The organism is Candidatus Paceibacterota bacterium, from assembly GCA_035438625.1.
In the GTDB taxonomy this organism is placed as follows: domain Bacteria; phylum Patescibacteriota; class Minisyncoccia; order Phycocordibacterales; family DAORIS01; genus DAORIS01.
The window spans coordinates 1-55,901 of sequence record DAORIS010000003.1 but is presented as its reverse complement, the minus strand read 5'-3'; the positions used below and the strand labels follow the sequence as shown (position 1 = coordinate 55,901).

The following is a 55,901-nucleotide window of genomic DNA, read 5'->3' as shown; positions in this document are numbered from 1 at the left end:
CATAAGAGTAGTTGAATACTCTCAATATTGGAGTACGATTAATCAGGGGAGCCGCATTTAATAGGTAACCTGAACATTATGCTTACAACAATTGCAGTCGTATTGATCATTCTTTGGTTACTTGGAGTAGTGGGAACATATTCAATCGGATGGTTCATCCATGTGCTACTCGTAGCTGCAGTTATTCTTTTCCTTGTTCGAATCATTCAGGGAAAGAATCCTGTTCAATAAACAATCTTTATAGATACAAAAAAGACCCAACGATGGGTCTTTTTTGTATTGTGAACTAGCGTTCACGTTCCATATATACTATGATTACCCAATGGAACCTCTGGCATCAAAAATTCGTCCTCGTACCATTGAGGAGTTTGTTGGCCAAGAACATGTTATTGGTGGAGGTAAGCTACTTCGCATTGCTATTGAAAAGAAACACCTGTTCTCATTTATCCTCTGGGGTCCACCTGGGGTTGGAAAGACAACACTTGCTCGGATGTATGCGAGAAGTTTAAATGCCGAACTACATGAGCTTTCTGCGGTATCTGCAGGGAAGGATGACATTCGAAAAATAGTAGATGCTCCGAAAGGTCTCTATGACCAGCCGAAAGTATTATTTTTAGATGAGATTCATCGATTCAACAAAAGCCAACAAGATTTTTTGCTTCCACATGTTGAGTCAGGTGCACTTACGCTCATTGGTGCAACAACTGAGAACCCAAGTTTTGAAGTAATTCCGGCGTTACTGTCTCGTTGCAGAATATTTATTCTCAATGAACTCAAACCAGATGAAATGAAACAGATCATTAAACGATCTGGAATTGATATTGATGATGCGGCAATTGATTGGTTAGTACGTTTTGCAGATGGAGATGCACGACAGGCACTTTCATCACTTGAGGCAGCCACAAGTTTATATACAACCGTTACTGTTGAAACATTAAAAGAAGCACTGCAATCAAAAACGTTACGGTACGACAAGAAAGGGGAGGGACACTACAATACAATTTCTGCATTCATAAAAAGTCTCCGTGCGAGCCAACCAGACGCCGCGCTATATTATCTCGCTCGCATGATTAAATCTGGCGAAGACCCAAAATTCATCGCACGACGCATGGTGATCTTTGCAAGTGAAGATATCGGCCTTGCCCAACCAACAGCACTTGTGGTGGCAAATGCAGTCTTCAGGGCAGTAGAGACAGTGGGTATGCCTGAAGCAGCAATCAGTTTAGGGCACGGTGCAGCATATTTGGCTGAATGCAAGAAAGATAGGCGTGCATACGATGGAATTATGGCTGCACTTGAAGATGCAGAGAAGTTTGGCAATCTTCCAATTCCTCTTAAGGTTAGAAATGCTCCTACAAAACTTATGAAAGATATTGGTTATGGAAAAGAATATGAGATGTATGACACTGATAGTTATCTTCCTGAAGAACTAAAAGGAAAGAAATACTTGCAATCATAGAAATATAAGTCCATGATTGGAAAAGAGGCGATTATTAACATAAACCCAATATTTGTATGGCCAAAATTACAGATTTTTCAAAAGCATTTGAAGCAAAGATACAAGCGCTCTACGATATTGAACACCAAGTCGTAAAAGCACTTCCAAAAATGGTTAAAGGAGCGACTAACCCAATGTTAAAGAAGTCGTTTGAATTACACCTAGGAGAAACAAAAGATCACATTGTTCGTCTCGAGAAGATATTTAAGATATTAGGTGCAAAACCAAAGAAACTCGCGTGTGAAGGAATTCGAGGAATTATCGCAGATGGGGAATGGGTGATGAAAGAAGTAGATGCTCCAGAAGTTGTGCAAGACGCAATGCTTGCAGGCGCTGTACGATATGTTGAACACTATGAAATGGCAGGATATATGGCAGCAATTGATGAAGCAAAATCACTCGGTCTCCCAGATGTACTTACACTTCTCATGCAGACACATGACGAAGAGAAGGCGGCCGACAAAGAACTTGCGTCAACTGCAAAGATGCTTATGAGACAAGGGTAAATAGATACACAAAACTTGTCAGATAAAAACAAAACCAGTAGCAGTTGCTACTGGTTTTGTTTTTTAAGTCAATTATTTTTTGATAATACGAACCTTTGAAACCTTTTTCAATAACCAGTTATCGTCACCATGTATTTGTGCGTGTCGATCAACGTTCTCAGGAGTGTCAGAGTAGATACCTGTTGTTGATTCAAGCGCGGTATTAGTTTTCTTTCCGAAGAAGTAATGCTCTCTTCGAAGTGGATATGCCCATTGCACACCGTAACCAATCCAACCTGTGTCGTGAATAAAGTGGGCGAGGGATACGACTATAAATAGAATGCCATATGTAGGATCAAGAGAAAAGAGGGTCACGATGATTGCTCCGATTGGTATATATACCAATGGATAGTGAAGTATTCGTCTGTGGCAATGACTCATGCGATCAATCTCGTTATATGAGTGGTAGATAAGGAAATCAATATCAGGAAGAAGGGAGAAGAGGAGGGCGGCACCAACGTACGGGTAATAAAATTCACCAGTTGTAATGAAGCCAGTGAGGGTGCCGATGATGAATCCTAGTAGAAGATCAATAAACATAGAAAAATAGAAAAGCGTATAATCCACCCATGGAACCAATTTTTATAGGTTTAGGGATAGTGTTATTCATCATTCTTATCAGTATCCGTCAAATTAATCAATACGAACGGGGTCTACGGTTTACGCTTGGAAAATTTACCGCAACGCTTGAACCTGGTTGGAGATTGGTAATCCCAGTTTTTCAGTCATACCAAAAAGTGGATATGCGACTCAAGGCAACTGATGTTCCTGACCAAAACGCCATTACACGTGACAACGTATCTGTCAGTGTTAATGCTGTCATCTACTACCGTGTATCAAGTGCAGAACGTGCCATCCTTGAAGTGCAAGATTTCGTGTACGCAATATCACAGTACGCACAGACAACTATGCGAAACATTGTCGGAGAGGTGACACTCGATGAACTTCTTGCAAACCGAGACAAAATAGCAGAACGTATTAAAGAAATTGTGGATAAAGAGACTGACGCGTGGGGACTTAAAGTGCAAAACGTGGAGTTGAAGGATATTTCACTTCCACAGGATATGGAGCGGACAATTGCCAAGCAAGCAGAGGCAGAACGAGAGAAAAGGGCAGTAATTATCACGTCAGAAGGAGAGTTGGCGGCTGCAAAAAACATGGCGGACGCTGCACGAATGCTTTCTGAAGTTCCCGGAGCCCTCCATCTTCGAACACTTCAAGCTATCAATGACATTTCCTCTGACCAGTCAAATACCGTTGTCTTTACGCTTCCTTTGGAGATTGTAAAAGCATTTGAAGGATACAACCGAAAAGAGGGTGGACAAGGGTAGGTTGCATTGACAGAATCCTCAACTAGCGTATAGTAAAGGTACGTAAGGAATCTATTCGTGCGCGGTCATTGTATAGCCTCCTCGATGTTTCTTACGGTTATACAAGTAAAGTAAAAATAAATGGTAAAGAAATTGTATGTCGGTGGTCTTCCATATTCCACTACAGAAGATCAGCTCAATGAGGCATTCTCAAAGGCTGGATCAGTCGTATCAGCAGCGATCATCATGGACAAAATGACAGGACGATCAAAGGGATTCGGCTTCGTAGAAATGGCAGATGATGCTGCAGCACAAGCAGCGATCGACATGTACGACAGTAAGGATTTCGATGGACGACGTCTCACAGTAAATGAGGCACGCCCAAAGGAAGACCGACCTCGTCGTGAATTCCGGGACTTCCGGTAACATCGAGTCAAAAGGCCGCTTCGCAAGAAGCGGTTTTTTGTTGCTCTTTTTATTTCCATATAACAGTAGTAAGGTATAGAGAGGTATATCAATACCTACCGTTATTAGATAAATGTATATATATGGAATCAAACTCAAATAGCACACTCAATACGGTACTTATAATCTTGCTTGTACTCGTAGCGCTTATCCTAGGAGGCTGGGGATACCGGGCATACTTTGCAGGAGAAGCAGTTCAACAAGAAAACAATGATCCTGGATTAAACATCGATGTAGACATTCCAACAAATGGTGACAATGGAGGAAATACAGGAAGTGAAGGAAATACTCAATAACTATTAACGTAAACAGATATGTTGTCATCGATACTTCACTGGACCGTTTCTGCTTTATTCATTGTGCTTTTGGCGTACTTAATTCCAGGTGTTGATTCAACACTTACCGGAGCATTCCTTGCAGCACTAGTGATTGGACTTATAAATGTGTTTATTAGGCCAGTCATTTCTGTGCTCACACTACCAGTAAACATCATCACACTTGGTATTTTTTCCCTCATCGTCAACGCACTCTTGATTATGATTGCAGCAGAAATTGTTCCGGGGTTCTCAGTCAGTGGGTTTTGGGCAGCGTTCTTCTTTGCAATCATTCTTGCGGTCATTACTTCAATCTTTGGAGTGGGGAAGAATGGTCCCCTGAAGCAATAGATTGTCAGTTGTAATAGTGTAGAAAAATATGGAAACAAACAACAAAAATAAGATATGGACCGCTGTGGTCATTGTTTCCTTACTAATTTTTGCTGGTGGTGTATACGCATACTACAGCTCAGTAATTAGTGAAAAAGAAACAGGTGGTGTCGCGGCGCGTAACAGTAGCGGCATACAGGAAACACGACAATTTGCTGCTGCGCAGTATATTCGTGCAAACATTGCAACACTCTCGCCTGAGCCAGCGGTCATGGGTGGAACACTACAAGTTACCAACGTTGATTTCACAAGCGACCATGAAGGTGTGGCAACATATGAAGACGGACACAATTTATTTGTTGGACGTTTCACATATGAGGTTATTGACGATGGAGCGGTGACTATCAATTCATTTGATGTCGACTCTAATTTCGATGCCAAAGGCTAAATTTGTACTATCGATCCTGATTTCGGGTATAGCGGTATTCACAGCAGTACTGGTATATCCGCAAAAAATCGACGAATCATCGTCGATTTTTTCGCGTATGCACTATGATCAAGAATTAGCAGAAAGAAAAAAGAGTAAAGATATACGCTCGACAACAACTATCGCTTTTTTTGGAGACATGATGCTCGATCGGTATTTGCGACTTCGTATTGAAGAGTCTGATGCGTCATACCCGTTTGTCGGTCTCCGGGATATTTTAAATAAAGCGCAATACAGACCTGATCATGTTGTTGTTAACGGGGAAGGACCGTTTAGCGGAGATCGGTCTGTAACACGAGGGCTCGCTGGCAGCCCGCTTCAGTTCACCTTTGATCCGGCGTGGCTTAAGGGAGTAAAAGACGCAGGCATCGGATATGTTGGTCAGGCAAATAACCACATGCTCGATTTTGGAATGGATGGATACGAAACATCAATGAAAAATATTACTGATGCTGGCCTTATCCCTTTTGGTGGACCAAACAACGACGGACCAGTTGCGCATATTCCAGTTGGAAATGCCACTGCAACACTGATTGCGTTTAATCAATTTTCACCAAACCTTTCACTTGAGGATTCTGTCGAGAGACTGATTATTGATATCCAAGCAGCAGAAGCACGTGGCGAGTTTGTGATTGTGTTTCCGCACTGGGGAGAAGAGTATGTTCGCTATCCAACAACATTCCAGCGCTCAGCAGCAGAGAGATTTATTCTTGCAGGTGCGGATATGATTATCGGCGCACACCCACACGTCGTACAAATTTCCGAAGTGATACACGGAGTGCCTGTATATTATTCACTCGGCAATTTTATTTTCGATCAGGCGTTCATGCAGGAGGTTCGAGAAGGGATGATGTTATCAATTACACTCGCATCAGACGAGAAGAAAAATATTTTTATTACTGAGATTGGAGAAATTTCTTTTGATATTCGTAAAGGACAAGCACTTCCGAGAAATTAAGTTATGCACAGTTTTTGAAAAAAAATATTGTGCACAATGTTTTAGTGCCGTACAATTTTTGTATAGGTCGAACTATAAACAATCACTCAATCATTTTTATGGCAAAGAAGAAGGCAGTTAAGAAGACAAAGAAGACAAAGAAAGTTGCAAAGAAGAAGACAGCAAAGAGAAGGAAATAGTTTTCAAAGAAACCGCGAGCACACGCTCGCGGTTTTTTTATTTTTTAATTCGTGTAGACTTGGCGTATGAAAAGAAAACGGGGGATAGTGCCAATTGTTTTCTTTACCGTCTTCATGGATATTTTGGGTTTTGGTTTGGTCATCCCAGTTATCCCACAATTGATCGCAAACCCACATGCTGCGCTGTATATCTTCTCCTCGAGTGCTTCGCTTAAGGTGGGTCTTACACTCTTGGGAATCCTGATTGCGGTGTACCCCTTGGGGCAATTCTTTGCCTCTCCTATACTGGGGCAGCTATCTGATCAGTACGGAAGGAAACGACTACTTGCTATCTGCATCTTCGGTGCGTCCCTTGCGTACATTGTGTTTACTGCAGGAGTCCTTGTCGAGAGTGTTACGCTCATGATACTTGCTCGTTTAGTAGGTGGATTGTTTGGTGGAAACATCACCATTGCACAGACAATACTTGCTGATACTACAGAGGCGAAAGAGCGCACAACTGCTTTCGGTGTAATTGGTGCAGCGTATGGGCTTGGGTTTATTCTCGGCCCATTTATCGGAGGAATATTATCTGACTCAAATATTTATAGTTCATTTGGACCAGCAGTTCCATTTATGCTCGCTGCATTGTTATCTTTTGTTAATTCACTGTTTGTTATCTTTATTCTTCCAGAAACTCTTAAAGAAAAATCTCGTACAGTGTTGCGATGGGGAAAAGCATTTTCACATATTGCTGAAGCGTTTAGAGATATACAGCTACGAAAATTATTTATTGCAAATCTATTATTTTTTTCTGGATTCACATTCTTTACATCGTTTATTAGTGCATTCCTTGGAAACAAACTAGGAATTGAAAACGCATCAACGATTGGAAGTTTCTTTGCTTTTGCAGGAATTTGTTTAGTGCTTGCACAAGTACTCATCATTAGATTTCTTAGTCGAAAGTATCACGAGCGAACTATTTTAAGAGTTGCACTACCAACTGCAGGAATATTATTAATCTTTTTTATAGTTCCAAAGTCACTGACTGGAATCTACGCACTCGTTCCACTCTTTGCAGTATTTATTGGTCTTGTACAAGCAAATATGAATTCATTGATTAGCAAAGTAGCACCAGGCGGGGAAGAGGGACGGATTATGGGAATCAATACCAGTGTCATTGCACTTGGCCAGATGTTTCCACCAGCTATTGCCGGGGTCTTGGCAGCAGGAACAATACTTAGTGCACCGATTATTTTAGGTGGAACACTCGTACTGTTGAGTTCGGTGTTTTTCTGGAGAAAATAAAACCCCGTGGATGTCCGGGGTTGTAACTAGTTTGTTATAGCAATCTGGTTGCTGGAGTAACGTGAGAAAAGAATCTAGTTCCAGGGAGAAACTCTTCTGAGTCATGTTCACAATCTTGTGAAGTGATTGTCCACCACCGATTACCTTTCACAACCTTTACCATGCGCATAGTGCCTGTACGGTTGTTCACAAAGAAGAGATTGCCCTTTGGATGCATTGATAGTGTTTCTCTGTGTTGAGTGACAAGGGTATGTATGAGGTGTAGTGAGGTGAGGATGTCTGAGTCTGCATAGTAACGGAGCAAGATTCCGGAAAGTGTAAGGGTGACATTTTGCGTACAGGCCCAAACTGGTACAACCGGTCTGTTTATTTTTGACCAGTCACCTTGTGCGTAATCAGCCAGAAAACTTTTTCCACACTTAAACTGTCCATTGAGATAACATTTGCCAAACACGAGCGTTTCAGGCAAGGAGATTATTCCAACACGGTTAACACTTATGTCAGTCATGTTGCACACAGTTAAGGTGCGATCCATCAGGGCTCCTTTTGTAAGAACGGTTGGTGTATTCCTAGCACACCTCACTCTATCAATCAAAAAAGCACCGTAGGTGCTTTTTTGTTACAAATGTTCGTTTGTATTCGTTTTCACAATATGCGCTTTGGCATATTCCATGGTGCCACCAACTTTTTTGCCTGGATTAAAGATGTTTTTTGGGTCGAAGATGTTCTTTGTCTTCACAAATAGGTCGTACATCTCAGGTCCGAACATGTCTTTCACAAATGGAGTGCGGATAATACCGTCGTTGTGTTCTCCTGCCATTGATCCTCCGTATTCAAATACGAGTGCAAATACGCGTCGTGCAAGTTCAATGATCTTGTCAGCTGCATCAGCTGCCTCCATGTCTACAAGTGGAATCAAATGGAAGTTTCCGTTACCAACGTGCCCTGCGAGTGTGTATGTCATCTTATAGTCAGCAAGAATAGCTTGGAGTCGTGGAAGGAAGGATGGAAGGTCTTCAGGACGGACAATGATGTCGTCGATAAATGGAGCAGTACGTTCTTTTTCACCACTGTGACTCTTCAAGAGTGCGAAGCTTGAGCGACGGATTTTCCAGTAATGTGACTGGTCTTCTTCGGATTCAATAATATGTGCCTCGATACCACGATCTTCAAGTGCTTCTTTTGCGTCAGCGGCAATTTGCTCGGCAAACGCACGGTTGTTGCTGCAGAACTCTGCAATCAAGGTGATGACTGTAGCTTTATCAGTTACAACTTTTGCAGCTGACTCAGGCATATAGGTCTCAGCAAGTGCGAATGTGTGTTCGTCGAATGATTCAAAACATTCAGGTTTGTATGCAAGAACGGTATTAATAACTGCAGGAAGGGGAGCGAGCGTACGAAGTTCCATGACAAGGAGTGTCTTGTACTTTTTTTGCTCAACTAACGAGAGGGTACTTTTGGTGAAGAGTCCAAGTGTTCCTTGTGATCCGCAAATTAATTGTGCAAGGTTGAACTTGTCTTTGTTCCACATGTTCCAGAGGAGGTATCCAGAAGAGTTCTTTGATACTCGTGGGCGCTTTGCGCGGATAAGATCATAATTTTGTGCAACGAGGTCAACTACTTTTCGATAAATTTCTCCTTCGAACGTATCAAGTCCCATTTTCTCTTCGAGTTCGTGTTGAGCGAGTGCTTTGAATGTGTATGTATTTCCATCAGCAAGTACTACATCGAGAGACTCAAGATATTTACTCGTGTCACCGTATGTAAGTGTTCGTTCACCTGATGAGTTGTTGGCAATCATTCCTCCAATGGTGCAGAGGTTTTTTGATGCAGTGTATGAAGGAAGAATGAGGTTGTGCTCGAGTGTCTTCGTTTCCATGTCTCGATAGAACGCACCAGGCTCAACTTCAATTGTCTTATCAGTTACTTCACCAAGGTGTGACATGTACCGTGTAACGTCCATAACGATAGACTCACTGAGTGATCCACCTGACATACATGTTCCAGCTGCACGGGCGGTAATTGAAAGCTCAGGCATTGATTCCTTGTGGTCGGAAACGTATGCAACCAGTTTCTGGATGTCTTCAGTGTTCTTTGGATAAACTACAAGTGCTGGCTTTACCTTGAAAATACTTGCATCAGTCTCATAGGCGAGAAGAGACTTCGATTCTGTAGTCACATCTCCCTCGAGTTTTTCTTTGAGGGCTTTTTCTACAGCTTCATAATCCATATAGGAATGTAATTATACCTCTTTACTTAGAGAATTTTTTGACGTCAGCGAGGATCTCGTCGGCGTGTAATGCGGGGTCAACCTTTGGGTATGCTTTTAAGACACATCCATCAGGACCAATTAAGTATGAAATTCGTTTTGTGCCGATTCCTTTTGCACCATACTCAGCGATTGTTGAGCGGTCACGATCAGAAAGGAGAGTGAAAGGAAGCTTGTATTTTTCCTGGAAAATTTTGTGGCTCTCTGGAGCGTCAGAGCTGATACCAACTACTTGTACGCCAGCTTTCTTGTAATCAGCCCATGCGTCACGAATAGAGCAGGCTTCTTTGGTACAACCAGGAGTGTCATCCTTTGGGTAGAAATAGATGAGGGTAATTGAACCGATGTAGTCCGAAAGGGATTTACAATCACCGTCTTGATCTACGAGTGAAAATGCAGGAGCCAGGTCGCCAACTTTTAACATGTATAGGGGTGGGGGTTATGGGTAAGCGCATGCAGTATACCATAAATTTTGCCAATTGACCCGTTTTTAGTTGGAGGGGCTCTTTTTATTTTCCCAAAGGAATTGAAGCAATAAACTCAGAACCTTTTCCACCTTGTGTGCGGACGGTAAGTTTTCCTTTGAAATCTTTTTCAATAATTTCTTTGGCTTGTGAAAGGCCAATACCAGTTCCTGAGCGTCCATGTTCTCTGTGCTCAGAAGTATTTTTTGTGGTGAAGAAGTGGGTGAAGATATTTGGAAGTTTGTCTGCTGGAATTCCAGTACCAGTATCTTTTACTGAAATAGTTAATGTTCCATCAACCACTGAAGATAGAATGGTGACTTCTTCTCCTTCTATAATTTTATTTTTTGTAATTTTTTCTTCCACTGCGTCACATGCATTTGAAAGAAGGTTCATGATCACTTGGTTAAACCTCGCAGGGGAGCCGATAAGAGAAAGCTCGGGACTATGGGCGTGTACGAATGATAGGGAGTAATTCTCTTTACGAGCACGGAATTGGAAGATTCCCATTAATTGGTCGATTTCTTTTGCTACCACAAACGGTTTTTCTTCTTTCTCAAGCTTTAATACGCTTTTTGTTTGCTCAATAAGTTTTCCTAATTGTATTGAGGCACCAAGGGCTGTTTTAATATGTGCGAGTTCTACTTGTCGAGCAGGGTCAACATTCGATGGTTTTCCAGGATCAGTCTCTCCATCCTTTGATGCTGAAAGTTGGTGGAGAGAGATAGAAAGGGCGGTGAGGGGATTAATGAGATCGTGAAAGAGACCAGCTGACAGCTTTCCAAATTCTACAAACCTATAGAGTACAAATAACTCCTCAGCCTGTTTCTTTCGTAGTTCTTCTGTTCGGGCTATTACGGTTTCTTCAAGTTTTGATTTTTCAGCTAGCAAATCGGTTTCAAATTGGTCTGCGTCTGTGAGGGCGTTTTGGATTTCACGTCGAGCAATAAACGCAAGTACAGCAAAGAAGGCAAGAAATACAAGAAATTCAATACCATCCAGGTGATCCAAATCAACTTTCCAAGACTGGTTCTGTGCGATATGTCCCTCAACTTGTAGATACCAGAGGAATGAGAAGGTTACGAACGTGAGGATTGTAGTTAGGATGGCGTCAGTACGGGAAAGGGTGAGGAAGGAGATAATGATCACCAGGGCAAAGGTTAGCATTGCCATTTCAAGGGTCATTCCCCACGAAACTGCTCCAAATGATGCACCAATGATTAACAGAAGATTGGTTCCTGTGACTGCGACAGAGTCATATTTTTTTATATAAAACCAAAACATAAGAGCGCACCAACCAGACATTAATAGCAATATGTAAATTGATATTCCTTCATATTTATCGCCTTTGAAAATTAAAGATAGTAATGCGCAAATAGTTAAAAAACATACTAAAACTAAAACGCCCAAGATTGTGAATTTTTGTAGTCGACTCCTAACGTTTAATTGCCTAGAGGATTCCATGTTTCCCAAGGTATACCATATACAGTACAAAAAGCAGAGGGTCTAACTCTATTTTGACCCTGTCCAACTTTATGTGGGGTAATCTACAAAGAATCAATCTTGTAACCTCGACCGGGAACATTATGTACAAGTTTCTTCCAATTTTTTGCTTCAATTTTCTTTCTTAGATTTAAAATGTGCGCTTCAATCGTATTTGAAAATGGATCGCTATCAATATTCCAGACATGTTCCATTATCATTCCTCGAGAAACAACCCTGCTCTTATTTCGTAGTAAAAATTCTAATAAGCTAAATTCTTTTTTAGTTAAATAAATATCTTTTTTACCACGTTTAATAGTTTGTCGGGTTGTGTCTACGATTAAATTATCTATAGTAAGTATCTCTTCATACATATCCTTAGGTCTTCTAAGAAGGGCGCGTATTCTTGATCGTAACTCTTGGTATGAGAATGGTTTTGTTATGTAATCATCAGCACCGCAATCAAGTAATTTTGATTTTAAGTCAGGCTCTCCTCTGGCAGATAGGGTTAAGATCGGCATCTTTTTACCCGCCTTACGTATTTCTTCGCATACAGTAACCCCAGGTTTTTTAGGTAAGCCGAGGTCGAGAATCACTAAGTCGTAGTCATTTGTTCTTGCTGTGTAGGATCCAGATTCGCCGTCAGTACACCCATCTACCGCATAAGATTCTGCCTCGAGAGATATCTTAAGTGATTCAAGAAGGGAGGCATCGTCTTCAATAATTAGTAGGCGCATTGTTATAGGAATTAATTACTTTGTATAAATTAAGCGTACCTTTATTATTTTATTCAGCAATAAAAAAACTATTTTGTCTTTATTTTTTATTTATTTGAGGCTGGTCGTTTGATGGCCCCCTTGATTTATCACCCATAATGTATTAAAGTACTCCGACCAATCTATGGCAACAGTAAATCAACTAATAAAGCGACCAAGAAAGAAGACAGGACGCAAGACAAGCGCCATTGCGCTTACTCGTGGTTTTAATACCCTAAATAACCGTCCTGTATTCTTCAATTCACCATTTAAGCGTGGTGTGTGCACAAAAGTTACAACTAAGACTCCTAAAAAGCCTAACTCAGCTATCCGAAAGATCGCCCGAGTACGCCTTTCTAACGGAATGGAAGTTACTGCATATATCCCAGGAGAAGGACATAACCTCCAGGAACACTCAGTAGTTATGCTACGAGGTGGACGTGTAAAGGATATCGGTGTTCGATACACTATCGTCCGTGGAGTACTTGATGCTCAGGGAGTTGAAAAGCGCCGAAAAGTACGCAGCATGTACGGTACTAAGAAGCCAAAGGCTAAATAATCTAATTTTTTAATAATCTCATGCGTAGGCCAATAAAGAGAAAGTATCCAGTTAAGCCAGATCCAATGTTCAATTCGGACAGGATTGCTAAGTTCATTAACTGTGTGATGGTTAACGGAAAGAAGAGCGTTGCTCAGAAAATCGTGTACCAAGCATTTGATGTGATCAAAGAAAAGGCAAAGGTAGAAGATCCTATTGTTGTCTTTGACGAAGCACTCCGAAACGTAGGACCAACTGTTGAAGTTCGTTCACGACGTGTTGGAGGTGCTAACTACCAGGTTCCTCGTGAGGTTGCACAGAACCGAAGAAATGCACTTGCTATTCGTTGGATTATTGAAGCAGCTTCTTCAAAGAAGGGAGCACCTATGCACCAGAAGCTTGCTGATGAACTTATCGCTGCATACAAGAACGAAGGTGAAGCTATCAAGAAGCGTGAAAACACTCACAAGATGGCAGAAGCAAACAAGGCCTTCGCACACTTCGCGTGGTAATCAACTATTTTTAAAGTTTAGTCAAAAGGTCCTGTGTATACAGGACCTTTTGCTTTTTTAGGAGTTAAGAGTAGGGTTATATGGTTTGTTCTTTTTAAGTATAAGTTTGGTTTCTAACAAAGGAGTGTGCGATGACTTTAGGTGTTGCAAAACAATCACTGACCGTGGTTGTGACTGAGGGGTGTGATAATTACGCCAAAGAATTACTTTCTTGGGTGGGAGATAAACACCAGTATCTTTGTCTTGATGGTGACGAATCAATGCCGCTAGAAGCTGTGCATGAGTCTATTCCATCCGAAAACTCATGTGTCTTACTTGTTGTAACGTGGGAACACCTTCATCGAGAAGGTGATTACGCAATTACTTTTGCAGCTACGTACAAGACACAGGTTGCTGTGTTGGTGATTGTTGATGCAGAAATAATTCAGCCAATTCAACGACTACTAAATGCGGCGTGTGAACAGCGTCTACTTTCTGTCGAGCTCACATCTCTCTGTGATGATGAATGGATTCGACGGAACAATCGAGAAGAAATGCTCCATCCTATTTTTACCAGAAAGGCCGCAGACAGAAAGCGTCTGATGGCCCTGGTGAAGAGTCTTGGGTGTGCATAATCGTATGCGTAACACGTGTGAATTACTACATTGGAGGTTGCCGTGAGTCACTTGTATGGCATGTTTCGTTTTCCTAACGGACGGAAAAATGTTTTGCTAGATTCTCTGAAAGCAAAACAGGAAGAGAAACTGAAGAAGATTCCGCAAATTCTCGTCCTGGATAAGGTTCCAGGATGGACAGAAGCTAGGCATCCGTTTATGAGTGAGATGGTACATGTTGTGTTTGTTCCACCAGAACATCTCTACGATGCGTATATCGCTCGAACCATTGGGGACACGCCGACGGTATTGATCGGCCGACTCGATCACTTGTATGACTTGGTTGATAAGTTGCCGAAGGTACTCAATGACGATGTTCCGCTTGCTGTTCTCGGACTTTTTTCTTCGGGCGATCGAATTGTGGATTCAACAAAGTTTTCCAAAATCTTGTACTCCAAGATAGAGGAAATCGCGGTGAGGTCTGTGTACCACAACGCAATTCATATGAATTCTCCGGTGGTTATCGAAGACATTCGGGCTCTCGTGCACGAAGTGATGAATCCTGGTGGTATTTCCTTGCCAGTATCGTGAAGTGAAGTACAATTAGTTAGGTACGTTGTTCGTGCACCCGGTGGTTCTCCTAATCGCCGTGACCAGTTTAGACTGGCACGGCGATTTTTCTTTTGCAAAAAGCCTGTAAATGCGATAGTATCGTGCTACGTTTTGGCATTCTCGACTCTTTGCCACTGATCGGGTCTAAAACTGGTTCGCGCGAGCCCCACACATCGCGATTAAGAATATTTACAAATAACAAAGCCACATAAGTTTTATGCAACGGGATTATCCATTAGAGAGAGTACGTAACTTCGGAATCATCGCACACATCGATGCCGGAAAAACAACGACATCAGAGCGCATCTTGTATTACACAGGTATGAGCCACAAAATCGGAGAGGTGCATGAAGGAGAAGCAACTACCGACTGGATGGAACAGGAAAAAGAGCGTGGTATTACAATCACCGCTGCTGCTATTACTTGTTTCTGGAACCCAACATACATGGGAGCAGATCTTTCTAAGAAGCACCGTTTCAACATCATCGACACTCCAGGGCACGTGGACTTTACCGTGGAAGTGGAGCGATCTTTGAAAGTTCTCGACGGTGGGGTGGTGGTATTTGACGGAGTGGCTGGTGTGGAGCCTCAGTCAGAAACAGTGTGGCGCCAGGCAGACAAATACCATGTCCCTCGTATTTGTTTCATCAACAAGCTCGACCGAACAGGTGGATCGTTTGAACGATCGTACCAATCTATTCTCGCTCGTTTGAACAAGAACGCAGTTCGCATGCAGATTCCAATTGGAGAAGAATCACACTTCGAAGCGGTGATCGACCTTATGACAATGAAGGCCTTCTATTTCGAAGGAGAGAAGGGAGAAAAGATCATCCAAAAGGATATTCCTGCTGAATACCTTGATGATGCAAAGAAGTACCGAGCAGCGCTCGTTGAAAAGGTTGTGGAGTTTGATGATGCAATGATGTCTGCATACCTTGAAGGAAAGGAGCCATCAATTGATGAGATGCGTGTGGTAATTCGAAAGGCAGTTATCGCAAACAAGCTCTTCCCAGTATTTACTGGAAGCGCCCTTAAGAACAAGGGAACACAGCTCATCCTCGACGCTGTTGTTGACTACCTTCCATCACCACTTGATATTCCATCAGTTAAGGGACATGACCCTGTAACAGGCGAAGAAATCACTCGCGGCGCATCAGATACTGAACCATTCTCAGCACTTGCGTTTAAACTCCAAACAGACCCATTCGTTGGACAGCTTACGTTCTTCCGTGTGTACTCAGGAACAATCGAATCAGGTACATATATCTATAACTCAACAACAGGAGAGAAGGAGCGTCTAGGCCGTATTGTACGACTCCAGGCTAACGACCGAGAAGAAGTGAAGAAGGTGTACGCTGGAGAAATTGCAGCTGCGGTAGGACTTAAGAGTGCAAAGACATCTCACACATTCTGTGATGAGAACAAGCCAATCATCCTTGAACCTATTAAGTTCGCAGAGCCAGTGGTGTCCCTCCGAATCGAACCAAAGACAAAGGCAGACCAGGAAAAGATGGGTATGGCGCTTAAGAAGCTTTCTGATGAAGATCCAACATTCAGAATCTCAACAAACGCTGAAACAATGGAAACATTGATCGCAGGAATGGGAGAGCTCCATCTTGAAATCATGATCGACCGAATGAAGCGTGAGTTCAGCGTTGAAGCAAACGTTGGTGCACCTCAGGTGGCGTACAGAGAAACTATTACTGGTTCAGCTGAAGCAGAACACAAGTACATCAAGCAGTCTGGAGGTAAGGGTCAATACGGTCACGTAAAGATTACTCTCAAGCCTATGGAACCCCTTGAAGAAGGAAAGAAGATTCCAAAGAACGTTAGTCGTTACGATGACTTTGAGTTCATCGACAGTATTAAGGGAGGTGTTATTCCAATCGAATTCATCCCAGCTGTTGAAAAGGGAGTAAAGGAAGCAATGGACCGTGGAATCGTTGCTGGATTTAAGATGGTGAACATTTCATGTGAACTTACATACGGTTCGTACCATGATGTGGACTCATCTGAAATCGCGTACAAGATCGCTGCCTCACAAGCCTTCCAGGAAGGTGCAAAGCGCGCACGACCAGTTATCCTTGAGCCTATTATGAAAGTGGAAGTGGTTGTCCCTGAAAAGTTCATGGGAGACATTACAGGAAGCCTTTCATCAAAGCGGGCACAGATCGAAGGAATGGAAGACCGAGGTGATCTTCGTGTGATCAAGGCCAAGGTTCCTCTATCTGAAATGTTCGGATACACAACAGCACTTCGATCGATGACAGAAGGACGAGGATCATCATCAATGGAATTTAGTAACTATGACATTGTTCCTCCAAACGTTGAAAAGACAATCGTAGAAAGTAGGAAATAAGAGGCCAAATAGGCAAAAAAATACCCACCAAACGGTGGGTATTTTTTATGTAAATTTCATATCCCAAAAGGCACTGTGTAAGAGTGGTATAGACAAGCCGTCATACTGTGATGTAATCATTACAGTTATTAATCAATCATTATCCATGAAGAAAGTCTTGTATGTTCTGTTTGCGCTTGTCCTTGTATTCCCGTTAGTTTCGGGAGCTGAGACATCGCAACAAAGTTCTGTAGTCACGACAACAAATGTTGTTGGAAGAGTTGATGAAGGTAAGAAGGTAGATCCAGCACAGCTACAAAAAGCGTGTGATTTTAAAATGTCGCATGCCCTAGGTGCTCGCGGTGAAGAAGTTCTTCGTGCTCAGCAGCTACTCGTGAAAGAAGGACTGCTTTCAACTGACAATGCAACTGGATACTTTGGCCCGGTTACTCGCAAGGCAATCGAAAGCTTCCAAGAAGCTAAGGGGCTCGAGAAAGTTGGCTTTGTTGGTCCTCAGACCCGTGCAAAGCTCGCAGAGCGATGTGTAGCAATGGGTGGAGGTAGTGTTACGGGTAGTAATGGAATTGTGGTAAAGCCATCATTTCCAATGAAGCCTGAGCCTATGGTGCCAGATGAATCAAAGGTTCGGGAACTTTCAGCTAAATATAATATTTCTCCTGACAAGCTACGAAAGCCAAGTGTTTGCGTAACAACACTTAAGGCTGATGTAAATTCTGATGGAAGAGTTGATGTGTGGGACTTGGTTATATTAAGCAGTGGATATGACAAGACAGAAGCACAAGGTGCCGATATGCGCGCAGACTTTGATAAGGATGGAAAGATTGATTTCGATGACTTCCTTACAATGGCGCAGGATATTGGCAATATGATTTGTAACACAGCAGAGCCAGGTACAGGTAAGCTCACATGTTCAGTTACATCTGATAAGTCAGCGTATGAACTCGGTGAAACAATCGTGGTTTCATGGAAGAGTGAAAATGCCGTCTATGCAACATGGCAGAGAGATGATTCTGGAAAAGACCAGTTACGTCTCCCTGGTGACAGACTTCCTACAAGTGGCTCAGAGAAAATCAGAGCATCAGTTATTGGTAGTCCGTATGTAACTCTCGCTGTTGTAAACAGGGAAGGAAAAGCAACGTGTACACATACTGTAACTGTTACAAATGAGAACGGAACTACAAATAGTTCTCAGGTTGTAACAATCAACAAGAGCTCACTTCGAGCAGTTCCTGATAGTGATTATGTTGTAAGAGGAAAAGTTACAGTAAAGAAACAACTACTTACTGTTGTCGTTGTTGGTCCTGAGTATGAGGGTGCTACAGACTGGGAAACAATTAAAGATCTTGATGAAGATGAGGAGTTTGTATCAGTCTACACAGTGAATGCACGCATCCGAGGCCATAACTGGTCAGCAAAGTTCAACAAGAATGAAGATGAGGGTGAGTACACTGTACTTATCTATGACAAAGACCACAATCTTGTAGCGTCAGATGTGCTCATGAACACATACAAGGGATAAAAACAGTACTATACAACTATTGTGTCTAACAAAACCGGGGCTTGCCCCGGTTTTGTCTTGTCAACCTTAAAAGCCTGTGATACTATGCCTCCCACGCATTTATTGCGCTGTTTTCCGACGGAAAGCGCCCGACTTGTACCTTAGTAGGAGTTCGTGCCCTTTGACAAGGAAACAGATTTATTAGTAGTTGGAAATGGATTGCAACTGTTCTCGCGCGCAGTCCATTCTCAATTAAAGTTCAAAGAATACATATGGCAGAAGCAGCAGTATTTGACCGTTCCAAGCCCCATGTAAACGTAGGTACCATTGGTCACGTTGACCATGGTAAGACTACGCTTACAGCGGCTATCTTGAACGTTCTTAACCTTGACGGCCAACAGGTTAAGCTCAAGGGTGTCGACCAAATCGACTCAGCCCCTGAGGAAAAGGCACGCGGTATTACTATCGCGCTTTCACACAACGAGTACTCGACAGCAACAAGGCACTACGCCCACATTGATGCTCCTGGACACGCTGACTACATCAAGAACATGATCACTGGTGCCGCTCAAATGGACGGCGCCGTCCTCGTGGTAGCAGCAACTGACGGTGTTATGCCTCAGACTCGTGAACACATTCTTCTTGCAAAGCAGGTTGGTGTGCCTAAGATCGTAGTATTCCTTAACAAGTGCGACATGGTGCCTGAACCGGACCTTATCGACCTCGTTGAAGAAGAAGTACGTGAGCTCCTTGATAAGCAGGGATTTGATGGAAAAAATGCTCCAGTTATCCGTGGCTCAGCCCTCAAAGCGCTTGAAGCAAAGGATGTTAATGACGAATGGGCACAGAAGGTTTTGAAACTTGCTGCAACTCTAGACGAGTACATTCCTGTACCAGTTCGTGAGACAGACAAGCCATTCCTTATGCCAGTTGAAGACATCTTCTCAATCGAAGGACGCGGAACTGTAGTAACAGGACGTATCGAACGTGGAATTGTTAAGGTTGGTGAAGAAATCGAAGTTATCGGTATCCACCCAACAGCAAAGACAACAGTTACAGGTATCGAAATGTTCAACAAGTCTCTTACAGAAGGAATGGCCGGAGACAACGCCGGAATCCTCGTTCGAGGTCTTAAGAAAGAAGATATTCATCGTGGACAGGTGCTTGCAAAACCAGGAACAGTAACACCTCACACAGACTTCGAAGCTGAAGTGTACATTCTCAAAAAGGAAGAAGGAGGACGACATACTCCATTCTTTACTGGCTATAAGCCACAGTTCTATGTTAGAACTACTGACGTGACTGGAGAAGTGACTCTTAAGGAAGGCGTAGAAATGGTTATGCCTGGAGACACAACTACATTCAAGGTCAAGCTTATGGCTCCAGTAGCACTTGAACAGAATACTCGATTCGCTATCCGCGAAGGAGGAAAGACTGTAGGTGCCGGAGTTGTAACTAAGATCGTAGCCTAACCTACAAACAGATTATTTTTATGGCGGTTGCAGAATCAAAAAAAGTTCCTAAAGAAGCTAAGCAGTCAGAGATAGCATCAAAGCTGCGAATACGAGTACGTGCATACGAGTACAAGATCCTCGACGTTTCAGTACGTCAGATCATGGACACAGCACTTCGCTACGACGCAAAAGTTGTAGGCCCTATTCCGCTTCCAACAGAAATTAAAAAGTACACAGTGAATCGTGCCTCGTTCATATTCAAGAACGCGCGAGAACAGTTCGAGATGCGCATTCACAAGAGGGTTATTGACATTATTAATCCTACGCCTAAGATAATCGAGTCCCTTACCAACCTTAATCTTCCGTCCGGTGTAAGCATCGACGTAAAGATCATATAGCTCATCTAGAGCAAGTTGGGATCCTTTAGGTCCCGGGACGAAAGTCACGGGACCACTAAGGATCGGCAACAAGCCGAATTCAAAGAATCGAATAAACATGAAATATATACTCGCAGTTAAACAAAATATGTCCCAGGTATTTACCGATGATGCAGTTATTCCTGTTACTGTCCTTTCAACAGGGGATGCTGTTGTTACACAAGTTAAAACTAAGGATGTTGACGGCTATGAAGCTGTACAGGTTGGTTTCGGTACACGAAATCCGAAGAACCTCTCAAAGGCAGTAAAGGGCCACCTCGGAGACAAGGGTAGTTTCATGCATATTAAGGAGTTTAGAGGGGTAAGTGGACTAAACGCAGGAGATAAGATTACTCCTGACACATTTAAGGCAGGTGACATTGTCACTGTTACAGCAACTTCAAAAGGAAAAGGTTTCCAGGGTGTAGTTAAGCGCCATGGTTTCAAAGGAGGCCCACGATCACACGGACAGAAGCACTCAGAACGTGAACCAGGATCTATCTCAGGAGGTCTCCGAACTGGTACTCGAAAAGGAAAGAGAATGGCCGGACGAATGGGATCTGATACTGTCACTGTAGCTAACCTAAAGGTTGTTGAAGTTGACACTGCATCAAACACAATTGTTCTTTCAGGTGCTGTGCCAGGCCGACGCGGTACGCTCGTTACCCTTAAGTCAGCATCAAAATAATCTCCTCGAATTTTAAATAATTATATGGAAGCAACAATTTATAACCAACTAGCAAAAGAATCAGGAAAGATCACACTTCCTAAAGAAGTGTTCGGTCTTGATTGGAATGCTGACCTTGTTCACCAAGTAGTAGCATCAATGAACACAGCGTCACGAAGGCCATACGGTCACACAAAGACTCGTGCTGAAGTTCGTGGAGGAGGAAAGAAGCCATGGCAGCAAAAAGGAACTGGACGCGCTCGTCACGGTTCTTCACGATCACCTATTTGGGTAAAAGGAGGAGTTGCACATGGTCCACGAAACGATAAGAACTTTGATCGAAAGATAAACAAAAAGATGAAGATCAAGGCATTGAATACTATTCTTTCTGCAAAACTTAAAGATGGTGAAATTGTGTTTGTTGATGCAATCAATCTTTCAGAAGCAAAGACAAAGCACGCTGCAGAAATCATTAAGACTCTTGGTGGTAACCAAGCTTTCAACAAGCTTGCAACAAAGCGCACAAACGCTGCAATTATTGCAATGGGAACAAAGGATGTGGCTGCAGAACGAGCATTCAGAAACATTGGAAAAGTTGTTGTGACAGAATCACGAAACCTCAGTCCAGTTGATCTACTTAATTACAAGTATGTGATCTTTGTTAACCCTGAGCAGTGTGTAAAGATGCTTTCTGATAAGCTCACAAAATAATTAAGACGACCATGGCCCTATTTTCACGAAAACCTAAGACAACTAAAGCTCCTGTTGTAAAAGCCGAGAAGGCTGGAGTAACAACATACGCAACTAAGTACTCACTTGGAACTATTATTGTTTCTCCTCGTATCACTGAAAAGGCAACATTTGTTGCAGGTAAGCACAATGCGTATCTATTCAATGTAAATCAAGGTGCTACAAAGCCATTGATTACAAAGGCAGTCCGCGAAATTTACGGAGTCACTCCAGTTCGAGTAACTACAGCTCGAACACCTGCAAAGCGTGTTGTTGTGCGCGGAAAGGCTGGAAAAAAGCAGGCTGTTAAAAAAGCATATGTATACCTAAAGGAAGGAGATAAGATCGAATTCGCATAATACATCTCCATCCCATCACATTATTTTTATGAAATACTACGCACCTCGAACAAAATCACGAAGACACATGAGCACGATCTCTTTCCGAGGCGTGATCACAACCAATGACCCTGAGAAGTCACTTACAAAGGGTAGAAAGCGTGCGGTTGGACGCAACCACCATGGCCGCATCACAACTCGTCACAAGGGAGGTGGTCACAAGCGCTTGTTTAGAGAGATTGATTTCACTTTTGATAAGAAGGATATTCCTGCAAAGATCACAAGTGTTGAATATGATCCTAACCGAACAGCATTCATTTCTCTTGCTCAATACGCAGACGGTGAAAAGCGATATGTAATTCTCCCAAAGTCACTCAAAGTTGGAGATTCATTCATTGTTTCTGAAAATGCTGACATAAAGCCAGGAAATCGTCTCCCACTCAGCAAAATCACCGTTGGAACATTCGTGTACAACGTAGAGGTTAAACCCCTTGGTGGAGGCAAAATTGCCCGTTCAGCAGGTAACTACGCTGAAGTTATCGGTCATGATGGTGCTATGGCATTCCTACGCATGCCTTCAACAGAAGTTCGAAAAGTTCTAGGAACTGCATGGGCATCAGTAGGTGAAGTTTCAAACGAAGAAAATCGTCTTATTAATATCGGAAAAGCTGGACGCAGCCGTTGGCTCGGTATCCGTCCAACAGTTCGTGGTACTGCCATGAACCCAGTCGATCATCCATACGGAGGAGGAGAAGGCCGACAAGGACGAGGAACACGTCGTGCAAAGAGCATCTACGGAAAGCCAACAGGAAAAGGACAGAAGTCACGAACACCAAAGAAATACTCAAACTACCTCATTGTTTCACGAAGAAAGGTTGGAAAGAGCAGAAAAGAAGGAGGTCAATAATTACCTTACAAAAAGCGATTCGAAAGGATCGCTTTTTGCTTTTATGAACATAGTGTGGTTATATACTCGACACAAGACTCACCGTCAGCGATCTCTGTAGATCGGCGATGACGGTGTAGATCGAGTCGTTCTTAACACATGTTGTGATCGCTTGCTATAGCTAGGCTCGATCACAGCAGGTATAGAGTTCCTAGGAGACTGACGCTCCCTTGCGGGGTTGAGCGGTGCACGTGCTCGTCTCTAGGATGTATGTATCCGTGTTTTGAGCGGGCGAGGGCTGGCAACCTTACCCAGTTCCTTCCACTGTGTTGATGCTAACCGACCGATGTTAACGGCGCCTAGTATCATGCAGTGCCACCCTAAACACCTCGATATGAGTCCTTTGCACCTACAGGACCATGTCGAGGTTTTTTTTATTTCTAGGGCTAGTTGACTTCTGTATTAATATCCGCTAATATTGCGGCTCAGGCTCATTTGAGCTATTTTTGTATCAATCAGCAATTCAATGGCACGATCACTAAAAAAAGGACCTTACGTAGACGAACGCGTAACGAAAAAAATCATCGGCAAACGACCTGAACAGGCCGGGGTTATTAAGACGTGGTCACGCGCATGTCAGATTTCACCAGAAATGGTGGGATTCAAGTTTGGTGTCCACAATGGAAAGGATCACATTGAAGTGTTGGTTTCTGAAGAAATGATCGGTCACCGCCTAGGTGAGTTCTCACCAACTCGTAAGTTCAACCGTCACGGAGGAAAGATGCAGAAGGAAATCGAACAGAAGGCTAAGGAGGCTGAAATCTCTGCTGCACAATCTGCTAAGGCCGCAACTGACGCTAAGAAATAATTTTAATATTCAGAACTATCATGGCCTCCGTATCAGCAACACTCAGTAACTACCGACAAGCTCCACGTAAAGTACGTTTGGCTGTTGATCTCATCCGAGGCAAGTCTGCAGTTCGTGCACTTGATATTTTAGCTTTCACAACAAAGCGCGCATCAAACCCAATCAAGAAACTTCTTGAATCGGCTATTGCTAACGCAAAGAACCAAAATATTGCTGTTGAAACACTTACAGTAAAGGAGGTACGTGTTGATGCTGGAGTAGTACTTAAGCGTATGATGCCTCGAGCACGTGGTCGCGGAGCACAAATCCTTAAGCGAACAAGCCGAGTTATTATCGTGCTTTCTGATGAAGCGCCTAAGTCATCTGCAAAATAAACTTTTATGTCACACAAAGTACATCCATATGCACACCGCCTAGGTATCATCCGTGATTGGAAGAGCCGTTGGTTCAGCACAAAAGACAGTTTTAAGACATTCCTTAAGGCTGATGTTGCTATCCGAGATTTCCTTGAAAAGAAACTTCGTGGTTTCTATGTTGCAAGTATTGAAATTGAACGAGGTGAAAAGGCTCTCCGAGTCATCATCCGTACATCACGTCCTGGAATGATCATTGGACGAAATGGTGAAGGAATCCAGAAACTTCGTGGCGAAGTTGAAAAGATCGTTCGAAAGCACGCTCCAGTAGGAAGCAAAGAAACTACACAAGAACTCAAGCTTGATATCGAAGAAATTCGCTCACCCGAATCATCCGCTTCAATCGTTGGACAGATGATCGCTGAGGGACTTGAAAAACGTCTTCCATACCGACGTGTTCTTAAGCAGATGATTGAGAAGGTTATGGCAAACAGGGATGTACAGGGAGTACGTCTCGGACTCTACGGCCGACTTGGTGGTGCTGACATTGCACGCGAAGAAGAGCTTAAGCGTGGACGAATTCCACTTCAGACACTTCGTGCTGATGTTGATTTTGCCCGTGAAAAGGCACACATGACATACGGAGATATTGGTATCAAGGTATGGATTTATCGAGGAGAAATATTTAAGAAATAATTATGCAGCTTTTTCCTAAGAAAGTACGATTCCGCAAATGGCACACAATGCGCACACACCCTGAAAAGGTGGGCGTTGAAGTTCGTGGCTCACGACTAGCTTTTGGTTCATTTGGACTTAAGGCAACATCAGCATTTCGAATTCGTTCAAACCAAGTTGAGGCATCACGTAAGATCCTTGCTCGTGCGGTTACAAAGTCAGGTAAGGTCTGGATCAGAATTTTCCCAGACATGCCTTTCACTCAAAAGCCAGCCGAAGTGAAGATGGGAAAGGGTAAGGGAGATCCACAGGGATACCAAGTCCAGGTTCGTCCAGGTCGTATCCTCTTTGAGATTGACGGTATCACTGAAGCAGAAGCCCGAGAAGCACTTCGTAAGGCCGGAACAAAGCTTCCAGTGAAGACTCGAATCGTCGAACGTTAATAACTCCTCCAGTATATTTTTATGAAGCCAGCAGAAATTAAAAAAATGAAAGTCGAAGGCATCGCATCAGCTATTACTGAGAAGCGACTCGCTCTTCGTGCCGCACGATTCGGGGCATCAGGCTCACGCGCAAAGAACGTTAAGGAGATATATGGAATGCGAAAAGAAATCGCACGACTCATGACAGAGTTGCGATCTCGCAGGAAATAATGTAGAACTAGAACACTTTATTCAATGGAAAAAACAGCAACAACCAAAAAGAAGCAGCTTACAGGCAAAATTGTGTCAACAAAAATGAAAGACACAGTGGTTGTTCTCGTTGAGCGATATGTTAAGCACCCTAAGTACCAGAAGTTCTTAGTTCGCCGAAAGCGTTTCCTTGCCCATGATGAGGGTAATACAACTAAGGAGGGGGAGACAGTTACAATCGAAGAGTCACGTCCAATCTCAAAGAATAAGCACTTTATTGTGTTGAAATAAGATAGAAATTTATGATACAGCCACGTTCAATAGTACGAATAAGTGATAACTCAGGCGGAAAAATCGGCCGTATCTTCAAGGTGCTCGGATCAAGCAAAAAGCGTTACGCAGTCATTGGTGATCTTGTTGTGCTTTCAGTACAGAAGGCAGAACCTCGAAAGGCAGTAAAGAAGAAGGATGTTCTTACAGCAGTCGTTGTGCGTCAGCGTCAGCCTATGCGAAGAAAGGATGGTTCATATATTCGTTTCGATGAAAACGCAGTAGTTATTGTCGACAAGGTAAAGGGTGAACCAGTTGCAGGACGCGTATTCGGTCCAATTCCACGTGAAATCGTCGATCGTGGTTTCCAAAAGATTGGTTCTCTAGCACCTGAAATTGTATAAACTCCTAATATTGACCACGATGAAAACAGGAAAAATGAGAATTAAGAAGGGAGATACAGTAGCTGTACTTTCTGGAAAAGATAAGGGAAAGAAGGGAAAGGTCCTACAGGCATTTCCTGCAGCTATGCAAGTTCTTGTTGAAGGCATTAACCTTAAGAAGACATTTGTAAGAGCAAAGCGTGTTGGAAAGCGAGGAGGAAATGATAAGGGAAAGATGGTTGAAAAATCATTTCCAATGGCAGCATCAGCTGTTTCACTTATTGACCCTAAGGATGGTAAGCCTACTCGTATCCGTATTGAAAAGAAAGACGGAAAAATATCTCGTGTTGGTGTAAGAAGCGGTGAAGCAATATAACGTATATGAAACCTATTAAAGAGAACATTCAGTCAGCATTCGAAGCCCTCAAGGCAGATTTCAACTACACAAATAAGATGCAGGCACCTCGCATCGAGAAGGTGGTTATTTCTTCTGGAGTTGGATCAATCAAAGACAAGAAAAAAATTGAACTTATTGCTGACCGTCTTGGAAAAATTACTGGACAGAAGCCAGTTAATCGCGGTGCTAAACAATCTATTGCGACATTTAAGAGCCGTCAGGGAGACCTTGTAGGGTACCAGGTTACACTTAGAGGACAGCGTATGTATGATTTCCTTGATCGGATGATCAACATTGCGTTCCCTCGAACACGTGACTTTCGCGGAATTTCTGCAGATGGGGTCGACAGCATGGGAAATTACTCACTCGGTATCAAGGAACATGTTATTTTCCCTGAAACTGCAGATGAGGAAATCAAAGACGTGTTTGGTCTTGGAGTAACGGTCGTAACAAACATCAAAAATAAGGAAGAAACGAAGGCGTTCCTAGCGCACCTCGGATTCCCGTTTAAAAAATAATCGTTATTTAAGGCTACACGCGACGCATTGTTTGACATGGCCCATCCGGCCTGTTAGTATCTTGCGAAGCGCTGAAGTAGCGCAATTTTATTCTCAATCAATGGCAAAGACATCAACAGTAGCGCGATCAGTAAAGAAACCTAAGTTCTCAACACGGGTTGTTAGACGCTGCTTCAGATGTGGCCGAAAGCGCGGATATATCAGACAGTTCGACATTTGCCGCATTTGCTTCAGAGAACTTGCAAATGATGGAATGATCCCGGGCGTTAAGAAGTCATCTTGGTAATTATATGGTCACCGATCCTATTGCAGATCTCATAAATATTCTAAAAACTGGAAGCGTTGCCCGAAAGGAAAGCGTGATTGTTCCGCACTCTAATCTTAAAGAGTCCATCCTTGAAGTACTCCAAAAGGAAGGATTTGTTAAGTCATTTTCAAAAAAAGGAAAGAAGGTTCAAAAGACAATCGAAGTTGAGCTTATGTATGATGCTGGAAAGCCAAGAATCTCAGGAGCAGCCCGAGTCTCAAAGCCTTCAAAGCGCTCATATCTAGGAGTAAAGGAAATCACTCCAGTTCGACAAGGATTCGGACGACTTATCGTAAGCACACCTAAAGGAATTCTTTCTGATTTAGCAGCACGAAAAGAAAAGGTCGGTGGTGAGCCTCTCTTTAAGATCTGGTAATAATTTTATATGTCACGAGTAGCAAAAAAAGGAATAGTATTACCACCTAAGGTAGAAGTAGCCATCACTAATGGTGTCCTTCACGTTAAGGGACCAAAAGGGGAACTTTCAAAGCCAGTTCCTGCAGAATTTTCAATTGTCACTGAAGACAATACATTGTTCCCAAAGATGACTACAGTTGAAAACGTTGCCCTCCTTGGAACATACACTTCATTTGTTAACAGCATGGTAATCGGAGTTACTACAGGATTCACAAAGAAGCTCCAGCTTGAAGGTGTTGGGTACCGTTCAGAAGTGAAGGGTAAAGAAATGGTATTTGCACTTGGTTTCTCACACCCAGTAAAACTCCAGATTCCAGAAGGACTTACGGTCACTTCAGAAAAGAACGTTGTCACTATCACTGGTATTGATAAGGACGTGGTTGGAAGCTTTGCAGCTGAGATCCGATCACAGAAGAAGCCTGAGCCGTATAAGGGTAAGGGATTCCGATACAGCGGTGAAGTTATTCGTATGAAGCAGGGTAAGAAGTCTGTATAGTATCTATTTTCAAAACATCGTATGACAAGCAAAACACAGATCAAATCAGAGCGACGAGCACGAAGGCATAACAGAATCCGTGCCCGTGTTTCAGGTACTACAGAAAAGCCACGTCTTTCAGTATTTCGTTCAAACAAATATATTTACGCACAGGTCATCAATGATGATACAAAGACAACACTTGCGTCAGCTTCTTCAGTTGGTATGAAAGGAACTGAAATGGAAAACGCAAAGAATGTTGGAAAAATGATTGCTGAAGCAGCAAAGGCAAAGCAAGTTACTGCTATTGTGTTTGATCGCGGAGGATTTAATTACTCAGGAAAGATTAAGGTGCTTGCTGACGCCGCACGCGAAGGAGGGCTAATGTTTTAAACGATTTATTTATGGAACAGACAACATCACAACCACAACAACCAAAAAGTCAGCCTTCTACAGGTGCTCGACCTTTTTCTCCTCGACCAGGAAACTCAATGAGACGCCCAGGTGGTGGTTTTGGTGGACAGGGCCGTGGTCCTTCAACTAACCCAGGTGACCGCGCAAAGCAGGCAGAAGGACGAAATGAACGCCGTGGTGGTAAGCCAGGAGACCGACGTGAACGATCAGAGTTTGATCAGAAGATCATCTCAATGCGTCGTGTGACTCGTGTGGTTGCTGGAGGTCGCCGATTCAGTTTCTCAGTATCACTCGTAGCAGGAGACAAGAAGGGACGAGTGGGTGTTGGAATTGGAAAGGCAGGAGACACTGCACTTGCAATCGATAAGGCACTACGAAATGCAAAAAAGAACATGGTTCGTATCCCTCTTACAAAAACTGGTTCTATCTCTCACGAAGTAGAAGCGAAGTTCTCAAGCGGTCTTGTCCGCATTACTCCAGCTGCAGGTCGTGGAATGGTTGCTGGTAGCTCAGTTAGAAGCGTCCTTGAACTTGCAGGTGTCAAAGACATCGTTGCCAAGCTTAACTCAGGAAGCAAGAACCACTTAAACCAAGCCAAGGCAACTGTGAAGGCTCTCGGTATGATCAGGTCAAAACGCTAATCTCAATTTTTAATACAATCCTATGCAAATACATAACGTAGTCAGGACCACACCAAACCGAAAGAAGATGCTTATTGGACGCGGAGGAAAGCGCGGAAAGACAGCAGGACGCGGTACAAAAGGACAGAAAGCTCGCTCAGGACGAAAGATTCGCCCAGAAATGCGAGACATGATCAAGAAGCTTCCTAAGCTTCGAGGTTATGCATTCGGAAGCATCCAACAGAAGCCATTTGCAGTTAACGTACGTTCTCTTGAAGACAAGTTCAACGCAGGTGACTCAGTATCATTACTTACACTCGCTGACAAAGGAATCATTCCTGCTCCAAAGGGAAACAAGATAACAGTTAAGATTCTCGGAACAGGAGAACTTACAAAGAAGCTTACAATCACTGGTTGTGAAGTTTCAGCAAGTGCAAAAGCAAAGATTGAAAAGGCAGGTGGAGTAGTTGAGGTACAATAAATCCCATGGAATCAATTTTCAGAAAGATCAAACTACTGTTTCAGGACAGTAGCTTACTCGGCAAAATTTCGTTTACAGTATTTATACTTGTCGTATTTCGTGCGCTCGCAGCTATCCCTATCCCAGGTGTAGATCAAGGACAACTTGAAGCCCTATTTCAGGGTTCTTCAGCCTTTGGTCAATTCCTCGGTTTCATTAACGTGTTTTCAGGAGGTGGACTTTCACAGCTTTCGATTGTGATGCTCGGTGTAGGACCATACATCACTGCCTCAATCGTTCTTCAACTCCTTACTGTTATGTCGCCAAAACTTAAGGCGATGTATCAAGGTGAAGATGGAGAAGGGAGCCGACGAAGGTTTATTCAATACGGACGAATACTTACTGTCCCATTGGCACTTATCCAGGGGTATAGCTTCATTGCGCTTCTTGAGCGTCAGGGTGTAATCGTTGGACTCGATACTGCAGACAAGCTCATTAACGTGCTTGTAATCACTGCAGGAACAGTCCTTCTTATGTGGCTTGGAGAGCTAATCTCAGAGTTCGGTATTGGAAACGGAGTATCACTCCTTATCTTTGCTGGAATCGTATCGGCACTTCCAACACAGCTTACACAAGCATTCCTTTCATTCGACCGATCAATGGCTCCAATGTACATCGCCTTTGCAGCGGTTGCAGTACTCATTATCTTGGCCGTTGTATATATCACTGAAGCAGAACGACCAATTCCAGTGACGTATGCAAAGCAGGTGCGAGGAAACAAGGTATTTGGTGGTGTATCAACATACCTTCCAATCCGCCTTACACAAACAGGTGTGATGCCAATCATCTTCGCGCTCTCGTTCTTGCTCTTCCCACAGGTGATCGCAAACATGCTTACACTTACATCAAACGCAACACTTACAGCGTATGCAATGCGACTCACTGAATACTTGGCAAACCCTGTCATTTACGGAACTGCGTACTTCATATTGGTGTTCGTCTTTACATACATTTACACAGCTATCATCTTTGATCCTAAGCAGATCTCAGAAAATCTCCAGAAAGGTGGAGCATTCCTTCCAGGTGTACGACCAGGACAGCCAACAGCTGAACACCTCGGTGTCGTCATCACACGACTTACACTCGTCGGTGCGCTCTTCCTTGGAATCATCGCTGTTATGCCGATCGCAATGCAGGGAATCTTTAAGATCTCATCCCTTGCACTTGGTGGTACTGCACTCTTGATCGTCGTCTCTGTAATCATGGATGTCGTAAAGAAGGTGAACGCCCAACTCACAGCTCGAGAATACTAATCGACACCCCTTCGGGGGTGTTTTGCTATACTGGACAGACAATGGATTCAATAGTCACACCAAAAGAAGGTGCAAAAAGTTTTATTTTCATCGGCCGTTCTGGTTGTGGAAAAGGTACGCAGGCAAAACTCTTGATTGATTTTCTTGCCGCTAAAGAACCTGAAAGGAAAGTGCTCTATATTCAAACTGGACTCGAGCTCCGTGAATTTATTAAAGGAGACACGCACACACAAAACATTGCCAAGAACATGGCAACGAATGGTGGACTCATTCCAGAATTTTTGGCTATCTATTTTTGGTCTCGAAAAATTTCAACGGAATATACAGAAGGAAGTCACTTGATCATGGATGGAATGCCACGAAAACAACACGAGGCACAGGTACTTGATTCAGTCTTTGGATTTTATGGGATTGTAAAACCAGTTGTCATACACCTCAATGTTTCAAGGCTATGGTCATCTGACAGGATGGTTGCACGTGGACGCGCTGATGACAGTCATGAAAATATCAAGAACCGATTAGACTGGTTTGAAAAAGAAGTGGTCCCAACCATCAACTACTACAAGACAAATCCAATGTATCAGTTTATGGAAATAGACGGAGAGCGAACTATTTCTGAAATACACAAAGACATTATCGCTTCACTGTAGTTTTTACATATGATTCGACTTAAAACAGAACAAGAAATTGCGCTCATGCGCGAAGGTGGAAAACGGGCGGCACTAATTGTCGACACACTCGGGAAAATGGTTCGTCCAGGAGTGAGGGCGATAGACATCGACACAAAAGCACGTGAACTTATTGCAGAAGCAGGAGGCACTGCATCTTTTTTAGGGTACACCCCACGCGGAGTTAAAAGGAAATATCCAGCAGCTATTTGTGTTTCAATAAACGAAGAGGTGGTTCATGGAATTCCAACAGAAGGGAATAAGGTCTTTCAAGAAGGAGATATGGTCAAGTTAGACCTTGGATTTACCTATCAAGGACTGGTGTTAGACCACGCCCGAACCTTTATCGCTGGTACGGCACCCAAGAAGCTCCAGGAGCTTGCCTGGGCCACGGAAGAGGCACTTATGGCTGGAATACAGGCAGCCCGCCCAGGGGCCTATATCGGGGATATTGGAGCCGCAGTCTCGGCTATTGGAAAGAAGCATGGGTATGGCATTGTAACCGAGCTTTCAGGGCACGGTGTAGGATATTCAGTCCACGAAGAGCCATTTGTACCAAACCTTGCTCGCGCTGGAACCGGACCAAAAATTGAAGTTGGACTCGTCATTGCAATTGAGCCAATGTTTACATTAGGAGGGGGTGAAGTGTTTCCACTCGAAGACGAATACACATTCGTAACAGGAGATCGATCAATCGCATCTCATGCGGAACACACGGTTGCAATAACTGCGAATGGTCCAGTTATTTTAACTGAGCTCTAGAACCCTCGTAGTATACTTACTACATGGAAAAGCAATTTGGATCTCCCCAAGAGGAGATTGCATGGCTCCGCTCAAAAATAGCCGAGCAACCTGTACAAAAAAGAGAAGAAATTCCTCTCGTCATCGAGAAGGAAATTGATGCGTATAAAAAAGCGCCACATTCTATTCTCGCCAAAGGTCACGCAATGATCGAGCCTGAAATTGCAGCACGTTCGTTTGGAGTGCACGAAGCAGGAAGAGATGGACTCGATGAACTAATCTCAGTGTTTGAAAATAGAGGATTGAAAAATGCTCTCAGCGTCGTTGAGCGACTAGAAAATCCACACTTGGAAGACCAATTCCATCAATATCTTGTGGAGCGATTCATTGAAGACGGTGTAATGAAAAAGTCTCTTGAGAAACCCGCACAACACATGTTGGGCATGGCGCTCTTTGAGGTATCACTTCCTGGATTTCAAGCAAAAGGTGAAACTGCAAAGCCGCTGAAGGAAATCCTCTCCACCATGGAGCAGTTTTTTGCTGGGATGATGTCCATTGCATCAAAGGGACACGAAGATGATATTTTTGCGGTTGAACTAGCAAATCCCCACGGAACATCTGAAGCAATTTTCTATACCGCAGTACCACGTCCACACGCGGATCTCTTTGAAAAACAATTACTCTCAATCTATCCGGGAGCACGAATTACTCCTGTTCCACAGGACTATAATATTTTCAATCCCCAAGGCAGTGTCGTTGGTGGATACGGAACATCATCAAAGAATCCAGTCTTTCCAATCAAGACATATGAACAATTCGATCACGACCCATTGAATGTACTTTTGAATACCTTTGCAAAATTAGATGCAGACCATGAAGGTGCATCAGTGCAATTCATTATCAAGCCTGGAAAAAATGGGTACCAAAAAATGTACCAAGGAGCTATTAAGCAGATTGAAAAGGGAGTACCGGTTTCATATGCAACTGATATTAAGGACACCGCAAAGGGCGATCTGTGGAAGGGATTGAAGGAATTTATCTTGCCACCGAAACATTTAACAAAGAAAAAAGAAGATTCTGAACATAAAACAGAAAAATCAAAGAACACACTCGAAGACCAGGCCGCGCAGCGTGCAATCGAACAGATCAATGCAAAAGTGGGAAGTCCAATTGTCCTTACGAACATCCGTATTGTTGCAAGTGCTGGAACTGAAGAGCGTGCAGAGCATATTTATAAAGATCTTGAGTCGGCATTCCATCAATTTTCAAATACATTTGGTAACGGCATTTCATTTAAACGTGCAAAGTCTGGAAAGTTACAAGATCTTGAACGGGAATATATTTTCCGAACATTTTCATTCGAAGAACGATTTCCACTATCACTTAAAGAACTGACATCGGTTATTCACTATGCTGATAAACACATCCAATCAGCACCACACTTGAAAACCGCAAAGGCAGGTACGGCTCCAGCGCCAATGCTCATGTCTGATGATGGAGTAACGCTTGGAGTTAACAACCATCGCGGTATGGAAAACGTGGTTAAGATGTCACGAGAAGACCGTATGCGTCATATGTATGTGATTGGTCAGACAGGTACGGGTAAGTCGACGCTGATTAAGAATATGGCCATCCAGGATATTCAGAACAGTGATGGTGTGTGCTTCATTGACCCACACGGAGTGGACATCCAAGATATCTTGGCATCAGTTCCAAAAGAGCGATACGACGATGTGATCTACTTTGATCCAAGCTATACTCCACGACCGATGGCATTAAACATGCTTGAGTATGATCCTCGATTTCCCGAACAGAAAACATTCGTTGTAAACGAAATGCTTTCAATATTTAATAAACTCTTCGATATGAAGACTGCGGGTGGTCCGATGTTTGAGCAATACTTCCGTAACGCAACAATGCTTGTTATTGAAGACCCAGAGACTGGATCCACACTATTCGATGTATCTCGTGTACTTTCTGATAAACAATATCGAGCACTGAAACTTTCGCGATGTAAAAATCCTATCGTTGTTCAGTTCTGGAAAGAGGTGGCAGAGAAAGCTGGGGGAGAGTCGTCACTTGCAAATATGGTGCCGTACATCACCTCAAAGTTTGATATCTTCCTTTCAAACGACATCATGCGTCCAATTGTGTCTCGTGAACGATCGACATTTGATTTCAGACAGTTGATGGATGACAAGAAAATTCTTCTCGTAAACCTCGCAAAAGGAAAGCTGGGAGATATTAACTCAAACCTCATTGGTCTTATCATTGTTGGCAAAATCCTGATGGCGGCTCTTTCTCGAGTAGATTCAGTTGGGAAGAAAATTCCTGATTTTTACTTGTACGTGGATGAGTTCCAGAACGTAACTACACCATCAATCGCAACGATCCTCTCTGAGGCACGTAAATATCGTCTATCACTTACTGTTGCTCACCAATTCATCGCCCAGCTGGAAGATGAGATTAAAGATGCAGTATTCGGAAACGTAGGATCAATTGCAGCCTTTCGAGTTGGTGCTGATGACGCTGAATATTTGGCAAAACAATTTGAGCCGGTATTTTCTGCACAAGACTTGATGAATGTTGATAACAGGAATGCGTATCTCAAGATGCTCATTAATGGTCAACCAGCTCGTCCGTTTAATATCGAGACTCTGCCCCCACCACAAACACACCCTGAAATCCTCGAACAGCTGAAGCAATTGTCATACGCTGCATACGGAACACCACGAGAAGAAATCGAAGCTGAGATTATGAAAAAATATCAGAAAGTGGAAGTAAAACCTGAAATTTCAACAGCTCTCTAGAAGTGGTACACTGTGCGCATGACTACTAACCAAACACACCCACGTTTTGAGCGTACACTTGCGATTATTAAGCCAGATGGTGTACAACGGAGTTTGGTTGGAGAAATACTACGTAGGTTTGAGAATGTTGGTTTAAAGGTTATTGGCATGAAAATGCTTGTGGCTGACCCAAGACATATTGAAAAGCACTACACACTCGACCCTGCATGGAAAGAAAATGTTGGAAAAAAATCTATTGAAGCATATATAAAACAAGGAAAGCATCAATTTTCTGAAGATCCGTTGGTTGTTGCAGACACTATTTTAGTTCGTCTCAAGTCATACATGACTAGTGGTCCAGTTGTCGCAATTGTCTTGCAAGGTGCTCATGCTGTCGGTGTTACACGAAAGCTTGTAGGGGGAACAGAGCCACTTTCAAGTGACGTTGGTACTATCCGTGGAGATTATGTTCATGACTCATACACAATGTCTGATATGGATGATCGCTCTATTAGAAATGTAATACACGCATCGGGATCGCCAGCAGAAGCCGAAGCAGAAATTGCACATTGGTTTAAGGAAGGAGAGGTTATTGATTATCGACTTGTACAAGAAGTGATTCTCTACGACGTGAATGTTGATGGGAATTTTGAGTAGTTACTAAATTGGTCAGATTTTTAGAAAAAAATAAACAGAAACGTAAAACGTGGATATTGTTAGAGGGGCAATAAAACTACATAACATTTACAGGTTGTTGGCTAGTTCCCGACATGTCACACCAGCTTATAATCATCTATAGGATCGTTCGGGAAATGATCCTCCTAATCAATATGTCAGGGAGCCTTACATCGCGCCCTACCGGTGAGAATCTGTTCTGCAGAATTTCTAAGGTATCGCGTTGCGGGCACCCACCTAGATTCAGTTCTAGGGTCATTTCCACGGGCGGTCCTAACAGAGAATCCGCCATACTAGACTATTTATCCGCGCACGACGCGGATTTTCTGTATATAGGCAAGTTGTTTGCTATACTGCTTTCATATTTATGCGACAAGAGATTAAGGTTGCTCTACACGTTATCGTAACGCTTGGAATTTTATTAGTTCTTCACCTTGGTGCGTTGGGACTTCATTTATATTACACACTTCCTTGGTTTGATTTCATTTTGCATCTGCTTGGTGGTGTAGCGGTTGGTTTTGCATACGTACTCTTTATAAGTCTTCGGTTTATGAAGACGAAACAGTACAGCCGTGTTTTGGATATTACCGGAGTATTTCTCAGTATTATGTTTGTGGGGATTGTATGGGAGATATTTGAGTGGCAGGCGGGAATTGCAAATGCTATTGAGGGGTACATTCAAGACACATCACTTGATTTGGTCGCTGACACAATAGGCGCATTCCTTGCGTATCTGTTTGTGCTTGAAGAATATAAAGGAAATCGTAAGTAATTGTACTCATGAAGTCGACATTAACATTTCACGGTGGGGTAGGGGCAGCAACGGGTGCTAACTTTCTTTTGGAGGTTCGAGGGAAGAAAATTTTGTCTGATTGTGGTTTTCTGCAAGGAGTTCCAGGTGCTGATGAGTTTAATGCCTCTCCGTTTCCATATAACCCAAGTGATATTGATGTGCTCTTGGTAACTCATGCACACGCTGACCATGTAGGAAGGATCCCAAAACTCGTGAAAGATGGGTTTCGGGGTGTTATATATTCAACCGCTGCAACAAAAGACTTGGCAGAACTCATGCTTGCTGACTCAGCTGAAATAATGGCAAGAGAAGCCAATGAGACAAATGAGGTGCCATTGTATACGCATATGGATGTAGAACAGGCAGCGCGACTTTGGAAAACATTCCCGTACTACCAAGAATTTCCAATTGCCGACGATTTGATGTGTGAATTTAAAGATGCGGGACATATTTTAGGATCTGCGATTGTGAAGGTGCATGTGAAGCAAACTGATGGAAGTATTAAAAAGATTGCATTCACTGGAGACTTGGGTAATTCTCCGTCACTCTTTCTTCGTGATACCGACTTTGTACACGACGCTCAATATGTAGTCATTGAGTCTGTCTACGGTGACAGGAACCACGAATCAAAGGAGATGCGAAGGTTTAAGTTTGAACAGATTATTAAGAAGATAATCCAAGAAAAACGAACGCTAATTGTACCGGCATTTTCAATGGAACGAACCCAAGATTTACTATATGAAATCAATCGCATGGTTGAAGACAATGCGATACCTCCAATACCTGTATTCATTGACTCACCACTAGCAACAAAAGTTACATCGGTATACAAGAAATATGCAGAAGACTTTAAGCCCTCAGTACAGGAGATCATTACTGCAGGTGACGATGTGTTTGATTTTTCTAAGTTGAAATTTACCGCACGAATGGAGGATTCAAAGTTAATCTCATCAGTACCTAATCCTAAGATTATTATCGCTGGTTCTGGCATGTCAGTTGGTGGAAGAATAGTTGGACATGAAATGCGGTATCTTCCAGACGAAGAGGCAACGATTCTCTTTGTTGGATACCAAGCTGTCGGAACGCTCGGAAGACAAATCGTTGATGGTGCACGAAGTGTCGTCATCAATGGTCAGACTGTTGAAGTCCGCTCAGGAATTGAAATGATATTTGGCTATTCTTCACATAAAGACTCTAACGGACTTTTGGACTTCTCACTTAAGGCAGGAGAGAGGGGAACACTAAAGACGGTATTCACTGTTTTGGGTGAACCAAAATCAGCAATGTACTTGGCACAACGTATCAGGTCGTTTGGAATTAACGCTGTGTACCCAGAACTTGGGAAAACATACGAACTAGATCTCTAAACAAAAAAATCCCGCACATGGCGGGATTTTTTTAAGAGTGGCTTTGTTTAAGAAACAAACTCAACAATCTTCTTAAATGTTGCTGGTTGTTCAACAGCGAGTTCAGCGAGAACCTTTCGGTTGATCTCTACTCCTTTCTTCTTCATCATTCCCATGAACTTGCTGTATGAAACTTCTCCAAGAGCAGCGTTAACACGGACGATAGCGAGGCTACGCATGTCTCCCTTTTTGTCTCGGCGGTGGGCAAAGGCATATGCACCAGCATGTGCGAGTGCTTCATGTGCCTGCTTTTCCTTTTTTGAGCGTCCGAAACGGAAGCCCTTTGCTTGCTTGAGGATATTTCTGCGTGTTTTAAGCGCATTCATTCCTTTCTTTACGCGTGCCATATATGTCTAATTAACTGAGGTTATTAAAAACTGTTAGCGAAGTAGCGGCTCTTGTCTGAGTTGTTGAACACCATAGAAACGCTGCGGCGCTTGTTTTGCTGCGCGCGGCGGCTTTCCTTGGCATTAAAGTGGTTCTGACCGGCTTTGCGTCCGATGATCTTCCCATTTCGGGTTACTTTGAGCCGTTTGCTGAATGACTTGTTGGTTTTCATAAATAAAAAGCCGTCGCTGGCTAGGGGCATATATTAACCCAGAGAGGGGTTTTTGTCTAGCACCTATATATGGGGCTATTTCTTCGCTCGTTCGATAGTTGTAGTTAGACCCTTTGGACCCTTCTTAATAGAGTCTGAAATCTTATATTCCACAGAGATGAGTTTCATGATGCGGTCGAGGCGTTCCTTAAGGAAGTCGAGTTGCATGTACTTTGCTCGTCCAGCAAGAAACAGGTCAATTTTCACTCGGTGTCCTTCACCAAGCCATTCTGAAATCTTCTTCGCTTTAAGCTCAAGGTCATGTTCTCCAGTTGCGATCTTGATCTGGATGTTCTTTGTTTCAGTAGTGCTGGCTTTTGCCTTGGCAATCTTTTGTTTCTTGTTTTCTACGTACTGGTACTTTCCAAAATCCATGATCTTGGCAACAGGGGGAAGGGCAGTAGGTGAGATTTCAATTAGGTCAACACCGCGCTTCTTTGCTTCTTGCAGCGCTTCGGAGAGAGATATGACACCTAGATTTTCGCCGTCATCAGTGACGACGCGAAGTTCCGCTGAGCGGATTTGGTGGTTAATTCGGGGTTTAATACTCAAGCAAGATTACATTATCATTTTTTTCACAGTCTGTCGAATACCGTGGCTCTAATTTCCACAGGGTGGAGATATACTATATACATGCAGAGTTCGACAAAAATACTACTTATTGCAGCACTCGTTGGTGTTGTACTTGTAACAGGCTCTTCTTTCGTATTTATAGATAAGAAGGAAGTACCTTCTGAAACTCGTAAGGTTGCGCCAGCAGTGTTTGAGGATGGTTCCTTTACAGTACACATAGTTAAGGTTGGTGGAAATTCTGAAGATGTTGTAATTACCACAAGAAACATTTCTTCGGTAAACCTAGAAACATCAAGTATTGAAGAAGAAGAACGAATGATTCCTGTACCAACTGGCACACCAATTTCACTTGTTGGTATTTCTGACGCATCTATTGAAGATTTGCGAAGGCGAGTTGATGAGGCGCTCTATGAACCAATATTTTTAATTGAGGTCCGAGACGGACAAGTGTCACGTATTAAAGAAGAGGAAAGATAATTTTAGGGAATAGAAAAGGGCCGGAATTCCTCCGGCCCCTGGGTGTAACCCATTTTATATTTATTCGGCATCCGCCGAACCTGTTCGTCTGTCATACTCGTCAAGCAACTGCTTGTAGTGTGACTTCGTGATCATAAGTCGTATTATCCAGCGTACAAGTACGATGAATAGTACGAAGAGTATGACCACGGTGCCCCATCCGAGTGAAACTTGGATACCTCCCGGAATCACTGATCCGTTAAACCACTCGTCGTTCAGATGTTGGATAAACCGATCCATCTGTTCTCCTTGTGGTTAGTCCTTGTCACTGATCGTCCGGAACCCAACCTTCGTTGCGCTTTCGACACCTGCACTGCCCACTTTCGTGGATTCTTCAATGCCGGTGCGGTGATCCTTGTCTCGCTCGCGGAACCAATCAGTGCTGACGCTTGTTGTGAGCTTTGTGCTACAACCAGCGCCACCAAGAATGATTATCGCGACTGGTACAAAGAGGCCGATGCCCCCAAAGCAACAGAATTTGCCGAGACGAGTCTCACAGAATGCGCTAACTTTTGCAAACATAAAGAACCTTTCTGTATACAGGTAGTCGGCGAAAACCCCTGTAGTAGTATAGTAGCATAATACTCCTAACATGTCAATAGTTATGGGTAGTTTCGTATATAAGAAAAAAGCCGAAGAAACATGAGGGTTCTTTCGGCTTTGTGTGATATTTTTCTTGTCATTTCGCGCGACGGGTCCGGGTTCCAAGTGAACCGAGGATAAAAAGTGTTGCCAAGGTTCCTGGCTCGGGAATGTTTGTTCCCGGAACATATACACTCGGACTCCACCAGTCTTCGGGTGGGTAAAGCAGTGTAGCTGTCAGTGTGTTGCTCTGTATACTCATGTACGTAAGTCCGTTCAGTTGCATACGAAGTATCCCATTGTATGTTGGTTGAAAATGCACCCATACAAAGAATTGTTCAGTGGTTCCTTCAAGGATCTTTGTCCAGCCCGCGTCCTCATTGGTTGAGGTGAAGACTGGAGTGTAAACACCCTCCACACTGTTTCCGTACACATGATTGATCGAGAAACTTAACCCCCCGGGATTCATTCCGTTTGTAAACAATGTGCTCATTTTAATGAGCAGATCATCCTGAGTTTCGTTTTCCACGGTGAATGTCCCGTGGAAAATTGCATACGCTGGATCATTATCTGGTGTGTACACCTGTACATCCCAGCCTACTGGGGTTATTCGGACGGCCGCTGAAGCATTGGGGGAGAAGAGGAGGGTAAGAATCAGAACTGCCGGAATGAGTCGGAAAAACATGGTCTCACCTTTCTAGAAAAGAAAAATTCCAAAGTACTAACGATAATATATTATAACAAATTAGTACCCATTTGTCAATTTAGAATTGTGTAATATTTTAATAAAAAAGCCGTGTAACTTTGTAGATTTATCTACAAAGTTACACGGCGGTCATCGTTGTTGTTTCATACCTGCGCTGGTTTCCTTGAAGGCTTCTTCGACTTCTCAGCTAACACATCGAGCCAGCGAATGAGAAAAACAGGTCGTGGGGGGATAAACTGCGAACGTGTTCCGGGTTCCTTGTGTTTATACATGGTCTTCGGGTTAACCCATGTTCTAAACGTAAAATCGGGGATTGGAATTCCAAAGAATCCAGAAATGGACTCGTTGGATTTGATGTCTGCATGGTGTCTAAGGTGGAACCCGTACAGGATTTTCCATAGCCATCCAAAACGTTTGCTCTCAAGAAGTGGGGACCACTTTTCGAGTGACCAGTGTTGGATTGCGTGAAGAATTTCATAGAGGGCAAGTGACCACGCAACGGAAAGGTATCCCATTGTGAAGATTGGAATGTCGGGGAACACTAGGTGTATTGGGATATACACCAGTGTTGATATCGCAGCAAAAGCCAAGAATGAATACCATGGAAAGAAAGACGACTCGTGTTGTTTTTCTTCGAGGATTGGGAAAACATTCTCAACAATTCCTTCTTCTGGTTGGGTTTTACTCGGACGGTACACAACGTGTGTAAGCGCGTGGTGCCTCGTGTGTTTCTTGTACAGTGTTTTCAGGAAGGGAATAAGGGGCGCATGAAGAACATATCTGTGAAAGAAGTACTCAACGTACGCGTTACACAAGTGTGCAATTAGGAACGTATTCAGAAGAACGGTTGCACTGCTAGCTCGTTCGGAATGCCAAATGTGTGGCGCGACAAGTCTGAGGACGGCAAAGACTAGAGCAAGTGAAGAAACAACGATGATGACAAAGAGCCACAGTGAGAAGGAGTGTTCGTGCTCCTCCGTGTGATCATGGTGAGACATGGACAATCCTTTCTGTGAAGTGTCTGTATGTAAGTATAGACTAAAAAACCTAGCAGATCATGCTAGATCCAAATTAGGTATTTTACTTACCACTCTTATATTCAAGGATGTCTCCAGGCTGACATTCAAGCGCTTTGCAAATTGCCTCTAGGGTAGAGAACCTTATCGCCTTTGCTTTTCCATTTTTCAAGATTGAAAGGTTGGCCATTGTGATTCCAACTTTTTCAGTGAGTTCAGTGACGCTCATTTTTCTCTTTGCGAGCATTACATCGATGTTAATTATGATAGCCATGGTAGTTCTTTAGACAGTTAGTTCATTCTCTGATTTTATTGCAATGACGTTTTGCAATAGTTTTTGTAGGACCCCAGCAAATGTTGCAATGACCCATGAAGCGAAAATGATAATGAGTGCGATTACCACAACACCTGGCGCATCATCGACATCAGCTGCTCGGAAAATCAGCGGCATGCCAACTACGAACAATACACTAATTGCAATTGCACAGTACTTTATTTTCCGTAGTGCGGTAACGGCTAGATCTGAGAACGCAGAATTTCTACCAATGTAATTTAATAGGTTTAGTGATTGGTATAAAGCAATGAAAAAAGGTGTTATAGAAAGATACATGATGATCATTACAGGTTTGTATTCATCTATTCCGCGTAACCCAGCAGGGAGGACAAAGATGCAGATTGCGAGTACTCCGAGTGAAATGATGAGTAATGTAGCTTTCAAAAAAAATGTTGAGCCCTTTTTCATAACGTATGGTGCGTATGTGTAATGATGTTACCTTAGCATGGCATTTATCGATAATAAATAAATCTATATTGAATTACAACTTTGAGTATATTTTTAAAACTCCAACAAAGAACACCGACATTTCTGTCGGTGTTCTTTGGTTCGCAACCTTACCAAAGATTAGTGTATGCATCTAAAAGTAGTTGGTCAAATATGTTGTGGACACGACGGGAATCAAACCCGCTACTCCAAATTGGTAGGGTTTGGAGTCTAGGTCACTAGCGTGCCCTTGATATGAGTTACCAGTTCATACCATTGGTGAGTATAGAAAAGTTGGCATGAAATTTCTTTCAAAAGAAAAGACCGGCACTGCCGGTCTTTTCTGACTCCAAACCCTACCAAAAATAACTATATATTTTTGTATTACGTTGTCAATTGTGTGTGGAGATGGGGGGAATCGAACCCCCGTGCAAGAAGCTGATCTGCAAGAGTCTACGCGTGTAGACTGTTTAACTTTGTCAGTACATATGTATCTAAACAGACAAAACCATATGTACTCAAGCTAGGTTTTAGTGAAGTGGCAAGCAGCCACGTTCCTTATCCTGCTAAGTGCGCCCTGTTCCAGACGCAGGAAACCAGAACGGACGGTCCCGTCTAAGTATTAGGCGAGAGCGAAAGCAAAGTCCTTAGTTCCAAAGTATGGAGAAAGGGAATTCTTTGCGAAAGATCGTGCGTTTGCAGTTGGTCTTGGACGGATTAAAGAGTCATCCAGCTCTACGCGCACATGCAGTCGAAGCATTCTTGTCGATGCCTAGTCATCCCCATGTAAATGAACACAAGATCAAGCTACTTTCTTCGAAGTGACATCACTCGGCGCATATCGCGTTCAGTCTCGCGCTTCATTGTTGTTCGGCGCTTATCGAACTGCTTCTTACCCCGAGCGATGGCAATATTTGCCTTGATCTTGTTCTTATTATTATACAACGAGAGTACAATGATGGTCAAACCCTTGGTGTCAGCTGCACCTGCGAGTTTCCAGAGTTCTTTTTTATTCAGTAGCAACCTGCGTCGGTGCCTTGGGTCAAACCCTTTCGGTGCATTCTTTTCTTGAAAGGGAAGGATGTTTGCTCCTTGTAGCCATGCCTCACCGTTTAATATGGATACATAGCTACCAGCCAAGTCACCTTTTCCCGCACGGACGGATTTAACTTCGGTGCCTAAAAGTTCCACTCCAGCTTCAAAGGGCTCGAGGATCTCGTAATCGAAGTGTGCTTTACGGTTTTCTAGTAATGTTGCCATCGAAATAAAGTATATCGTGAAGCGTACGTCGCTAGTAGTAAAACAGCAAGTCCGTATACAAGCGAGGTAGACTCAGTTAATATATACAGATGCAAAAAAGCCCCCAAAAACTTCCTAAGAACAAACCTGTTCCTGACCCTTTAAAGCAATTAAAGGGAGGTGGAGGACGTAGTTTCTCATCTAATCTAACGTGGTCGGTCATTATTTTCATTGGTCTAATGATTGTGTATGCGTCAGTTAGTCAATATAACAGTGCACAGGAAAATCTATCACTCTCAGAGTTAGCTCAAGGGGTTAAGGGAGGACAAGTCAGTGAAATTCTTGTCAGTGGAAATGATCTAACAATTAAGTACAACGGTACAAGTACTGAACGCGCTGCACTGAAAGAATCTGGGACAGCATTAACCGACACACTTTCAAACTATGGAGTATCCCCAGAAGCATTAGAGAAAGTTAAGATTTCGGTTAAGCAAGAATCAGGTCTTGGGTTCTGGCTACTTAATCTTCTACCATTTGTATTGCCAATTGCATTCTTGGTGTTTTTCATCTGGTACCTATCACGACAAATGAAGGGAGCTGGTATGCAAGCATTTAGTTTCGGACAATCAAAAGCACGACTCATTCCTGCAAGTGATACAAAACAACGTGTGACATTTAAAGATGTTGCTGGAGCAAAGGAGGCTAAATCAGAACTTCAGGAAATTGTAGATTTTCTACGTAATCCAAAAAAGTTTTTTGATATAGGTGCGCGTATTCCAAAGGGAATCCTACTTATGGGTGCACCAGGAACTGGAAAGACACTCCTTGCTCGCGCGGTTGCTGGTGAGGCACATGTGGCATTCTTCTCAATCTCAGGATCTGAGTTCGTAGAAATGTTTGTTGGAGTTGGTGCTTCACGTGTACGTGATCTATTTAACATGGCAAAGCAGGCATCACCTGCAATCATCTTCATCGATGAAATTGATGCAGTAGGACGCGTTCGTGGAAGTGGAGTGGGAGGAGGAAACGATGAACGAGAGCAGACACTCAACCAAATCCTTGTTGAGATGGATGGATTCGAGCCAACAGAAAAAGTGATCATCATGGCTGCAACAAACCGACCAGATGTACTTGATCCAGCACTCCTTCGTCCAGGACGTTTTGATCGTCGTGTAACGATTGATCTACCTGACAGAAGTGACCGTGAAGAAATTCTAAAGATTCACGCACGCAACAAACCATTTGCAGAAGATGTAAATATCCCACTGATTGCAAGTCGTACGCCAGGATTTTCTGGAGCAGACCTCTACTCACTTATGAACGAAGGTGCAATTCTTGCTGCTCGTGAAAATAGAACAACGATCGGTCAGTACGACCTTATCCGCTCTATTGAAAAAGTTATTCTTGGTCCTGAGCGACGAAGTCACTTGCTTTCACCAAAAGAAAAAGAAGTTACTGCGTATCATGAAGCAGGACACGCACTCGTTGCATCCGTGCTTCCACACGCTGATCCAGTTCACAAAATTTCTATCATCTCTCGTGGACGTGCAGCGGGGTACACACTCAAACTTCCAATTGAAGACAAGCGCATGCAATCGAAGAATGAATTTCTTGATGATATTGCAATGAGTCTTGGAGGATATGTAACAGAGCAAATGGTCTTCGGAGACCTCACAACTGGTCCTTCAAATGATTTGCAGGTTGCAACAGCGCTCGCTCGTAACATGGTTACACGTTACGGAATGTCTGATGCGCTTGGTCCAATTGCACTAGAAAATGATGGTGGAAAAGCACTATTTGGAGGAAATGTTCGTGGTGATGAATACTCAGAACGCATGAGTGCCGAAATCGATGCAGAAGTATCTCGCATTATGAAAGAGGCGCACGATAAAGCAAAACAGATTTTGACTGAGAAACGAGCACTCCTCGATATTATCGCAAAGCGTCTTGTTGAAAAGGAAACAATTGAGCGTGAAGAATACGATGCAATCCTTGTAGCAAATGGTATTACACCAAGAGGAGGAGAGACTCGTATCGCAGGAGAGATTGACCCTAACTAGTTTGTGCGAGTACCAGGATTTGAACCTGGGACCGGCCGTGTATAAGACGGCTGCTCTACCAACTGAGCTATACTCGCGCGCTTTGATTCTAATTGACTAATGGCCTAAGTGCAATAAAACACGCAGGTCTCCTGCGTGTTTTTTGTTGGGTGATTTGTCACCTGTGACGGGTAACGAGGTGGTGGACATTGAAGTATAGGAGTACGTCCTTGGCGTTGGCTAGGATGAGGTATGTGCCAACTAACCCGCAAATTGATACTAGCGTTAGGAATGTGATGTGGCAAAGCAACATCACAACAGTAATAACGTACATCACGATGTTCCTTTCGAAAGAGTGTTTTGAGCAACTGTGTATAGCTTACAACCCATACATAAAAAGGATACTTCGTATGTGTCGATTTAGATGTAATAAAAGCGCGCACTACATGTGCGCGCTTAGCTCTTGTCTGATGAATATTGCCTTATTTGTTTGGGTGGACTAATGCGAATAAAAATCTCCATGCAAACGCATGTAGTGAAGACGACAATAAGTATGATATGTCCCGACGACAGCAAAAGTGTAGGTACACTCAAAAGTATGAATTCAACTGTAGAGGACTCCATTGTAACCTTTCAGAAAAATGGATTTCGATATCTTTCAATAACGCTATCGTATTTAAAAAAAGCTATTCAAAATGTACTGATATGCGTTCTCCCTCGACTCTTTCTTTAAGGAGGGGGTATGTGTCCAGTCCATCTGCACCCTCGATGATCTTTCTTGCTTCAGAACGTGCGGCTTCAACAAGCTTGATGTTTTTCAGTGCTTCCATGGCAAGATCTGAGACACCCCATTGTTTAAATCCATAGAGTCCCCCAGAACCTCTAAAGGCTAGATCGTATTCTGCTAGCTCGAAACCATTTTTTGCAGTTGAAATTGCCTTTAGTCTGTCGACTGTGGTTTTTGATTTTATGTCTGCGCATATATAACAGTATGCTTGGTGTGTACTTCGAATTACACGTCCACGTAATTGATGGAGTTGTGAGAGCCCGAATCGTTCACCTCCTTCGATAATAATTACTGTTGCGTTTGGAACATTCACGCCAACTTCAACAACCGATGTAGCGATAAGTATGTCGTATTTTTTATCAGCAAAATCTTTCATTGCTTCGTCTTTATCATTAGGCGACATTTTTCCGTGGATGATACCGATTTCAAGATAAGGGAATACATCCTTCTTTAGTCGTATCGCCTCTTCTTTTACAGACTTTACGTACATCGCTTGTTCCTTTGATGGGTCAGGCTCGTTAATTCTTGGGCATATGACGTATGCTTGTCTTCCGGCTCGAATTTCTTCACGAAGCTTTTCATACATTACTTCTCGTTTTGATTCAGCAATTACCTCTGTAATAACCCGCTTTCTTCCTGGTGGCATTTCATCAAGGACTGACAAATCGAGGTCTCCATAGAGTGTTAGCGCAAGTGTGCGGGGGATGGGCGTTGCGGTCATTGAGAGAAGGTGTGGTACGTGATTGTGTTTACGAGCTAGCTTTTGTCGTTGGAATGTTCCAAAGCGGTGTTGCTCGTCAATAATGACAAGGCCTAGATGTTTAAATTCTACAGACTCTTGGATGAGTGAGTGTGTTCCGATAAGAATATGGATTTCTCCTTGCTTAACTAATTTTAAAAACTGTGCCCGTGAAAGATCAGTCGCTCGAGACGGATTAAGTTTTGATGGATATTTTTGACATCCTGATGATGTAATTAAGCCAACTTGTATCTGTTCTCCTAATTTTTTTGCACCAAAATATCCAATGAACGATTCAAAATGTTGCTTGGCAAGAATTTCAGTTGGACACATGTATGCCACTTGTAATCGTGCGGATGGAAGTTCACGAGGGGAAGTGGTGATTGCAGCAAATGCCGCAATTGCAGCAATTGCGGTCTTTCCAGAACCAACATCTCCTTCAAGAAGACGAGACATCGGGTGCGGTCTTCTGAAGTCTTCAAAGATTTCGTGTACTACTTTTTTCTGACCTGCGGTAAGTGGGAAGCCGAGCGTCTTTTCAAATGACGTAATTGATTCAACATCTGGAATGATGTGCCAGCTTTGTTCAGCTTGTAATTTTTTTCGTTCAGCTTGTTTTCCGAGTTGAATATAAAAAATCTCTTCAAATGCAAAACGCTTTCGTGCGGCACGTGCGTCCGGCTCTGTTCGTGGTGCATGAACCCATACAAGTGCAGTTGAAAGTTTTGGTAGTGCAAATTCCTTTAGAATCTGTTCGGGAATCGGATCAACAATACTTGTCAGTACTTCTTTTGTTAGTACACGCTTCAGTGCGTGTCTGAACCACTTAGATGTAATACCGCGGGTCTCACTGTATGTTGCATAAATTGATCCTTGGAGTGCGTCAATTTCAGTTTGATTAAACAATCCCTTACCGGTCGCACCTTCCGGTAGTATCTCAACTTTTTCACATTCTGGATTTGAAAATGAAATCGATCCATCTTTTCCAAATGTTGGTTCACCGGTTACAGAAACTAATGTTCCAGCTGGAAGCATTTTTGCGATGTATGGCTGATTGAAGAACACGAGCTTTGCAATTTTTCCTGTACTATCTTTCATGCGACCAAACGCCATGGGGATGTGTCCACGGAAACTTTTTTTAGTATCAAGAGAAAGAATTTCTCCAAACACTGTTACGGTTTGAGGTTGTTCCTCAGTTAGTTCGGTAAGTGTGTGGACCGTGCTTGGATCAGAATATGACGAAGGGAAGTAGTACAACAGGTCACGTCCAGTGCGAATTCCAAGGCGATATAGAGCCGTTTTTTGAGGAGGGGTAAGTCTAAACAGTTTTTCTATTGGGGTCTGTAGCATCGCCATGAATATACCATGTAGCGCTTTTCTTCTCGATCATACCGTCTTTCAAAAGTCCCATAAGTGCATTCAAGATTTCTTCGCTAGATCGATATGAAACTAATAAAGAAAGTGATTTTAGTGTGCGTGGTTTTAAAGAAAGTTCGAATAACAATTTTGCACGCAGTTCCCTTGTTGATCCTTTGAAGGCACTTTGTTTTGTATATGTAGAACTTCTTTTCGATACATTCCCAATAGTTTTTTTAAGCATAGATCCGTAGTCCATGAGTGCGTAGTACCAAGACCGGGGATCTTGCTTGTCGAGTGTCTTTTCGATGAGTGGAATTAATTCTTTGTCAGACACTCCATGTGTTTCTGGAAAAAAATGATGAATGAATACTGTTCTGATATTTGTTTCGATAACAATCTCGGGGATATTAAATGCAAATGCAAGAATGTCACCCGCGGTAGCTTCTCCGATTCCAGGAAGTTCAATTAATGATTGTAAGTCTTTTGGAAACGCACCGTTATGTTTTTCAATAACGATTTGCGCAGTTGAGTGTAAATATTTTGCACGACGATTGTACCCAAGACCTTTCCACTCTTTAAGTACTTGTGAGAGTGGAGCACGAGCGAGCATTTCAATGGTGGGGAATTGTGTAATGAAGGAATTATATTTTTCAACAACACGATCAGCTTGTGTTTGTTGGAGCATTATTTCAGAAACTAAAATTTTATACGGGTCATTTGTTTCTCTCCACGGGAAGGAACGCGCATGAATACGATAGTGGTCGTACACTGTTGAAATAAATTTTTTAGCGCTCTTTTTTGTGTTTGCTATTGCCATCAGAATAAAGTTGTATCTATATGTACCAAATTACCCCATATAATCAATACTTATCCACATTTTCAGTCTACATATACTATATATGCACGTGAAGTTCTCGCTACGTACTGTATACTTTTAAATATATGAAGAAAGTCGCTCGAAATATTCTATGTTCATGCGGTGCTATCGGAATCATTTTTGTAAATATTCTCGGTATATTTGGAACGCTTACAATGGTTGCCACAACAGCGTACTCTTCACTTGAGGCAAATCAAGTTATCGCCGCAACAACAACTGACACTGTTGTCGTAACACTTACAGTAGATGCTGGAATTATTATCACGAGCCCTGCTGACACATCAATGAGTCGTAACTTGGGTGTTGCTGCTGATACGGCGATTGCTACAACTACGTGGAATGTAAAGACAAACAACGCGCTCGGGTATGCGTTGTACGTAAAATCTACAAGCACCCCAGCAATGAATTCTGGATCAAACTCAATTCCTAACTACCAGACTGGTTCACCGAACACATGGACTGTTACCGCTGCTTCAGCATTCGGATATTCAGCATTCGGGACAGATGTTCCAACAGGAACATGGGGAACAGGGTCAACGTGCGGAGCTGCTCACGTCCCATCCGCAACGCTTAATTACAAAGGATTTACAACATCTGACTTTAGTGTTGCGACTCGTGCAGCAACCACAACTACTGCAGGAGTGGACACAACCATATGTTATGCGGTAGAACAAGATACGTTCTATATCCCATCGGGAACATACATCGCAACGATTGTTGCTACTGCCGCAACGCTTTAATTTAATACATGACGGAAAAGGCTTCCAAAACACCACACCATACGCTGATGAGCTACGCCTCCTTATTCGTGGGGGTGTTTTTCTTTATTTCCTCTGTTTTTTCATCTACAGCATCAGCTGAAGTGGTACGAACACAACTACAGCTTCCAGCCGAAAATGACTTTATTGTTGAGCCTGGAAAGGCTGAGATCTTCATTAATCCAGGAGAAACCGTTACAAGGACTATCTCTATTACCAGCCGTATTGCAGAGGATACAACGTTCAGTATCTCAGCTGAAGACTTTGTTGGGTCAGATAACCCACAAAATCCGGTTGTGCTACTAGGTGAAGAGCGTGGCCCATACTCTCTTAAAGACCTATTAATACCTGAGATTACAACATTTACACTCTCTCTCGGTGAGAAGATAACTGTTCCAATTACCATCTCAATTCCTGAAGATGCTGAGCCTCGAGGATATTACGGCGCTGTCATTGTTGGTAACAGACCAGAAGGGGGATCTGTACCAAGTACTGTTGAGGTAACAGGCAGCACGCAAATTATTTCTCGAATCGGTGTACTTTTCTTGCTTAGAGTAAACGGTGACGTTGAGGAAGAAGGTAATGTTGAGGAGTTTAAAATGCTTGGCCCTAAAAAACTTGCATACCAAGGTGCTCCAGAAGGATTTGAAATTTTATATAGAAATACTGGTAACGTACACCTCGTTCCACATGGAAAAATAACCGTACGAAATTTCGTCGGCACAAACATGGACGTCCTTCCAGTTGACGCATATTTCTCACTTCCCGATTCGTTACGATACCGAGAGGTTCTGTGGGGAGATGCTCCATTTATGATTGGACGGTACACGGCTGAACTTGAATTCTATAAAGGGTACGGCTCAGAAACTGAAATGCGTACTGTTGCGTTCTGGGTACTTCCATACAAGATTATTATCCCTGCACTTCTCATTCTCCTCCTTATTTCCATCGCTATATACTTTGTCGCTACTAGGTTTGAGTTCAAACGTAAGTTATAAGCCTCATGAGAATGCTTAGGCTCACCGCACTTTCTTGCTGCGCCTCATGTGTACTTCTCTCAGTTGCACATGCGCAGGTAATGGATAGTACGAACTATTCTATTCAGTTTGACAGTATTAACGTTGGTGGAAATAGATCAACGAGCTCTTCGTACATGATTGAAGACACAGTTGGTGAGGTTGCAACAGGGAACTCAACCAGTACAAACTTCGAAGTGAAAGCTGGGTATCAACAAATGAATGAAAGTTCAATCTCTATTGAAGTGGTAAACAGTGTTGGGCTTTCAAATATCAGTGGTATCAGCGGAGGGGCTTCTCAAGGTGAAACAACATGGAAAGTGACGACAGATAATCCTGCAGGATATGCAATGAGTATCAAATCAACCACAACACCCGCGATGACAAATACTGCTGGAGGAAGTGTTGCTGATTATGTACCAGCTGCCACAACCACTCCAGATTTCACATTTACGATCACTCCAACAACATCGGCATTTGGATATTCACCTGAAGGAGTAGATGTGTATTCACGGTTTAAAGATAACGGAGCGGTATGTAACATTGGGTCACTCAATACTGCCGACGCATGTTGGGACGGACTTTCAACGACGAACAAAATGATTGCTGAAAGAAACACATCAAACCACTCCATTGGAGGGAGCACCACGACGGTAAAATTTCGTGTTGAGATTGGAAATGACAAGATACAAGACTCAGGAAATTATTCTGCCAGTGTGACAGTTACCGCTGTGACCTTATAATGAAGTAGATGAAACATATTACTTTTTTCCTCGCACTGTTTTTTCTCATATGTGCAAACGCTGGCGCAACGAGTGTTGACCCGACAGTCGTCGAGTTACATGTTAATGGATGTAACAACAACGGAATTTGTGAACCATTAAATGGTGAGACAGTTGCTGCGTGTCCACTCGATTGCACGATAACAACACCAACATCAAGCACTTCAACACCACCAGAGAATCGCAGAAGGACATCGTCGTCTGGAATCCCATACTACGAACGAATCATTGATCGTATTCAGGCAACGCCTGGAACATCGTCCATTTCACTTGTGTGGGAAACAACACCACCATCGATTGGTGTTTTGTTGTGGGGGAAGACTCCGGACTTTGAAGCAGGAGCAATCTCTGAAAGTGCATTTGGATATTCACATGGACTGATTATTCGCGACCTGCTTCCTGACACAACGTACTACATGCAACTGGTTGTCCGAAGTATTGATGGGGGAGGAGAAGCATCACCTGTCTTGCAGTTACGGACAAACACAACGAAAGTGATAGTGGATATACAGCCCGAAATTTCATATGTCGGAATACTTGAAGAGGGTGGCGCAATCACCCTTGAATGGGGTAACCCACCAGCTGATACATTTTCATACATCCGAATCGTCAAGAAAGATGGCTCGTTTCCTAAGGATGCATACGACGGAAGGGTGGTCTATGAGGGTCGTGGAGAGACAGTAACTGACCGCTCAGGCGATGGAAAAGAGTATTACGGTATCTTTGTCAGGGGAAAGGATGGAAAGTATTCACGGGGTGCTTTTGCCCGGATATACAAGAACCCAGGGGATACCACGGTCATTCCGGCCCTAAACGAGGCCTTTAATGGCGTTGATTTTTCCTCCATGATTTTCGATGCCCGGTATGACCTCGCTCGGTCAATCTGTTTGAACGATTTTCCAAAAGAAAATAGAGGAGTTTGGACTCTGAATTTGCTTCTTTTTGTGATCATTTTGCTCCTGTTGATAACTCTTGCACTTCTCGCTACGCTTTTCAGAAAAACAAGGTAAAATAAGGCTATATCGGTGCCGAGGTCATAAATCTCGAGATCTCGAGATGATGACGAGGTACGATTTGAAGCCATATTTTATTAATGCCCGAAGCACCTCAAGAAATTACTTTAAAAGAAGCTGCAACAGCGACTGGGTATCACCCAGATTATATTGGCGCACTCCTTCGTGAAGGAAAAATTCCTGGACGAAAAGTTGGGCGATCTTGGGTCACGACTGCTGCTGCAATTCGGGCATATGGAAATAAGTCATACGCACCCTCAATTACCTTTGGAAAACTTCTCCTCATTGGACTTGCGGTTCTCGTTGCTCTTGTTGTTGTTCTCTTTCTTGGAAATATCTTTATTGTCGGAACAACAACACCGGTTGAGGAAAGTGGAGATATTTTGAATGCAGGTCGAGAAGTGGAAGACATAGGAATTAGCCTGCAATGATTGATACCTTTTTTAGAAGGGCGCTAAAGACATGGGCTGGTGCAATGCTAATTTTCGTAACTCTTTTTACGTCGTCATTTGCTGCACTTCCCGCATACGTTCACGCTGCATACAATCCACAAATTAATTACCAAGGTAAACTTGTTGGTTCAACTGGCTCTGCAGTTTCCAATGGAACGTATGCAATGGAATTTAAACTTTACACTGTTGCATCAGGTGGAGTTGCTATTTGGACAGAGACCCGAACTGGTGGAGATGAAGTTACTGTCACTGATGGACTCTTTAGTGTAATGCTAGGCGAAGTTGCAACACTTGCTGGTGTTGATTTCAATCAGACTCTCTACCTTGGTGTGAAGATTGAATCAGATGCAGAAATGACTCCAAGAAAAAAACTTGGAGCGGTGCCAGCAGCATTTGTGTCTGAAAACACAAACACACTCGACAGCTTAGACTCAACACAGTTTCTACGAAGTGATGCACAGAACGTTGCAAGTTCATCTTCAACATTCGTGAATGTTCAGCAGAATGGTTCAGGAAAAATCGCTGAATTCTTCATGGCCGGTTCATCATCTGCGTTTGTGATTGCAAACAATGGAAACGTAGGAATTGGCTCAAGTACACCAGGATATCTCCTCTCAGTCGCTGGTGCTTCACGATTTACAGGTGCATCAATCTTTGACGGAACAGTAGATGTAGCTGGGGCAATGGCGCTTTCTTCATCACTTAACGTAACAGGACAGACAACCATTGCAAGTGCTTCATCAACAAACCTCACGGTTAGTGGTCAGACATTTCTATCTAACGCATCAACAACAAATCTCACAGTTACAGGCAGAACAATTCTTGCAAACGCATCGTCAACAAGTTTTACAGTTTCTGGTGCAACATATCTTGGATCATCAGTTCAACTTGGAACAGATACGATTACTGATTTCACTGGAACCGGACTTTCAATAGTCTCCGGTGCACTCACTGTCTCAACATCATCACTAGGACTTGCAAATAGTTTCTTTGTTCAGAATGGTAACTCTTTTGGTGCTACAGCTGTGCTTGGAACGAATGATGCACAGTCACTACAGTTTGAGACAAACGGATCAGCAAAGGTGACAATTCTTTCTGGGGGAAATGTTGGAGTTGGTACCTCAACACCCGGATCACTTTTGACAATGAGTGCAAGTTCAAATCCAACATTTACAATCAACACTGATTCAACTAATGATACAAGTAAAATTTCATTCCAGACTGGCGCATCTGAACTTGGAGCTATTTCATTTAATCAATTTGTGGGTTTTCGTTTTGATGCGCGAGGTTCAACGAGATTCATAATTGATGACCTTGGAAATGTTGCTGTTGGCACATCGACAACGTCATCTTCTCTGTTCTCTGTTGCTGGTGGAGCAACGATTGGTGTTGTATACAATGCTTCAACAGCGCCAACGAATGGTTTGTTGGTACAAGGAAATGTTGGTGTTGGTTCTTCGAGTCCTGCTGCAAAACTTACTGTTAAAGGTTCTGGAACAACAACTGGTGTAAATTTTCAGTTGACTGACTCAGCTGACGTTCGGTTGCTGACTGTTTTAGATAATGGAAATGTGGGAATTGGAACAACGTCTCCAACTTCTAAATTGTCAGTAGTTGGAGATTTATTTGTTCGTAGTACTGGTACGAATAACAACTATATCCAATTTTTGAGTAATGATGGTACGGGAAACAATATGTATATTGGTGGAGGTTCTGGGGCACTAAATATTACTGCTCCAAACGCATCTGGACCTTCAGTTTCTCTAACATATTCGAGTGCAAGTAATGCGAATGCTCTATCAATTCTTCAGTCAAACTCAGGGGGAAATGGTGCTACTTCATCTGCTCTATTCAAAATAATGAATAGTGGCTCTAATCCGTATTTTAGTTTCGATAATAGATTAGTATTAACTTCTTCAGGCAACGTCGGCATCGGCTCAACCACCCCAGGATACCTCCTCTCAGTCGCA

General features: G+C 43.0%; 69 protein-coding genes, 1 tRNA gene and 1 other RNA gene. 53 read left to right on the top strand and 18 right to left on the bottom strand.

All coding sequences use genetic code 11. The features are described from left to right. Nucleotides 1–78 precede the first annotated feature (78 nt). The 3 genes from PLF31_01740 (at nt 79) to PLF31_01730 (ending at nt 2,004) form a co-directional block, all read left to right on the top strand. A complete protein-coding gene (locus tag PLF31_01740) occupies nt 79–231 on the top strand; it encodes a lmo0937 family membrane protein (protein HRH26174.1) in 153 nt (50 codons plus the stop codon). Between the two features lie 91 nt (nt 232–322). Continuing rightward, the gene (locus tag PLF31_01735; protein ID HRH26173.1) at nt 323–1,459 is read left to right on the top strand and encodes a replication-associated recombination protein A; all 1,137 of its coding nucleotides are present in this window, start codon (nt 323–325) and stop codon (nt 1,457–1,459) included. 56 nt (nt 1,460–1,515) lie between these two features. Continuing rightward, nucleotides 1,516–2,004 (top strand): DUF892 family protein, encoded by a 489-nt coding sequence (locus tag PLF31_01730; GenBank protein ID HRH26172.1) that lies wholly within the window; start codon nt 1,516–1,518, stop codon nt 2,002–2,004. A 72-nt stretch (nt 2,005–2,076) separates the two neighbouring features. Here PLF31_01730 and PLF31_01725 read toward each other — a convergent pair whose 3' ends face one another. After that, nucleotides 2,077–2,583, bottom strand: coding sequence for a metal-dependent hydrolase (locus tag PLF31_01725; protein ID HRH26171.1), 507 nt, complete (start codon nt 2,581–2,583; stop codon nt 2,077–2,079). Between the two features lie 29 nt (nt 2,584–2,612). On the opposite strand from PLF31_01725, the gene PLF31_01720 reads away from it, so the two are divergent. From PLF31_01720 to PLF31_01685, 8 genes are all read left to right on the top strand, one after another. Continuing rightward, complete coding sequence (locus PLF31_01720; GenBank protein ID HRH26170.1) at nt 2,613–3,374, top strand: slipin family protein; 762 nt, start codon at nt 2,613–2,615, stop codon at nt 3,372–3,374. 120 nt (nt 3,375–3,494) lie between these two features. Beyond that, nucleotides 3,495–3,779, top strand: a complete 285-nt coding sequence (locus PLF31_01715; protein HRH26169.1) for an RNA-binding protein — start codon at nt 3,495–3,497, stop codon at nt 3,777–3,779. Nucleotides 3,780–3,901: 122 nt separating this feature from the next. Continuing rightward, nucleotides 3,902–4,114, top strand: coding sequence for a hypothetical protein (locus PLF31_01710; GenBank protein ID HRH26168.1), 213 nt, complete (start codon nt 3,902–3,904; stop codon nt 4,112–4,114). A 21-nt stretch (nt 4,115–4,135) separates the two neighbouring features. Continuing rightward, nucleotides 4,136–4,483 (top strand): phage holin family protein, encoded by a 348-nt coding sequence (locus tag PLF31_01705; protein ID HRH26167.1) that lies wholly within the window; start codon nt 4,136–4,138, stop codon nt 4,481–4,483. 28 nt (nt 4,484–4,511) lie between these two features. Further along, entirely contained in the window at nt 4,512–4,910 is a 399-nt protein-coding gene (locus PLF31_01700) for a hypothetical protein (GenBank protein ID HRH26166.1), read from the top strand. A gap of 97 nt (nt 4,911–5,007) precedes the next feature. After that, nucleotides 5,008–5,907, top strand: coding sequence for a CapA family protein (locus PLF31_01695; protein HRH26165.1), 900 nt, complete (start codon nt 5,008–5,010; stop codon nt 5,905–5,907). Nucleotides 5,908–5,951: 44 nt separating this feature from the next. Further along, a complete protein-coding gene (locus PLF31_01690; GenBank protein ID HRH26164.1) occupies nt 5,952–6,086 on the top strand; it encodes a hypothetical protein in 135 nt (44 codons plus the stop codon). Between the two features lie 66 nt (nt 6,087–6,152). Beyond that, nucleotides 6,153–7,373: an MFS transporter gene (locus PLF31_01685; GenBank protein ID HRH26163.1), complete on the top strand. Its 1,221-nt coding sequence runs from the start codon at nt 6,153–6,155 to the stop codon at nt 7,371–7,373. Nucleotides 7,374–7,407: 34 nt separating this feature from the next. Here the strand turns inward: PLF31_01685 and PLF31_01680 are convergent, their stop codons facing one another. The 5 genes from PLF31_01680 to PLF31_01660 form a co-directional block, all read right to left on the bottom strand. Further along, nucleotides 7,408–7,908 carry a hypothetical protein gene (locus PLF31_01680; protein HRH26162.1) on the bottom strand — a complete coding sequence of 167 codons (501 nt, stop codon included), beginning with the start codon at nt 7,906–7,908 and terminating at the stop codon, nt 7,408–7,410. An 84-nt stretch (nt 7,909–7,992) separates the two neighbouring features. Next, entirely contained in the window at nt 7,993–9,603 is a 1,611-nt protein-coding gene (locus tag PLF31_01675; protein HRH26161.1) for an FAD-binding oxidoreductase, read from the bottom strand. A gap of 22 nt (nt 9,604–9,625) precedes the next feature. Then, nucleotides 9,626–10,066 (bottom strand): peroxiredoxin, encoded by a 441-nt coding sequence (locus PLF31_01670; protein HRH26160.1) that lies wholly within the window; start codon nt 10,064–10,066, stop codon nt 9,626–9,628. Nucleotides 10,067–10,151: 85 nt separating this feature from the next. Further along, entirely contained in the window at nt 10,152–11,390 is a 1,239-nt protein-coding gene (locus PLF31_01665; protein ID HRH26159.1) for a HAMP domain-containing sensor histidine kinase, read from the bottom strand. Between the two features lie 263 nt (nt 11,391–11,653). Continuing rightward, nucleotides 11,654–12,325 carry a response regulator transcription factor gene (locus PLF31_01660; GenBank protein HRH26158.1) on the bottom strand — a complete coding sequence of 224 codons (672 nt, stop codon included), beginning with the start codon at nt 12,323–12,325 and terminating at the stop codon, nt 11,654–11,656. A gap of 163 nt (nt 12,326–12,488) precedes the next feature. On the opposite strand from PLF31_01660, the gene rpsL reads away from it, so the two are divergent. The 34 genes from rpsL to PLF31_01490 all read left to right on the top strand — a co-directional run bounded on the left by rpsL (nt 12,489) and on the right by PLF31_01490 (nt 38,080). Further along, nucleotides 12,489–12,902, top strand: coding sequence for a 30S ribosomal protein S12 (gene rpsL, locus PLF31_01655; protein ID HRH26157.1), 414 nt, complete (start codon nt 12,489–12,491; stop codon nt 12,900–12,902). A gap of 20 nt (nt 12,903–12,922) precedes the next feature. Further along, nucleotides 12,923–13,393 (top strand): 30S ribosomal protein S7, encoded by a 471-nt coding sequence (rpsG, locus tag PLF31_01650; GenBank protein ID HRH26156.1) that lies wholly within the window; start codon nt 12,923–12,925, stop codon nt 13,391–13,393. A 131-nt stretch (nt 13,394–13,524) separates the two neighbouring features. Continuing rightward, nucleotides 13,525–14,007, top strand: coding sequence for a hypothetical protein (locus PLF31_01645; GenBank protein ID HRH26155.1), 483 nt, complete (start codon nt 13,525–13,527; stop codon nt 14,005–14,007). Between the two features lie 60 nt (nt 14,008–14,067). Beyond that, nucleotides 14,068–14,577, top strand: a complete 510-nt coding sequence (locus PLF31_01640; GenBank protein ID HRH26154.1) for a hypothetical protein — start codon at nt 14,068–14,070, stop codon at nt 14,575–14,577. 238 nt (nt 14,578–14,815) lie between these two features. Continuing rightward, a complete protein-coding gene (gene fusA, locus PLF31_01635) occupies nt 14,816–16,957 on the top strand; it encodes an elongation factor G (GenBank protein HRH26153.1) in 2,142 nt (713 codons plus the stop codon). Between the two features lie 145 nt (nt 16,958–17,102). Continuing rightward, a complete protein-coding gene (locus PLF31_01630; GenBank protein ID HRH26152.1) occupies nt 17,103–18,476 on the top strand; it encodes a peptidoglycan-binding protein in 1,374 nt (457 codons plus the stop codon). Between the two features lie 251 nt (nt 18,477–18,727). Then, entirely contained in the window at nt 18,728–19,927 is a 1,200-nt protein-coding gene (gene tuf / locus PLF31_01625) for an elongation factor Tu (GenBank protein ID HRH26151.1), read from the top strand. Between the two features lie 20 nt (nt 19,928–19,947). After that, nucleotides 19,948–20,307 (top strand): 30S ribosomal protein S10, encoded by a 360-nt coding sequence (gene rpsJ, locus PLF31_01620; GenBank protein ID HRH26150.1) that lies wholly within the window; start codon nt 19,948–19,950, stop codon nt 20,305–20,307. A gap of 97 nt (nt 20,308–20,404) precedes the next feature. After that, entirely contained in the window at nt 20,405–21,013 is a 609-nt protein-coding gene (rplC, locus tag PLF31_01615) for a 50S ribosomal protein L3 (GenBank protein ID HRH26149.1), read from the top strand. Between the two features lie 24 nt (nt 21,014–21,037). Beyond that, entirely contained in the window at nt 21,038–21,703 is a 666-nt protein-coding gene (gene rplD / locus PLF31_01610; protein HRH26148.1) for a 50S ribosomal protein L4, read from the top strand. An 11-nt stretch (nt 21,704–21,714) separates the two neighbouring features. Further along, entirely contained in the window at nt 21,715–22,080 is a 366-nt protein-coding gene (locus PLF31_01605; protein ID HRH26147.1) for a 50S ribosomal protein L23, read from the top strand. A gap of 22 nt (nt 22,081–22,102) precedes the next feature. Next, on the top strand, nt 22,103–22,966 hold the full coding sequence (gene rplB / locus PLF31_01600; GenBank protein ID HRH26146.1) for a 50S ribosomal protein L2: 864 nt from the start codon (nt 22,103–22,105) through the stop codon (nt 22,964–22,966). Nucleotides 22,967–23,471: 505 nt separating this feature from the next. Beyond that, complete coding sequence (gene rpsS, locus PLF31_01595) at nt 23,472–23,813, top strand: 30S ribosomal protein S19 (GenBank protein ID HRH26145.1); 342 nt, start codon at nt 23,472–23,474, stop codon at nt 23,811–23,813. A gap of 20 nt (nt 23,814–23,833) precedes the next feature. After that, nucleotides 23,834–24,187 carry a 50S ribosomal protein L22 gene (gene rplV / locus PLF31_01590; protein ID HRH26144.1) on the top strand — a complete coding sequence of 118 codons (354 nt, stop codon included), beginning with the start codon at nt 23,834–23,836 and terminating at the stop codon, nt 24,185–24,187. Nucleotides 24,188–24,193: 6 nt separating this feature from the next. Next, complete coding sequence (rpsC, locus tag PLF31_01585) at nt 24,194–24,862, top strand: 30S ribosomal protein S3 (GenBank protein ID HRH26143.1); 669 nt, start codon at nt 24,194–24,196, stop codon at nt 24,860–24,862. 2 nt (nt 24,863–24,864) lie between these two features. Next, nucleotides 24,865–25,284 carry a 50S ribosomal protein L16 gene (rplP, locus tag PLF31_01580; GenBank protein ID HRH26142.1) on the top strand — a complete coding sequence of 140 codons (420 nt, stop codon included), beginning with the start codon at nt 24,865–24,867 and terminating at the stop codon, nt 25,282–25,284. A 21-nt stretch (nt 25,285–25,305) separates the two neighbouring features. Further along, nucleotides 25,306–25,494, top strand: coding sequence for a 50S ribosomal protein L29 (rpmC, locus tag PLF31_01575; GenBank protein ID HRH26141.1), 189 nt, complete (start codon nt 25,306–25,308; stop codon nt 25,492–25,494). Between the two features lie 24 nt (nt 25,495–25,518). Then, nucleotides 25,519–25,764: a 30S ribosomal protein S17 gene (rpsQ, locus tag PLF31_01570; protein HRH26140.1), complete on the top strand. Its 246-nt coding sequence runs from the start codon at nt 25,519–25,521 to the stop codon at nt 25,762–25,764. Nucleotides 25,765–25,775: 11 nt separating this feature from the next. Continuing rightward, nucleotides 25,776–26,147 (top strand): 50S ribosomal protein L14, encoded by a 372-nt coding sequence (rplN, locus tag PLF31_01565; GenBank protein ID HRH26139.1) that lies wholly within the window; start codon nt 25,776–25,778, stop codon nt 26,145–26,147. Nucleotides 26,148–26,166: 19 nt separating this feature from the next. Beyond that, complete coding sequence (rplX, locus tag PLF31_01560) at nt 26,167–26,502, top strand: 50S ribosomal protein L24 (protein HRH26138.1); 336 nt, start codon at nt 26,167–26,169, stop codon at nt 26,500–26,502. A 5-nt stretch (nt 26,503–26,507) separates the two neighbouring features. Then, complete coding sequence (rplE, locus tag PLF31_01555; GenBank protein ID HRH26137.1) at nt 26,508–27,041, top strand: 50S ribosomal protein L5; 534 nt, start codon at nt 26,508–26,510, stop codon at nt 27,039–27,041. Nucleotides 27,042–27,141: 100 nt separating this feature from the next. After that, nucleotides 27,142–27,327, top strand: coding sequence for a type Z 30S ribosomal protein S14 (locus tag PLF31_01550; GenBank protein ID HRH26136.1), 186 nt, complete (start codon nt 27,142–27,144; stop codon nt 27,325–27,327). A gap of 4 nt (nt 27,328–27,331) precedes the next feature. Next, nucleotides 27,332–27,724 (top strand): 30S ribosomal protein S8, encoded by a 393-nt coding sequence (gene rpsH / locus PLF31_01545; protein HRH26135.1) that lies wholly within the window; start codon nt 27,332–27,334, stop codon nt 27,722–27,724. Between the two features lie 9 nt (nt 27,725–27,733). After that, nucleotides 27,734–28,261, top strand: coding sequence for a 50S ribosomal protein L6 (gene rplF, locus PLF31_01540; protein ID HRH26134.1), 528 nt, complete (start codon nt 27,734–27,736; stop codon nt 28,259–28,261). 21 nt (nt 28,262–28,282) lie between these two features. Further along, nucleotides 28,283–28,633, top strand: a complete 351-nt coding sequence (gene rplR / locus PLF31_01535; GenBank protein HRH26133.1) for a 50S ribosomal protein L18 — start codon at nt 28,283–28,285, stop codon at nt 28,631–28,633. 11 nt (nt 28,634–28,644) lie between these two features. Then, nucleotides 28,645–29,295 carry a 30S ribosomal protein S5 gene (locus PLF31_01530; protein ID HRH26132.1) on the top strand — a complete coding sequence of 217 codons (651 nt, stop codon included), beginning with the start codon at nt 28,645–28,647 and terminating at the stop codon, nt 29,293–29,295. 22 nt (nt 29,296–29,317) lie between these two features. Beyond that, nucleotides 29,318–29,755: a 50S ribosomal protein L15 gene (gene rplO, locus PLF31_01525; protein ID HRH26131.1), complete on the top strand. Its 438-nt coding sequence runs from the start codon at nt 29,318–29,320 to the stop codon at nt 29,753–29,755. 5 nt (nt 29,756–29,760) lie between these two features. Next, nucleotides 29,761–31,047: a preprotein translocase subunit SecY gene (secY, locus tag PLF31_01520; GenBank protein HRH26130.1), complete on the top strand. Its 1,287-nt coding sequence runs from the start codon at nt 29,761–29,763 to the stop codon at nt 31,045–31,047. A gap of 41 nt (nt 31,048–31,088) precedes the next feature. Next, complete coding sequence (locus tag PLF31_01515) at nt 31,089–31,697, top strand: nucleoside monophosphate kinase (protein HRH26129.1); 609 nt, start codon at nt 31,089–31,091, stop codon at nt 31,695–31,697. A 9-nt stretch (nt 31,698–31,706) separates the two neighbouring features. Continuing rightward, nucleotides 31,707–32,477: a type I methionyl aminopeptidase gene (gene map / locus PLF31_01510; protein HRH26128.1), complete on the top strand. Its 771-nt coding sequence runs from the start codon at nt 31,707–31,709 to the stop codon at nt 32,475–32,477. 23 nt (nt 32,478–32,500) lie between these two features. Then, nucleotides 32,501–35,266, top strand: a complete 2,766-nt coding sequence (locus PLF31_01505) for a TraM recognition domain-containing protein (protein ID HRH26127.1) — start codon at nt 32,501–32,503, stop codon at nt 35,264–35,266. 18 nt (nt 35,267–35,284) lie between these two features. Next, nucleotides 35,285–35,902, top strand: coding sequence for a nucleoside-diphosphate kinase (locus PLF31_01500; GenBank protein HRH26126.1), 618 nt, complete (start codon nt 35,285–35,287; stop codon nt 35,900–35,902). A 385-nt stretch (nt 35,903–36,287) separates the two neighbouring features. Continuing rightward, nucleotides 36,288–36,692, top strand: a complete 405-nt coding sequence (locus PLF31_01495; GenBank protein HRH26125.1) for a hypothetical protein — start codon at nt 36,288–36,290, stop codon at nt 36,690–36,692. 8 nt (nt 36,693–36,700) lie between these two features. Next, complete coding sequence (locus PLF31_01490; protein ID HRH26124.1) at nt 36,701–38,080, top strand: MBL fold metallo-hydrolase; 1,380 nt, start codon at nt 36,701–36,703, stop codon at nt 38,078–38,080. 47 nt (nt 38,081–38,127) lie between these two features. Here PLF31_01490 and rplT read toward each other — a convergent pair whose 3' ends face one another. The 3 genes from rplT to infC form a co-directional block, all read right to left on the bottom strand. Further along, entirely contained in the window at nt 38,128–38,466 is a 339-nt protein-coding gene (rplT, locus tag PLF31_01485) for a 50S ribosomal protein L20 (protein HRH26123.1), read from the bottom strand. A 23-nt stretch (nt 38,467–38,489) separates the two neighbouring features. Beyond that, nucleotides 38,490–38,678 carry a 50S ribosomal protein L35 gene (locus PLF31_01480; protein HRH26122.1) on the bottom strand — a complete coding sequence of 63 codons (189 nt, stop codon included), beginning with the start codon at nt 38,676–38,678 and terminating at the stop codon, nt 38,490–38,492. A gap of 75 nt (nt 38,679–38,753) precedes the next feature. Further along, entirely contained in the window at nt 38,754–39,269 is a 516-nt protein-coding gene (gene infC / locus PLF31_01475; protein ID HRH26121.1) for a translation initiation factor IF-3, read from the bottom strand. A gap of 81 nt (nt 39,270–39,350) precedes the next feature. On the opposite strand from infC, the gene PLF31_01470 reads away from it, so the two are divergent. Next, the gene (locus tag PLF31_01470) at nt 39,351–39,767 is read left to right on the top strand and encodes a hypothetical protein (protein HRH26120.1); all 417 of its coding nucleotides are present in this window, start codon (nt 39,351–39,353) and stop codon (nt 39,765–39,767) included. A 718-nt stretch (nt 39,768–40,485) separates the two neighbouring features. Here PLF31_01470 and PLF31_01465 read toward each other — a convergent pair. The 6 genes from PLF31_01465 to smpB all read right to left on the bottom strand — a co-directional run bounded on the left by PLF31_01465 (nt 40,486) and on the right by smpB (nt 44,130). Then, nucleotides 40,486–41,073 carry a hypothetical protein gene (locus PLF31_01465; GenBank protein HRH26119.1) on the bottom strand — a complete coding sequence of 196 codons (588 nt, stop codon included), beginning with the start codon at nt 41,071–41,073 and terminating at the stop codon, nt 40,486–40,488. A gap of 164 nt (nt 41,074–41,237) precedes the next feature. Beyond that, entirely contained in the window at nt 41,238–42,092 is an 855-nt protein-coding gene (locus PLF31_01460; GenBank protein HRH26118.1) for a hypothetical protein, read from the bottom strand. A gap of 82 nt (nt 42,093–42,174) precedes the next feature. Further along, the gene (locus PLF31_01455; protein HRH26117.1) at nt 42,175–42,384 is read right to left on the bottom strand and encodes a helix-turn-helix transcriptional regulator; all 210 of its coding nucleotides are present in this window, start codon (nt 42,382–42,384) and stop codon (nt 42,175–42,177) included. A 9-nt stretch (nt 42,385–42,393) separates the two neighbouring features. Then, the gene (locus PLF31_01450) at nt 42,394–42,852 is read right to left on the bottom strand and encodes a DUF2975 domain-containing protein (protein HRH26116.1); all 459 of its coding nucleotides are present in this window, start codon (nt 42,850–42,852) and stop codon (nt 42,394–42,396) included. 418 nt (nt 42,853–43,270) lie between these two features. Then, nucleotides 43,271–43,654, bottom strand: a transfer-messenger RNA (tmRNA) gene (gene ssrA / locus PLF31_01445). A gap of 23 nt (nt 43,655–43,677) precedes the next feature. After that, entirely contained in the window at nt 43,678–44,130 is a 453-nt protein-coding gene (gene smpB / locus PLF31_01440) for an SsrA-binding protein SmpB (GenBank protein ID HRH26115.1), read from the bottom strand. Nucleotides 44,131–44,219: 89 nt separating this feature from the next. On the opposite strand from smpB, the gene ftsH reads away from it, so the two are divergent. Further along, complete coding sequence (gene ftsH / locus PLF31_01435) at nt 44,220–46,169, top strand: ATP-dependent zinc metalloprotease FtsH (GenBank protein HRH26114.1); 1,950 nt, start codon at nt 44,220–44,222, stop codon at nt 46,167–46,169. Nucleotides 46,170–46,173: 4 nt separating this feature from the next. Here ftsH and PLF31_01430 read toward each other — a convergent pair. The 3 genes from PLF31_01430 to PLF31_01420 form a co-directional block, all read right to left on the bottom strand. Continuing rightward, nucleotides 46,174–46,246, bottom strand: a tRNA-Ile gene (locus PLF31_01430). Nucleotides 46,247–46,834: 588 nt separating this feature from the next. After that, entirely contained in the window at nt 46,835–49,030 is a 2,196-nt protein-coding gene (locus PLF31_01425; protein ID HRH26113.1) for an ATP-dependent DNA helicase RecG, read from the bottom strand. After that, a complete protein-coding gene (locus tag PLF31_01420; protein HRH26112.1) occupies nt 48,993–49,850 on the bottom strand; it encodes an A/G-specific adenine glycosylase in 858 nt (285 codons plus the stop codon). The genes PLF31_01425 and PLF31_01420 overlap by 38 nt, the downstream gene beginning before the upstream one ends. A 125-nt stretch (nt 49,851–49,975) precedes the next feature. On the opposite strand from PLF31_01420, the gene PLF31_01415 reads away from it, so the two are divergent. The 6 genes from PLF31_01415 to PLF31_01390 all read left to right on the top strand — a co-directional run. Further along, nucleotides 49,976–50,650, top strand: a complete 675-nt coding sequence (locus PLF31_01415) for a hypothetical protein (protein HRH26111.1) — start codon at nt 49,976–49,978, stop codon at nt 50,648–50,650. 47 nt (nt 50,651–50,697) lie between these two features. Further along, nucleotides 50,698–51,666 (top strand): hypothetical protein, encoded by a 969-nt coding sequence (locus PLF31_01410; protein ID HRH26110.1) that lies wholly within the window; start codon nt 50,698–50,700, stop codon nt 51,664–51,666. Nucleotides 51,667–51,671: 5 nt separating this feature from the next. Next, nucleotides 51,672–52,427, top strand: coding sequence for a hypothetical protein (locus tag PLF31_01405; GenBank protein HRH26109.1), 756 nt, complete (start codon nt 51,672–51,674; stop codon nt 52,425–52,427). 8 nt (nt 52,428–52,435) lie between these two features. Beyond that, nucleotides 52,436–53,476 (top strand): fibronectin type III domain-containing protein, encoded by a 1,041-nt coding sequence (locus PLF31_01400; GenBank protein HRH26108.1) that lies wholly within the window; start codon nt 52,436–52,438, stop codon nt 53,474–53,476. Nucleotides 53,477–53,559: 83 nt separating this feature from the next. After that, nucleotides 53,560–53,910: a helix-turn-helix domain-containing protein gene (locus PLF31_01395; GenBank protein ID HRH26107.1), complete on the top strand. Its 351-nt coding sequence runs from the start codon at nt 53,560–53,562 to the stop codon at nt 53,908–53,910. Continuing rightward, the coding region (locus PLF31_01390) for a hypothetical protein (GenBank protein ID HRH26106.1) at nt 53,907–55,901 on the top strand (1,995 nt) is incomplete at its 3' end. The genes PLF31_01395 and PLF31_01390, both read left to right, overlap by 4 nt.

Coding starts and splice junctions, on each gene's coding strand:
- PLF31_01725 (HRH26171.1), bottom strand. CDS start 2,583: ATGTTTATTGATCTTCTACTAGGATTCATCATCGGCACCCTCACTGGC.
- PLF31_01450 (HRH26116.1), bottom strand. CDS start 42,852: ATGAAAAAGGGCTCAACATTTTTTTTGAAAGCTACATTACTCATCATT.
- PLF31_01415 (HRH26111.1), top strand. CDS start 49,976: ATGAAGAAAGTCGCTCGAAATATTCTATGTTCATGCGGTGCTATCGGA.
- rplP (HRH26142.1), top strand. CDS start 24,865: ATGCAGCTTTTTCCTAAGAAAGTACGATTCCGCAAATGGCACACAATG.
- secY (HRH26130.1), top strand. CDS start 29,761: ATGGAATCAATTTTCAGAAAGATCAAACTACTGTTTCAGGACAGTAGC.
- PLF31_01715 (HRH26169.1), top strand. CDS start 3,495: ATGGTAAAGAAATTGTATGTCGGTGGTCTTCCATATTCCACTACAGAA.
- PLF31_01395 (HRH26107.1), top strand. CDS start 53,560: ATGCCCGAAGCACCTCAAGAAATTACTTTAAAAGAAGCTGCAACAGCG.
- PLF31_01530 (HRH26132.1), top strand. CDS start 28,645: ATGGAACAGACAACATCACAACCACAACAACCAAAAAGTCAGCCTTCT.
- map (HRH26128.1), top strand. CDS start 31,707: ATGATTCGACTTAAAACAGAACAAGAAATTGCGCTCATGCGCGAAGGT.
- rplE (HRH26137.1), top strand. CDS start 26,508: ATGAAACCTATTAAAGAGAACATTCAGTCAGCATTCGAAGCCCTCAAG.
- rplN (HRH26139.1), top strand. CDS start 25,776: ATGATACAGCCACGTTCAATAGTACGAATAAGTGATAACTCAGGCGGA.
- PLF31_01680 (HRH26162.1), bottom strand. CDS start 7,908: ATGGATCGCACCTTAACTGTGTGCAACATGACTGACATAAGTGTTAAC.
- PLF31_01695 (HRH26165.1), top strand. CDS start 5,008: ATGCACTATGATCAAGAATTAGCAGAAAGAAAAAAGAGTAAAGATATA.
- rpsJ (HRH26150.1), top strand. CDS start 19,948: ATGGCGGTTGCAGAATCAAAAAAAGTTCCTAAAGAAGCTAAGCAGTCA.
- rpsG (HRH26156.1), top strand. CDS start 12,923: ATGCGTAGGCCAATAAAGAGAAAGTATCCAGTTAAGCCAGATCCAATG.
- PLF31_01405 (HRH26109.1), top strand. CDS start 51,672: ATGAGAATGCTTAGGCTCACCGCACTTTCTTGCTGCGCCTCATGTGTA.
- PLF31_01670 (HRH26160.1), bottom strand. CDS start 10,066: ATGTTAAAAGTTGGCGACCTGGCTCCTGCATTTTCACTCGTAGATCAA.
- rpsL (HRH26157.1), top strand. CDS start 12,489: ATGGCAACAGTAAATCAACTAATAAAGCGACCAAGAAAGAAGACAGGA.
- rplO (HRH26131.1), top strand. CDS start 29,318: ATGCAAATACATAACGTAGTCAGGACCACACCAAACCGAAAGAAGATG.
- PLF31_01720 (HRH26170.1), top strand. CDS start 2,613: ATGGAACCAATTTTTATAGGTTTAGGGATAGTGTTATTCATCATTCTT.
- PLF31_01410 (HRH26110.1), top strand. CDS start 50,698: ATGAGCTACGCCTCCTTATTCGTGGGGGTGTTTTTCTTTATTTCCTCT.
- rpsQ (HRH26140.1), top strand. CDS start 25,519: ATGGAAAAAACAGCAACAACCAAAAAGAAGCAGCTTACAGGCAAAATT.
- PLF31_01660 (HRH26158.1), bottom strand. CDS start 12,325: ATGCGCCTACTAATTATTGAAGACGATGCCTCCCTTCTTGAATCACTT.
- fusA (HRH26153.1), top strand. CDS start 14,816: ATGCAACGGGATTATCCATTAGAGAGAGTACGTAACTTCGGAATCATC.
- PLF31_01675 (HRH26161.1), bottom strand. CDS start 9,603: ATGGATTATGAAGCTGTAGAAAAAGCCCTCAAAGAAAAACTCGAGGGA.
- PLF31_01470 (HRH26120.1), top strand. CDS start 39,351: ATGCAGAGTTCGACAAAAATACTACTTATTGCAGCACTCGTTGGTGTT.
- rpsC (HRH26143.1), top strand. CDS start 24,194: ATGTCACACAAAGTACATCCATATGCACACCGCCTAGGTATCATCCGT.
- PLF31_01640 (HRH26154.1), top strand. CDS start 14,068: ATGTTTCGTTTTCCTAACGGACGGAAAAATGTTTTGCTAGATTCTCTG.
- rplV (HRH26144.1), top strand. CDS start 23,834: ATGGCCTCCGTATCAGCAACACTCAGTAACTACCGACAAGCTCCACGT.
- rplX (HRH26138.1), top strand. CDS start 26,167: ATGAAAACAGGAAAAATGAGAATTAAGAAGGGAGATACAGTAGCTGTA.
- PLF31_01400 (HRH26108.1), top strand. CDS start 52,436: ATGAAACATATTACTTTTTTCCTCGCACTGTTTTTTCTCATATGTGCA.
- PLF31_01420 (HRH26112.1), bottom strand. CDS start 49,850: ATGGCAATAGCAAACACAAAAAAGAGCGCTAAAAAATTTATTTCAACA.
- PLF31_01700 (HRH26166.1), top strand. CDS start 4,512: ATGGAAACAAACAACAAAAATAAGATATGGACCGCTGTGGTCATTGTT.
- tuf (HRH26151.1), top strand. CDS start 18,728: ATGGCAGAAGCAGCAGTATTTGACCGTTCCAAGCCCCATGTAAACGTA.
- PLF31_01495 (HRH26125.1), top strand. CDS start 36,288: ATGCGACAAGAGATTAAGGTTGCTCTACACGTTATCGTAACGCTTGGA.
- rpsH (HRH26135.1), top strand. CDS start 27,332: ATGGTCACCGATCCTATTGCAGATCTCATAAATATTCTAAAAACTGGA.
- PLF31_01605 (HRH26147.1), top strand. CDS start 21,715: ATGGCCCTATTTTCACGAAAACCTAAGACAACTAAAGCTCCTGTTGTA.
- PLF31_01665 (HRH26159.1), bottom strand. CDS start 11,390: ATGTTTTGGTTTTATATAAAAAAATATGACTCTGTCGCAGTCACAGGA.
- PLF31_01455 (HRH26117.1), bottom strand. CDS start 42,384: ATGGCTATCATAATTAACATCGATGTAATGCTCGCAAAGAGAAAAATG.
- PLF31_01740 (HRH26174.1), top strand. CDS start 79: ATGCTTACAACAATTGCAGTCGTATTGATCATTCTTTGGTTACTTGGA.
- rplD (HRH26148.1), top strand. CDS start 21,038: ATGGAAGCAACAATTTATAACCAACTAGCAAAAGAATCAGGAAAGATC.
- PLF31_01500 (HRH26126.1), top strand. CDS start 35,285: ATGACTACTAACCAAACACACCCACGTTTTGAGCGTACACTTGCGATT.
- PLF31_01460 (HRH26118.1), bottom strand. CDS start 42,092: ATGTCTCACCATGATCACACGGAGGAGCACGAACACTCCTTCTCACTG.
- ftsH (HRH26114.1), top strand. CDS start 44,220: ATGCAAAAAAGCCCCCAAAAACTTCCTAAGAACAAACCTGTTCCTGAC.
- PLF31_01730 (HRH26172.1), top strand. CDS start 1,516: ATGGCCAAAATTACAGATTTTTCAAAAGCATTTGAAGCAAAGATACAA.
- PLF31_01505 (HRH26127.1), top strand. CDS start 32,501: ATGGAAAAGCAATTTGGATCTCCCCAAGAGGAGATTGCATGGCTCCGC.
- smpB (HRH26115.1), bottom strand. CDS start 44,130: ATGGCAACATTACTAGAAAACCGTAAAGCACACTTCGATTACGAGATC.
- PLF31_01630 (HRH26152.1), top strand. CDS start 17,103: ATGAAGAAAGTCTTGTATGTTCTGTTTGCGCTTGTCCTTGTATTCCCG.
- rpmC (HRH26141.1), top strand. CDS start 25,306: ATGAAGCCAGCAGAAATTAAAAAAATGAAAGTCGAAGGCATCGCATCA.
- PLF31_01515 (HRH26129.1), top strand. CDS start 31,089: ATGGATTCAATAGTCACACCAAAAGAAGGTGCAAAAAGTTTTATTTTC.
- PLF31_01465 (HRH26119.1), bottom strand. CDS start 41,073: ATGTTTTTCCGACTCATTCCGGCAGTTCTGATTCTTACCCTCCTCTTC.
- rplT (HRH26123.1), bottom strand. CDS start 38,466: ATGGCACGCGTAAAGAAAGGAATGAATGCGCTTAAAACACGCAGAAAT.
- PLF31_01710 (HRH26168.1), top strand. CDS start 3,902: ATGGAATCAAACTCAAATAGCACACTCAATACGGTACTTATAATCTTG.
- PLF31_01645 (HRH26155.1), top strand. CDS start 13,525: ATGACTTTAGGTGTTGCAAAACAATCACTGACCGTGGTTGTGACTGAG.
- PLF31_01685 (HRH26163.1), top strand. CDS start 6,153: ATGAAAAGAAAACGGGGGATAGTGCCAATTGTTTTCTTTACCGTCTTC.
- rplF (HRH26134.1), top strand. CDS start 27,734: ATGTCACGAGTAGCAAAAAAAGGAATAGTATTACCACCTAAGGTAGAA.
- PLF31_01735 (HRH26173.1), top strand. CDS start 323: ATGGAACCTCTGGCATCAAAAATTCGTCCTCGTACCATTGAGGAGTTT.
- PLF31_01490 (HRH26124.1), top strand. CDS start 36,701: ATGAAGTCGACATTAACATTTCACGGTGGGGTAGGGGCAGCAACGGGT.
- PLF31_01550 (HRH26136.1), top strand. CDS start 27,142: ATGGCAAAGACATCAACAGTAGCGCGATCAGTAAAGAAACCTAAGTTC.
- PLF31_01480 (HRH26122.1), bottom strand. CDS start 38,678: ATGAAAACCAACAAGTCATTCAGCAAACGGCTCAAAGTAACCCGAAAT.
- rplR (HRH26133.1), top strand. CDS start 28,283: ATGACAAGCAAAACACAGATCAAATCAGAGCGACGAGCACGAAGGCAT.
- rpsS (HRH26145.1), top strand. CDS start 23,472: ATGGCACGATCACTAAAAAAAGGACCTTACGTAGACGAACGCGTAACG.
- PLF31_01425 (HRH26113.1), bottom strand. CDS start 49,030: ATGGCGATGCTACAGACCCCAATAGAAAAACTGTTTAGACTTACCCCT.
- rplC (HRH26149.1), top strand. CDS start 20,405: ATGAAATATATACTCGCAGTTAAACAAAATATGTCCCAGGTATTTACC.